This window comes from Polaromonas sp. P4_F9, assembly GCF_056401235.1.
In genome coordinates this window covers 1-46493 of the sequence record NZ_JBFUJT010000042.1, presented here as the reverse complement: position 1 = coordinate 46493, position 46493 = coordinate 1, and the positions used below count along the sequence as shown (strand labels likewise).

At 62.1% G+C, this 46493-nt stretch carries 40 protein-coding genes and 3 pseudogenes; 22 read left to right on the top strand and 21 right to left on the bottom strand.

Annotated features, from left to right (window positions below):
* Positions 1–247: 247 nt before the first annotated feature.
* The 3 genes and pseudogenes from AC1DUB_RS25295 to AC1DUB_RS25285 all read right to left on the bottom strand — a co-directional run.
* Positions 248–589, bottom strand: a pseudogene (locus tag AC1DUB_RS25295) (transposase); the annotation flags it as partial.
* 110 nt (positions 590–699) lie between these two features.
* Entirely contained in the window at positions 700–1524 is an 825-nt protein-coding gene (locus tag AC1DUB_RS25290; RefSeq protein WP_477731895.1) for a pirin family protein, read from the bottom strand.
* A 20-nt stretch (positions 1525–1544) separates the two neighbouring features.
* Positions 1545–2620: pseudogene (locus tag AC1DUB_RS25285) on the bottom strand (alkene reductase).
* Between the two features lie 106 nt (positions 2621–2726).
* On the opposite strand from AC1DUB_RS25285, the gene AC1DUB_RS25280 reads away from it, so the two are divergent.
* On the top strand, positions 2727–3617 hold the full coding sequence (locus AC1DUB_RS25280) for a LysR family transcriptional regulator (protein WP_477731894.1): 891 nt from the start codon (positions 2727–2729) through the stop codon (positions 3615–3617).
* 176 nt (positions 3618–3793) lie between these two features.
* Here AC1DUB_RS25280 and AC1DUB_RS25275 read toward each other — a convergent pair whose 3' ends face one another.
* Positions 3794–4792, bottom strand: coding sequence for a YeiH family protein (locus AC1DUB_RS25275; RefSeq protein ID WP_477731899.1), 999 nt, complete (start codon positions 4790–4792; stop codon positions 3794–3796).
* A gap of 168 nt (positions 4793–4960) precedes the next feature.
* Between AC1DUB_RS25275 and AC1DUB_RS25270 the strand changes: the two genes are divergently transcribed.
* Together AC1DUB_RS25270 and AC1DUB_RS25265 are read left to right on the top strand one after the other, a co-directional pair.
* Positions 4961–5872 carry a LysR family transcriptional regulator gene (locus tag AC1DUB_RS25270; protein ID WP_477731893.1) on the top strand — a complete coding sequence of 304 codons (912 nt, stop codon included), beginning with the start codon at positions 4961–4963 and terminating at the stop codon, positions 5870–5872.
* Between the two features lie 362 nt (positions 5873–6234).
* Entirely contained in the window at positions 6235–6651 is a 417-nt protein-coding gene (locus tag AC1DUB_RS25265) for a hypothetical protein (RefSeq protein ID WP_477731892.1), read from the top strand.
* Positions 6652–6731: 80 nt separating this feature from the next.
* On the opposite strand, the gene AC1DUB_RS25260 is transcribed toward AC1DUB_RS25265, so the two are convergent.
* Together AC1DUB_RS25260 and AC1DUB_RS25255 are read right to left on the bottom strand one after the other, a co-directional pair.
* Positions 6732–6872: a hypothetical protein gene (locus tag AC1DUB_RS25260; protein WP_477731891.1), complete on the bottom strand. Its 141-nt coding sequence runs from the start codon at positions 6870–6872 to the stop codon at positions 6732–6734.
* Positions 6873–6888: 16 nt separating this feature from the next.
* Positions 6889–7758: a Crp/Fnr family transcriptional regulator gene (locus tag AC1DUB_RS25255; RefSeq protein ID WP_477731898.1), complete on the bottom strand. Its 870-nt coding sequence runs from the start codon at positions 7756–7758 to the stop codon at positions 6889–6891.
* A 114-nt stretch (positions 7759–7872) separates the two neighbouring features.
* Here AC1DUB_RS25255 and AC1DUB_RS25250 point away from each other — a divergent pair, with 114 nt between their 5' ends.
* The 3 genes from AC1DUB_RS25250 to AC1DUB_RS25240 all read left to right on the top strand — a co-directional run bounded on the left by AC1DUB_RS25250 (position 7873) and on the right by AC1DUB_RS25240 (position 11172).
* The gene (locus AC1DUB_RS25250) at positions 7873–8622 is read left to right on the top strand and encodes a nitroreductase (protein ID WP_477731890.1); all 750 of its coding nucleotides are present in this window, start codon (positions 7873–7875) and stop codon (positions 8620–8622) included.
* Positions 8619–10271 carry an AMP-binding protein gene (locus tag AC1DUB_RS25245; protein ID WP_477731889.1) on the top strand — a complete coding sequence of 551 codons (1653 nt, stop codon included), beginning with the start codon at positions 8619–8621 and terminating at the stop codon, positions 10269–10271. Before AC1DUB_RS25250 ends, AC1DUB_RS25245 begins: the two co-directional genes overlap by 4 nt.
* Before the next feature lie 487 nt (positions 10272–10758).
* Positions 10759–11172, top strand: a complete 414-nt coding sequence (locus AC1DUB_RS25240; RefSeq protein ID WP_477731888.1) for a DoxX family protein — start codon at positions 10759–10761, stop codon at positions 11170–11172.
* A gap of 241 nt (positions 11173–11413) precedes the next feature.
* Here AC1DUB_RS25240 and AC1DUB_RS25235 read toward each other — a convergent pair whose 3' ends face one another.
* Together AC1DUB_RS25235 and AC1DUB_RS25230 are read right to left on the bottom strand one after the other, a co-directional pair.
* Positions 11414–12115 carry a FadR/GntR family transcriptional regulator gene (locus AC1DUB_RS25235; RefSeq protein ID WP_477731887.1) on the bottom strand — a complete coding sequence of 234 codons (702 nt, stop codon included), beginning with the start codon at positions 12113–12115 and terminating at the stop codon, positions 11414–11416.
* 5 nt (positions 12116–12120) lie between these two features.
* Positions 12121–13053, bottom strand: coding sequence for a dihydrodipicolinate synthase family protein (locus AC1DUB_RS25230; RefSeq protein ID WP_477731886.1), 933 nt, complete (start codon positions 13051–13053; stop codon positions 12121–12123).
* Between the two features lie 246 nt (positions 13054–13299).
* Here AC1DUB_RS25230 and AC1DUB_RS25225 point away from each other — a divergent pair, with 246 nt between their 5' ends.
* The 6 genes from AC1DUB_RS25225 to AC1DUB_RS25200 all read left to right on the top strand — a co-directional run bounded on the left by AC1DUB_RS25225 (position 13300) and on the right by AC1DUB_RS25200 (position 19542).
* Positions 13300–14493, top strand: coding sequence for an extracellular solute-binding protein (locus AC1DUB_RS25225; RefSeq protein WP_477731885.1), 1194 nt, complete (start codon positions 13300–13302; stop codon positions 14491–14493).
* Positions 14494–14511: 18 nt separating this feature from the next.
* Complete coding sequence (locus tag AC1DUB_RS25220) at positions 14512–15603, top strand: ABC transporter ATP-binding protein (RefSeq protein WP_477731884.1); 1092 nt, start codon at positions 14512–14514, stop codon at positions 15601–15603.
* Positions 15603–16484, top strand: a complete 882-nt coding sequence (locus AC1DUB_RS25215; RefSeq protein WP_477731897.1) for an ABC transporter permease — start codon at positions 15603–15605, stop codon at positions 16482–16484. Before AC1DUB_RS25220 ends, AC1DUB_RS25215 begins: the two co-directional genes overlap by 1 nt.
* Positions 16485–16554: 70 nt before the next feature.
* Positions 16555–17343 carry an ABC transporter permease gene (locus tag AC1DUB_RS25210; RefSeq protein ID WP_477717778.1) on the top strand — a complete coding sequence of 263 codons (789 nt, stop codon included), beginning with the start codon at positions 16555–16557 and terminating at the stop codon, positions 17341–17343.
* Positions 17344–17370: 27 nt separating this feature from the next.
* Entirely contained in the window at positions 17371–18573 is a 1203-nt protein-coding gene (locus AC1DUB_RS25205) for a mandelate racemase/muconate lactonizing enzyme family protein (RefSeq protein ID WP_477731883.1), read from the top strand.
* Positions 18574–18603: 30 nt separating this feature from the next.
* Positions 18604–19542 carry an aldose 1-epimerase gene (locus AC1DUB_RS25200; RefSeq protein ID WP_477731882.1) on the top strand — a complete coding sequence of 313 codons (939 nt, stop codon included), beginning with the start codon at positions 18604–18606 and terminating at the stop codon, positions 19540–19542.
* Positions 19543–19592: 50 nt separating this feature from the next.
* Here the strand turns inward: AC1DUB_RS25200 and AC1DUB_RS25195 are convergent, their stop codons facing one another.
* Positions 19593–20573 (bottom strand): LysR family transcriptional regulator, encoded by a 981-nt coding sequence (locus AC1DUB_RS25195; RefSeq protein WP_477731881.1) that lies wholly within the window; start codon positions 20571–20573, stop codon positions 19593–19595.
* 179 nt (positions 20574–20752) lie between these two features.
* Between AC1DUB_RS25195 and AC1DUB_RS25190 the strand changes: the two genes are divergently transcribed.
* Complete coding sequence (locus AC1DUB_RS25190) at positions 20753–21487, top strand: SDR family NAD(P)-dependent oxidoreductase (RefSeq protein ID WP_477731880.1); 735 nt, start codon at positions 20753–20755, stop codon at positions 21485–21487.
* 130 nt (positions 21488–21617) lie between these two features.
* Positions 21618–21824 carry a tautomerase family protein gene (locus AC1DUB_RS25185; RefSeq protein ID WP_477717597.1) on the top strand — a complete coding sequence of 69 codons (207 nt, stop codon included), beginning with the start codon at positions 21618–21620 and terminating at the stop codon, positions 21822–21824.
* 280 nt (positions 21825–22104) lie between these two features.
* Here the strand turns inward: AC1DUB_RS25185 and AC1DUB_RS25180 are convergent, their stop codons facing one another.
* The 4 genes from AC1DUB_RS25180 to AC1DUB_RS25165 form a co-directional block, all read right to left on the bottom strand.
* Positions 22105–22935 (bottom strand): FecR family protein, encoded by an 831-nt coding sequence (locus AC1DUB_RS25180; RefSeq protein WP_477731879.1) that lies wholly within the window; start codon positions 22933–22935, stop codon positions 22105–22107.
* 12 nt (positions 22936–22947) lie between these two features.
* A complete protein-coding gene (locus tag AC1DUB_RS25175) occupies positions 22948–25524 on the bottom strand; it encodes a two-partner secretion domain-containing protein (protein WP_477731878.1) in 2577 nt (858 codons plus the stop codon).
* A 21-nt stretch (positions 25525–25545) separates the two neighbouring features.
* Positions 25546–27165 (bottom strand): ShlB/FhaC/HecB family hemolysin secretion/activation protein, encoded by a 1620-nt coding sequence (locus AC1DUB_RS25170; RefSeq protein ID WP_477731877.1) that lies wholly within the window; start codon positions 27163–27165, stop codon positions 25546–25548.
* 321 nt (positions 27166–27486) lie between these two features.
* Positions 27487–27912, bottom strand: coding sequence for an organic hydroperoxide resistance protein (locus AC1DUB_RS25165; RefSeq protein WP_477731876.1), 426 nt, complete (start codon positions 27910–27912; stop codon positions 27487–27489).
* Between the two features lie 177 nt (positions 27913–28089).
* Here AC1DUB_RS25165 and AC1DUB_RS25160 point away from each other — a divergent pair, with 177 nt between their 5' ends.
* Positions 28090–28632 (top strand): MarR family winged helix-turn-helix transcriptional regulator, encoded by a 543-nt coding sequence (locus AC1DUB_RS25160; RefSeq protein WP_477731875.1) that lies wholly within the window; start codon positions 28090–28092, stop codon positions 28630–28632.
* A 48-nt stretch (positions 28633–28680) separates the two neighbouring features.
* Here the strand turns inward: AC1DUB_RS25160 and AC1DUB_RS25155 are convergent, their stop codons facing one another.
* Positions 28681–29394: an SDR family oxidoreductase gene (locus AC1DUB_RS25155; RefSeq protein WP_477731874.1), complete on the bottom strand. Its 714-nt coding sequence runs from the start codon at positions 29392–29394 to the stop codon at positions 28681–28683.
* Positions 29395–29534: 140 nt separating this feature from the next.
* Positions 29535–30389: an SDR family NAD(P)-dependent oxidoreductase gene (locus AC1DUB_RS25150; RefSeq protein ID WP_477731873.1), complete on the bottom strand. Its 855-nt coding sequence runs from the start codon at positions 30387–30389 to the stop codon at positions 29535–29537.
* Between the two features lie 172 nt (positions 30390–30561).
* Here AC1DUB_RS25150 and AC1DUB_RS25145 point away from each other — a divergent pair, with 172 nt between their 5' ends.
* The gene (locus tag AC1DUB_RS25145; RefSeq protein ID WP_477731896.1) at positions 30562–31500 is read left to right on the top strand and encodes a GlxA family transcriptional regulator; all 939 of its coding nucleotides are present in this window, start codon (positions 30562–30564) and stop codon (positions 31498–31500) included.
* A 60-nt stretch (positions 31501–31560) separates the two neighbouring features.
* Here the strand turns inward: AC1DUB_RS25145 and AC1DUB_RS25140 are convergent, their stop codons facing one another.
* The 3 genes from AC1DUB_RS25140 to AC1DUB_RS25130 form a co-directional block, all read right to left on the bottom strand.
* Positions 31561–32019: a RidA family protein gene (locus AC1DUB_RS25140; protein ID WP_477731872.1), complete on the bottom strand. Its 459-nt coding sequence runs from the start codon at positions 32017–32019 to the stop codon at positions 31561–31563.
* A 150-nt stretch (positions 32020–32169) separates the two neighbouring features.
* Positions 32170–33675 (bottom strand): M81 family metallopeptidase, encoded by a 1506-nt coding sequence (locus tag AC1DUB_RS25135; protein WP_477731871.1) that lies wholly within the window; start codon positions 33673–33675, stop codon positions 32170–32172.
* A 66-nt stretch (positions 33676–33741) separates the two neighbouring features.
* A complete protein-coding gene (locus AC1DUB_RS25130) occupies positions 33742–34803 on the bottom strand; it encodes a tripartite tricarboxylate transporter substrate binding protein (RefSeq protein WP_477731870.1) in 1062 nt (353 codons plus the stop codon).
* A 134-nt stretch (positions 34804–34937) separates the two neighbouring features.
* On the opposite strand from AC1DUB_RS25130, the gene AC1DUB_RS25125 reads away from it, so the two are divergent.
* The 3 genes from AC1DUB_RS25125 (at position 34938) to AC1DUB_RS25115 (ending at position 39457) form a co-directional block, all read left to right on the top strand.
* A complete protein-coding gene (locus AC1DUB_RS25125; RefSeq protein WP_477731869.1) occupies positions 34938–35855 on the top strand; it encodes a LysR substrate-binding domain-containing protein in 918 nt (305 codons plus the stop codon).
* A gap of 364 nt (positions 35856–36219) precedes the next feature.
* Positions 36220–38028 (top strand): cytochrome c biogenesis protein DipZ, encoded by a 1809-nt coding sequence (locus AC1DUB_RS25120; RefSeq protein WP_477731868.1) that lies wholly within the window; start codon positions 36220–36222, stop codon positions 38026–38028.
* Between the two features lie 379 nt (positions 38029–38407).
* Positions 38408–39457 (top strand): alpha/beta fold hydrolase, encoded by a 1050-nt coding sequence (locus AC1DUB_RS25115; RefSeq protein WP_477731867.1) that lies wholly within the window; start codon positions 38408–38410, stop codon positions 39455–39457.
* A gap of 64 nt (positions 39458–39521) precedes the next feature.
* Here AC1DUB_RS25115 and AC1DUB_RS25110 read toward each other — a convergent pair whose 3' ends face one another.
* From AC1DUB_RS25110 to AC1DUB_RS25100, 3 genes are all read right to left on the bottom strand, one after another.
* Positions 39522–40838, bottom strand: coding sequence for an ATP-binding protein (locus AC1DUB_RS25110; RefSeq protein WP_477731866.1), 1317 nt, complete (start codon positions 40836–40838; stop codon positions 39522–39524).
* On the bottom strand, positions 40835–41572 hold the full coding sequence (locus AC1DUB_RS25105) for a response regulator (RefSeq protein ID WP_477731865.1): 738 nt from the start codon (positions 41570–41572) through the stop codon (positions 40835–40837). Before AC1DUB_RS25105 ends, AC1DUB_RS25110 begins: the two co-directional genes overlap by 4 nt.
* A gap of 77 nt (positions 41573–41649) precedes the next feature.
* On the bottom strand, positions 41650–42183 hold the full coding sequence (locus AC1DUB_RS25100) for a thioredoxin family protein (protein ID WP_477731864.1): 534 nt from the start codon (positions 42181–42183) through the stop codon (positions 41650–41652).
* A gap of 740 nt (positions 42184–42923) precedes the next feature.
* Here AC1DUB_RS25100 and AC1DUB_RS25095 point away from each other — a divergent pair.
* The 3 genes and pseudogenes from AC1DUB_RS25095 to AC1DUB_RS25085 all read left to right on the top strand — a co-directional run.
* On the top strand, positions 42924–45080 hold the full coding sequence (locus tag AC1DUB_RS25095; RefSeq protein ID WP_477731863.1) for a cyclic nucleotide-binding domain-containing protein: 2157 nt from the start codon (positions 42924–42926) through the stop codon (positions 45078–45080).
* Between the two features lie 262 nt (positions 45081–45342).
* On the top strand, positions 45343–45705 hold the full coding sequence (locus AC1DUB_RS25090) for a FecR family protein (protein ID WP_477731862.1): 363 nt from the start codon (positions 45343–45345) through the stop codon (positions 45703–45705).
* A 468-nt stretch (positions 45706–46173) separates the two neighbouring features.
* A pseudogene (locus AC1DUB_RS25085) lies at positions 46174–46493 on the top strand (TolC family outer membrane protein); the annotation flags it as partial.

Here is a 46493-nt window from a genome sequence, read left to right as displayed (position 1 = left end):
GAGGTTCACATATGTTGGTCGTATCCGCTCATCCCTGGCCCCTCTCCGCCGTAGTGCTAGCAGAAGGCGTCTCTCCTCGCGGTTTGACGCCCCGAATAAATCGGAGGGTACGTTGTTCCTGAAGCTTCACACCATGCCGTTGCCAGCATCGCATGTCCAGGTAGGGAACGGTTGGTGGAACAACCGGTTTCATCAGTTCATAAGTCCTCCTGTGAAACAGAAATCCATGCGACTTGCAGGTCGCACTGCCGAAATACCATTGTTTGCCCTTGCGGGTTTGATGCATCTCGGGGTCGCGCGCCTTGTCCGCGTTCTTGGTCGAACTGGGCGCACCGATGATGGTGGCATCCACGATGGTGCCGGTGCTGAGCTTGAAGCCTCGAGCCTGCAGTTCCAGCATGCGCTCCAGGCCAATGGGCGGGCGTCCGTTGCCGGCTTTGGGATAGTGCGGCGCGATGACTTCGCACAGGGCTGACCATGGCACGATCGCGTCCATGGTCTTGAGGAACTCTTCCCGCCGCGTGGGCTTGCGGAACTGTTCGAATCCCAATCCTTGATCGGCTGCCATCGCCAGGCTTTGTTGTTTCATCGTCAAGTAACGCCTCTCCCTCAATTGCCGTGGACCTTAATCAGCATTGCCCTAAGTTAAGTAGTGAATGGGACGGACGGAATACCCGCCCCGGGGTGTGTGGCGAGCTGTTACAGCCTTCCCATATCGCCACGTTGGTAAGCGGCGGTTGCCGCGGTCAGGCTCTCCTGGCTTGCAAAAGCCATCGGCCCGTTGGAAAGAATGGGTTGGCGCAGCGGTTCGCCGATGAACACGGCGACCTTGGCCCCCCCGGCCTTGCCGACGAGTTTGTGCGTCGTCGCTTCGGTCGCGGGCGGCAGGATCGGGGCACCGAGGTCGTCGAGGCCGAAGCTCTCGCCATTGAGTTCCGCGCGGCCGTTGATCGGCATGAAGAAAGCGCGCTGACCCGCCGGCACCGGCAGGTCCAACTCAGCGCCGGCCTCCAGCGTGATGTCCAGCAAAGTCACATCGGTCGGCGGCGTCAGCGGCGATTGCACGCCGTCAAAGCTACCCAAGGGCACGCGAACCCGGACACCGGGGTGCTGCACCACAGGCACGTCCTGCGGGGCCAGGGTCAACGCGAACGGCGCGGCGTTCTGCCGATCCCGAGGCAGGTTGACGAAGATCTGCAGCAGATGCGTGGTGCGCCCCAGCACCGCCGGGTTCTCTTCATGGACCACCCCGCGTCCGGCTGCAGTCCAATGCAGGCCGCCCGGCTCGATCAGTGTCCTGTTGCCTTGCGAATCGCGATTGGCAATGCCAGTCTCCGAGTCGAGGAACAGGTAGGTCACCGCGGAGAAGCCTGCGTGCGGATGCGGAGGAAATGTGGGCGCGCTCATCCAGGCATGGTCGATGCCCATGAAGGGATCAAGCTGTGCGGGATCGGAGCCATGCAGGCGGAACGCCTGGAACTGGCTTCCCCGGTTGGCGTGCTGCATGCGAGCGATGGTGGTCATGGCGATTTGCCTTTCTTGGCTTAGGCGGTTTCGGCCACCGCCAGCGCCGGATAGTCGATGTAACCCTGGGCGGTCGGCGGCGCGAAGAAGGTGTTGCGGTCGGGGGCGTTGAGCGAAGCGCCAACACGGAAACGCTCCGGCAGGTCGGGGTTTGCGAGGAAGGCGCTGCCGAACACCATGGCGTCGGCCTTGCCCCCCGCCAGCACGGCTTCAGCGCTATCCTGGGTCAGCCCTCCGCCGATCAGGTACGCGCCGTCGAAGCGCGCGCGCAGCAGGGCGTGGTAGTCGACCTTCGGCGTGCCGAACAGGGCAACGTGCAGATAGGCCAGGCCCTGGCCACGCAGCTGGTCGACCAGATAGGTGTAGGTCTCTTGCGGCGCGGCATCCGTGATGCTGTTGTAGTTCATCTCCGGCGAGATATTGATGCCGACCCGGTCGGCGCCAGCCTCAGCCACCATCGCGGCCAGCACTTCCAGCACGAAGCGGGCACGGCCTTCGACCGAACCGCCGTATTGGTCTTGCCGCTGGTTGCTGCCCGAGGAGAGGAACTGCTCGGGCAGGTAGCCGGAAGCTGCATGCAGTTCCACGCCGTCGAAACCCGCGTCCATGGCACGGCGGGTGGCCTGGCGGTAGTCGTCAACGACGCTGGCGATTTCGGCCAGGTCCAGTTCACGGGGCGTGACGAAGTCAACCTGGCCGGCCGGGGTCCACGCCTGACCGTCGGGTTTGATGGCGGAGGGCGCCACGGGCGTTGCGCCACCGAGCAGCGAGGGATGCGAGACCCGGCCGCAATGCATCAGCTGCATGAAGATGCGGCCGCCGCGGGCGTGCACGGCCCCTCGGTCACCTTCTTCCAGGCGGCGACCTGGGCCTCGGTTTCGATTCCGGGTGTGTGCACATAACCCTTGCCCATGGCCGCAGGGAACACGCCTTCGGAGATGATCAGACCGGCACTGGCGCGCTGGGCGTAGTAGGTGACCGTCAGGTCGCTGGGAACGCCATCGCCATCGGCGCGTGAGCGGGTCATCGGGGCCATGACGAGACGGTTCGGCGCCATGTAGCGGCCAATACGAACGGGGGTGAGAAGTTTGTTCATGGTCAATTCCTTGGATGTGAATGCGATGGACGCATCTTCGATTAATCTACCGAAGAGATAAAGACGGTAAACTGGCAATCATTGATCCAAAAATGGCGCAATCCAGATGGAACTGCTGAACGACATGGCCTTGTTTGTGGAGGTCGCCCAGACGCGGAGCTTTCGGCGCGCGGCCGATGCCACGGGGGTGCCGAACTCGACGCTGTCTCGGCGCATCAGCGCTTTGGAAAAGGCCATCGGCCTGCGTCTCCTGCATCGCACGACCCGCAAGGTCGAGCTGACCGAAGCCGGACAGATCTACTACGAGCGCTGCCGGCGCATCGTCGACGAAGCGCGGATCGCCCACGAGCAGTTGGGGGAGATGCTGGCGCAGCCCAGCGGCGTGCTGCGTGCGTCACTGCCGGTGGACTTTGCCACCGTCTACATGGCGCCACTGATGGCGGAGTTCGCTCGCCGCTACCCAGGCATCACCTTTGATTTGGACCTCACGCCCCGGCGGGTGGATTTGGTCGGCGAACCCTTCGATGTGGCTATCCGCATGGGCGAGTCAGCGGATTCAAACCTGATTGCCCGTCTGCTGGCCCGCCTGTCGGTGCAGGTCTATGCCTCGCCGCGCTACCTGGAGCTCTCCGGCGAGCCAACGCATCCCGCCGAGCTGGCGCGGCACGAGTGCCTGGGCTTTCCCAAAGCCGGCAAGTGGGCACTGCATCGTGGAGCAGAAACCGTCGAGGTGGAAGTCGGGGGGCGGTTTCTGGTCAACAGCGTCGGCATGTTCCGGCGTCTGGCGACGCTGGACCTGGGCGTGATACTGCTGCCCGAGGAGATTGCCGCCGAAGACTTGGCGGCTGGCCGCCTGCGTCGGGTGCTGCCCGAGTGGCAGGGCAACCCGATTCCCGTTTACGCGCTCACCGAAACCCGTTTGCTACCGGCGAAGACGCAGCGCTTTATCGAATTTTTGCAGGAGCATTTGGGCCAGCAAGCCAGCCAACGCAGGTAAGGGTTGTCACGGTCAGAGACCGGCGGTGGTCGCCATCACGAACATCAGGAAGATGCCGTTGCACATAAGTGCCGGGAGCACGTCGGACCACAGGGAGGCCTCGCCGTTCAGGCGAGAGAGTTGCCACCCGAACATGGCAAGAGTGTGCGTGAAAAAACCGGGGCAGGCCATCGTTTTCAGTGGCGCAACAGGATGGCGGCCAGAACAAATGCGGCCATCCACAGCGTTTCGACCAGTAGCAGCACAAAGGGCCGCCAGCCGGCGCGGGCCAGTTGCCTGAATGAAGTCTTCACGCCCAGCGCGGCAATGGCAACGACCAGACAGGCACGCGAGACATCGTTCAGGCCGGTTTGCACCGCCGCCGGTACGCCGCCCATGGAGTTGATGATCACCAGACCGACGAACACCCATAGAAACCACGGCACCAGGGGCTGCTTGGCGTCGGCGGACGTGCTCTCGCTCGCCTCGCGCTGCCGCTTGAACAGACTGGACACCACCACCACCACCACAGCCAGCATGGAGACACGGAACAGCTTGACGATGGTGGCGTAGTCGCCGGTTTCCTGGTTCAGCATGTAGCCGGCGCCCACCACCTGCGCAACGTCGTGGATAGTGCCCCCCAGAAAAAGGCCAGCCAGCTCGGGCGGCAGGTGCAGCAGCTTGGCAACCAGCGGATAAATCACCATGGCCAGGGTAGACAATACGGTCACGGTCACCACCACCATCAGGGTGAAGCGTTCACTGTCCTTGTTGCGCGGCAACACCGCCGAGATCGCCAGCGCGGCCGACGCGCCACAGATGGCGACCGCACCGCCGGACAACACCGCTTGCGCGCGGTTCATGCCCAGACGACGTCCCAGCAGCACCCCACACAGCAGCGTGGTCACGACAGCGGCGATGACGATGGCCGCAGTGCTCCAGCCCAAGCCCGCAATTTGACTCGCCGTGATCCGCGCACCCAGGAGGCCGACGCCCAGGCGCAGCACGGTACGCGAGCAAAATTCGATGCCGGGCCTGGTGTTGGCGTCATGGCTGAGGTAGTGAAATCCCACACCAAAGAACAGCGCATACAAAAACTGGGGCCCGCCGTGCAAAGTGGACACCAGGGTGGCGGCCATCGCAATCACACAAGACAAGGCGATACCCGGGAGAAGTTGCAGCCGGTGCTGCGGCAACCAAGCGGGGTGGGCCGAGTCGGCGGCTGACGTTGGCGACAGGAAATTGAACACAGGAAAACCTCTTTCGAACAGCGCGCGTGGGGTACGCGCGGGAGGGTTATGCCCTCAATGAATTAGATAATAGGTAAAAGTCATTAAAGAAAAAAGCGGATAATATCGTTAAGAATGATCGATAAATTCAATCAGCAATCCTTCCAGCGCCTGCGCCTCAACCTGCGTCAGCTCGAAGTTTTTCTGGCCACGGCGCGCGGCGGCAGCACACGTGCGGCGGCCGACCGGATCGCACGCTCGCAATCTGCGGCCAGCACCTCGCTGGCCGAACTCGAGGCCGCGCTCGGCGTCGAACTGTTCGACCGCATCGGCCGACGCCTGCTGCTCAACGAGAACGGGCGCGCGCTGTTGCCCAAGGCCCAGGCCCTGGTCGAACAGGCGGCCGAAGTGCAAGCCCTGTTCACGGACGAGCACGCCGCACCTTTGCGGGTGGCTGCCAGCTTTACGATCGGCGAATATCTGTTGCCTAGCCTGGTGTCGCAATGGACGCAACTGCACCCCAAGAGCCAGATCCATCTGCGCATAGGCAATACCAGCGACGTGATAGCTGCGGTAGCTGCCTTGGACGTCGACATCGGCTTCGTCGAAGGGTCACAGACGCATGCCGACCTGGTCGTGCGGCCCTGGCTGGATGACGAAATGGTGATCCTCGCGGCTCCGGGTCATCCGCTGGCGAATCGCTGCGCGACGGCCCGCCAGTTGGCCGACGCCACCTGGGTGCTGCGGGAACACGGTTCCGGCACGCGCCAGATCGCGGATGAATGGTTGCTGAAAAACCTCGACCGGGTGCGCGTCGGCTTCGAACTAGGCAGCACCGAAGCGATCAAGCGCGTGGTGGCGGCAAGCGATGGCCTGGGCTGCCTTTCGCGCTACGCGGTGGCGCAAAGTGTGGCAGACGGGCACCTGGTCGAACTGCAAACACGCCTGCCCAGGGCAAGCCGCCAGCTCGCCATCGTGCTGCACCGCGAAAAGCGGCTGGGCCGCGCAACCACAGACTTCCTGGCGCACTGCAGCGCCGCCGCGTAGCACGGCGCCCGTCACAACCACTCAACAGGCCCTTGACGCATCTGTCCGGGGCGTACTTCGCCTCCAAGGCGGGGTCCCTCGTTTTCAGTGCAATAAGTGACGGATCCCGCCCAACTCGATGCTCGGTTCCAGCTGGACCGCGGGCTCGCGCATAGCTGTTTATCCGACTCGAGCAGCTGCCCGAGGTTCACGCAGGCCACATGACCCAGATTTCAGTCGAAGCGCATACAGTCGGCATGAAGTTTCAGCGGTGGCCGCTTAGAGATGACGCGTCATCTGTCCAGGCTGTAGCCGATATCTGCTCTGGTATTCTCGAAGTTACCGCTATTGGAAGCACATAACCTCATAACCTGGGTAACGTCATGAGCCTTCAAACACCACATGCCAGAGACGAACAATGCGTGCTGTTACGTTCAGTCTTGTTGGACTTGCATCGCACCTTGATCGAGCTCGAGCGACGCGAGTATGAAAAGGTGCATGGCAGGCAGTCAGCTGGCGACTTCCTGCAATTGGTTGCGTTCGGGGAGTCTATGCGGTGGCTGGAGCCCCTGAGTCGCTTGATCGTCATGCTTGACGAGGCACTGGACCCCAAGGGAGATCTCTCGATGGCGCCTGTGATCGTGGCGGAGCGAACGCGTCAGTTGCTGCGTTTGGACGGTGGGCAGGAGCAAGGGCCGGTCGATGATTTTTCATCTCACTACATGCGCCATTTCCATGGGTCACCTGATTTGGCCGTCGAGCATGCGGCCGTGCTCCGCGTCTTGAACGCGCAGCCGTAGAACCAGTGGTGCCAGCCATCCTTGGCAACTTGCGAGTGGGCTGCGATCCTGCGCCGCGCTGCCTTCACTGAGTACCCCCGCTAGCTTCGCCCCTGGATCTGGGTTTCCTGGATGCGGGCCGGCAAGTGGATCATCAAGTGGATCATCAAGTAGTCGATCAGGCTGCGCACCGATGGCAGCATGCCCGTGGCGGCGGGTGCCCTGGATCGGCATTCCCTCATTCCATGATCATGGTACTTACACACCGAGTGCATACTTCTTCAGTCCCTCGAGGTCCACTACCTCGATCGATCCGTATTGCACCCTTATCAAGCCGGCATTTTCAAGTTCATGCAAAGCGCGGTAGGCAGTCTGCCTCACCATGCCGGTAAGTCGACCAATCTCCTCTTGGGAAATGTCTATGCGGAGTTGCGTGTTCGGATAGAGCTGTGGGTTGAAGAGTTCGGCCAGGCAGTACGCCACCCGGGTATTCACATCCCCCAGGCGCAGGCCTTCGACCAGCGCCACGTAGTAGCCTAAACGGGCGTTCAGTTGGTCGATAAGCCAGCGGCTGAACGAATGGCTGTTATCCAGCAGCCAGAGAAAGGTGGCCCGCGGCACGAAAGCGACCGTGCTGTCGCGAATGGCCACGACGGCATACGGGCGCGGTTCGCCTTTCAGTACGGCTCCTTCGCCGAACCACGCGCCGCCGGGAACGCCGGCAAACGTCGTCGCCCGGCCATCGGCGGAAACCGTGTCAACCTTGACCAGGCCATCAACGACGGCCAGCCAGTGCTCAGAGGGTGATTCGCGAAGGCAAATCGTAGCCCCAGCCGTGAAGGTGCGCGTCACGGCGTCGCCACAGACACGATCAAACTGATCCTGGGAAAGTCCCTCGCGCCATGGAGACGAGGCGAGAAATTCCAGCAGTTTGTTGCGTTGTGTTGTCTGGTGAGCATTCATTTCGTTACCACCGATCGAAAGTTTTACCGATGAATGATCAGCTTGCAAGGCCGTCCAATCACCCCGAAGCAGTATCCGATGCTGGGTAGCGGCAGGACTGCTAACGATCGCAATACTAACCAGCAATGGCAGCGTCGCCAGGAATGTTATCCAGAGGACATTCATTTCCACCCATTTCTCCGACAATTTTCTCTCGGACCAAATCACGTACGTTTTCGATGGAATTTTGGTGACGACACACCAGATCGTGTTGATTAAATTTTTGCCTGGAAGATGAGTATGAGCAGCCGAATTGCCTCACCGCCAAGTATCCCGACCGACGTGCTACGAAGCGCTGTTGATTGGGCACTTGTGACACGCCGTGCCACGCGCGCCTTCCTTCCTACGCCAGTTCCACGCACGGATGTGGAGGCTATCCTGGATGTGGCGCGGTATTGTGCTTCCGGGGTGAATACGCAGCCCTGGCATGTTCACGTCGTCATGGGGGCTGCAAAGCAGCGCTTGAGTGAAGCGATCATGCACATATATGACGATCCATCGCTGGCGGCCCAACTCGACGAACCCTACGACTACTACCCACAAGAGTGGATCTCCCCCTACATCGACAGGCGGCGCAAAGTCGGTTGGGACTTGTATGGCTTGCTTGGAATCCAGAAAAGTGACAAGGAGCGCATGCATGCTCAGCATGGCTGCAACTACCGCTTCTTTGGTGCCCCGGTCGGACTCATGTTCACCATTGATCGGGGCATGGGGCGGGGTAGTTTGATCGACTACGGAATGTTCCTGCAAAGCATCATGGTCGCTGCACGGGCACGCGGCCTTGACACCTGCCCCCAGGCGGCGTTCACCACGTTTCACCGCATTATTTCCAGGGAGTTGGCTATTCCGGAGCAGCAAATGTTTGTCTGCGGCATGAGCCTGGGTTACGCGGATCCCAGCCGCATTGAGAACTCACTCGTTACCGACCGTGAGGTGGTCAGCAATTTCACCACCTTTCACGAAACTACAAATAAGGAGACAGAGTCATGAGTGCAAAAGCCTACGCAGAGGGCCTTGACAGGAATGCCGCTAACCATGTACCTCTGACGCCGCTAAATTTTCTCGATCGTACCGCTGACGTTTTTCCGCATCGAACCGCCATCATCCATGGAGCCTTCCGGCAGACTTGGGCTGAAACACGCGACCGCTGTTACCGTCTCGCTTCCGCGCTCGTCAAGTTCGGAATACAAGCTGGCGATACGGTGTCGATCATCGCGCCGAACACGCCCGCCATGCTGGAGGCTCACTTCGGCGTTCCTTTGTCAGGGGCCGTTCTCAATGCGATCAACTGTCGCCTTGACGCTGACGGGATTGCGTTCATCTTGCGCCACGGTGAGTGCAAACTGTTGATGGTGGATCGTGAATTTTCTCCGCTGGTAGTTAAAGCTCTTCAAGGCGTACCCAACCCACCCCGTGTGATAGACATCAACGATCCCGAGGCGCCTGCCGGCCCTGCCATCGGCGAGACCGATTACGAGTCATTTTTGGCCAGCGGAGACCCGGCATTCCCCGGCCGTTGGCCAACTGATGAGTGGGCACCGATCGCGCTCAACTACACATCAGGCACGACGGGTGACCCCAAAGGCGTGGTGCCAAGCCACCGGGGTACCTACCTCATGAGTCTCCTGCAGATGACCGACTGGGCACTACCGCGCGCGCCGGTCTATTTGTGGACGCTGCCGATGTTCCATGCCAATGGCTGGTGTTTTACCTGGGCGATCACCGCAGCGGCAGGCACGCATGTGTGCCTCCGCAAGGTGACGACGGCTAATGTCTTCACGGCTATTTCGGAACACGGCGTTGATCACTTCTGCGCCGCGCCGATAGTGATGGCTGGCATTGCGAGTACACCGGAGACGGAGCGCCGGCCGCTGCCGCGCCGCGTGCGTGTATTGACAGCCGGGTCTCCTCCGCCCGCGACGGTTCTTGAGGCCGTCAGGGCCATGGGCTTTGATGTGGACCACGTCTTCGGCATTACCGAGATCTCCGGCACTCCGGTTAGTTGTGCCTGGCAGGCCGAATGGGACGAGCTACCCGCTGACCAGCAAGGTCGCCTTCAAGCACGCCAAGGCGTGCGTGCAGCAGCCCTGGAGCATCTTCGGGTTGCCGACCCTGACACACTCGAACCCGTACCAAGAGATGGCGTCGCCACGGGCGAAATTCTGATACGTGGCAACACCGTGATGATGGGCTATCTGAAAAACCCTGGTGCTACCGCCAAGGCTTTTGCGGGCGGCTGGTTCCACACGGGCGACGTGGCTGTCGTGCATCCGGACGGCTATATGCAGATCACGGACCGCTCGAAGGACGTCATTATTTCTGGCGGAGAGAACATATCGTCGGTAGAAGTGGAGGAGGTGCTGTACCGGCTCGCCGGTGTGCTGAATGCCGCGGTAGTCGCGCAGCCTGACGACAAATGGGGCGAGGTGCCATGTGCCTTCGTGGAACTCAAACCGGATGCGCCGCTCCTCACTGAGGCCGATGTGATCTCATTTTGTCGTGACCGCCTGGCGCACTTCAAGTGTCCCCGTCGCGTGGTATTTGCAGAGTTGCCGAAGACTGCCACGGGCAAGATTCAGAAGTTCCGCTTGCGCGAACTGGCTGGCAGCCGCAATGCGATTACACAGTTGGCTGCATGAGTGTAGGGCTGCGAAGGGGTACCCGGTTGCGGGGAGTCAGGATGTCCGCTCTGGGCGGCGGATTCAGCGGCTGCTGAATGCGATCTGGTAGGCAATCCCTATCTAAAGGTCTCCGCAGGCGGTTTGCCTTGTTTGCACCTGGTCCGCGCCCGGCTTAATTGCTCGGACCTGCTGCCAGCCCTTAAAAGCGTTGTCGTTCAAACGACAGATGTGCGACTACGCTGGGTTTTAGTAGGAATCGAACGAACGCTGAGGCAAGTGATTTCGTGGTCTGTCGCTCGTGAACGCATCAACTGATACCGGTTTTAATTAAGAACCGCTAACAAAACCCTCCTGGCGTCGTTGTGCCGCCTTGCCGTGCTAGAGCACTGTCTACGGCGGCACGCCTATCCAGGACCGCTTCGCTGGGTTTTGTTCGCGGCTCTAAATCAGTATTGAACTTTTTTCATCCACCCCTGTCAGATTCCCTTTTTAACGGAGGGAATCCATGACTTTTGCCAACAGCAACGAATTCACTGCACGCGCACTCTCAGTCCTGCGCATAGTTTCGGCTTATTTGCTTATTCAGCATGGCGCGGCCAAGCTGCTGGGCTTTCCTCATGTGGCCTTTTTTGACGGGCTGCAGATTTTTTCCATGCTCGGTGCCGCAGGCGTCCTTGAACTCGTTGGCGGTGCGCTGCTGTTGATCGGCTTGTTCACGCGTCCCGTGGCTTTTGTGTTGTCTGGCTTGCTGGCGTTTGCCTACTTCATCGGCCATGCGTCCAAGGGCTTTGTGTTGTCGCCCATGCTCAACCAGGGTGAGTCTGCCGTGCTGTTCTGCTTTGTCTTTTTGTTCCTCGCGGTGGCAGGTGCCGGCGTCTGGAGCGTGGATGCCATGCGCCTGGCGAAGAAGCCTGCCTAAAGCCAGACCGTGCGCAGGACTGAGCAAGGGTCCGCCAGTAAATATTGAGTTCGACCTCGAATCGGACGAGGCCTGCATATCAATCTTGGTAAGCTGGTCCGATGCGAAGGTCGGCACACTCGCATACGAATCCGTCGGGTTAAATAAAGGTCCGTTGGCTGCCTGACGATCGTCGCTCCTGGGCCGCTCCTGGGTCGTTCTGGAGGGGCAATTTTTCAGACCGCTGCAAGCTCGCGGGCTCTCATTTCCCGAACATCCGGTCGCGTGCGTTTTCCAGATGCGCACGCATCGCCGCAGCCGCACCTGCTGCATCGCGGCGGCGCAGAGCCTGCACGATGGCTTCATGTTCGGTCTGCACCAGCTTGCGGCGCTCCAGGGTCTTCACCAGCGAGAGGTTTCGCATCAGGTTCATGCTGAACACAATCTGCGACTGTATCGACCCGATGGCCGAGGTAAAGAATTGGTTTTTGGATGCCCGCGCCACCGCCAGATGAAAGTCGAAATCTTCTTGAACACCCAGCGCATGTTCGGTAATGACGGTATCGAGCTGGCGAAACCTGTGCTCGATGTTGGCCAGGTCCGCCTCATCGGCCATGGTGGCAGCCAGCGCAGCAGCATGAGACTCGATCACGATGCGAAACTCATAGCAGCGCTGAATGTCCGAAATCGTTTCCAGTGGCGTGAAGCGCGACAGGTCCGGGTCGGGCCGACGGACCACCACCGTACCTGAGCCCTGGCGGGTGGCAATAATGCCGTCTGCGCGCAGGCGGGACAGTGCTTCGCGGACGGTCGGGCGTGATGTGGAAAAACGTGTGGTGAGTGCAAGCTCCGTTGGCAATTTCTGGCCTTCCACAAGTTCTCCTGCCACGATACGACCCAAAATGTCGCTATACACCCGGTCAACAAGACCGGTCGCTGGGGAACTGGCTGGCAGATGCTTCATGGTGGCTAAGGCGTGCGCGTAAATTCCTGATCGTAATCCAGTAACTCACGGGCGACCGACTGGATCTCCGCGTGCCGATCGGCCGGCGAGGCGGTAAGCAGCGGCAGGTGCGGCCCCATATCCGCCAAACCCGACAAGCTGACCGCGTCGTGCAGCACTCGAATCAGCGAAATGCTGTCGCGCAGTGTTTCCAGCGGCATGAAACGGTCATAAATAGCTCGTGCAGCCGCCAGGTTGCCGGCTTTCAAGGTCTGAAAAAGCTGCTGGCAGGCGGCAGGTGCGATACAGCCGGAACCGGTCGTGAACGAAGCCAGGCCAAATTGGGCCATATGCACCAGCGTTGGCCGCTCACCCATGCCGCTGACAATGCGCCGCGGCGTGATGCGTTCAATCAGCGCCTTGAGGTAGTTGTCGTCAGCGGCGTCCGGGCGAACGATGGCGTACTTCACGACCAACACACGCCCCTCGTCGACCAGCCGGCCAAGCGCCTCGATGCCAATCGTTGCTTCGCTCTTGAGATACAGCGTGACGGGCATGCCCATGAAGTCCACCACGCGAGCGATGCCTTCGGCCACACCTTCCGGCGTGGTGAAGCCTTGCATCGGCAGAACCATGGCTGTGCGGTAACCCGTGCCGCGCAACAAACGCGCCTGATCCATCATCTTGCCGAAGTCGGGCCCGATGGCGGGAATCACGCGCGTCGTTTCGGCCGCGCTGTCGGCCAGCAGCGCCAGCAAGTCGCCATATTCATGCACCGAGGTGTGGTACAGGTTGGCGTTGCCGCCATACAGCAGGGTGCGCAGCCCGCCAGACTCGATATGGCGGATCAACTTGCGGTTTTGTTCTGCATCCACCGTCAGGTCGGCCCGGCGCGCCAGCGGCGGCACGGCCAGCACCGAGCTGGAGAACTCCTCGACAGACAAAGGAAATGTATTCATGAGGTCTTGCGGTATTAATTGATTGAAAGTAGTTGAAAGCCAGACTGTGCAAAATAATTGTAAGACAACTTTACTTGTTGTCAGTCAGATTAATTTGCCTGAAGCGCTGGAGACCCCGGGATTTACCCTTGGTTCCTCGTGTTTCTGCTGGAAATCGCATGATGTGAGTCTATTGTTGATTGACAACTAAAGAAGTTGTATTACAAAATCGCGACGCTTCAATCCACTATTTCAGGAGACAACGTGATGCATCCCTCGATCATTCCGCGCACCTGCCGCACCCTGCTGGGCGCAGTGATGGGCATGGCCCTGTCCAGCAGCGCGCTGGTGCAGGCGCAGAGCCTGCCCATGCCCAAGTCACCCGTAGTCATCAATGTGGTGGATGCCGCCGGCAATCTGGCACTGACGCAAGGCGCCATAGATGCCTATCTGGCGCAAAACCCGAAGCTGGTGTCAAAGTTCACCTTTACCAAAGCGCCGGCACCCGAAGTCCCGGCCAAAGTCAAGGCCATGCAAGGCGCCGGCCGCAGCGACGTCGACATGATCATCGTCGGCACCGACGCGCTTGCTGCCGGGCTGGAACAGAATTTGTGGGTCAAGCTTTTCCCGAATTATTCGGACAAGTTTCCTGGGTTGAAAGACAACTACCAGCCCAACGCCGCCAAGATGCAGGAGTTGGCCAAGGACCACGGCATGGTCATTACCTTCATGCCTTCAGGCCCCCTGGTCGAGTACAACCCTGAGAAAGTCAAAACGCCGCCCACCACCCCGCAAGAATTGCTGAGCTGGTGCAAGGCCAATCCCAATCGGCTGATTTACGCCCGCCCCGCCAATTCCGGCCCGGGCCGCACTTTTTTGATGGGCCTGCCTTACTTGCTGGGCGACAAGGACCCGTCTGACCCGATGAAAGGCTGGGACAAGACCTGGGCCTACCTGAAGGAGCTCAATTCCTGCATCGAGTACTACCCCACGGGCACCGGCGCCCTGATGAAGGAGCTGGGTGAAGGCTCGCGCGACATGACGCTGACGGTGACCGGTTGGGACATCAACCCACGCGCCCTGGGCATCGTGCCTAAAAATTTTGGCGTGGTGCCTTTCAAGAACATGACCTGGGTCAATGATGCGCATTACATCGTCATTCCCAGGGGTGTGCCGCCTGAAAAGCAGGCCGTCGTGCTGGACCTCATGGCTTTCCTGCTCAAACCGCAGCAGCAGGCCATAACCTACGACAAGGGTTATTTCTACCCCGGCCCCGCTGTTAAAAATGTGCCCCTGTCGCTGGCGCCCCAAGCCAGCCAGGACGTGATCAAGGAATTTGGCCGGCCTGAGTATGCCCAATGGCTGGCGCAGTTCCCCCATGCACAGCCGCTGGAAACCAAGGCGATGGTTGACGCTTTCCGTCGCTGGGACCAGGAAATCGGTTCGCAAAAAACCAAGTAGGCCTTCGCGCCCTTATCCATGCACTCAAATTTCTCCGAATTGCGGCTTGACCGTATGACGCGCCGCTTTGGCCTGGGCAAAGGCGCGCCGATCTTCACCGCACTCGACGCGCTAAGCATGACCATCCAGCGGGGCGAATTTATCGCCTTGCTGGGGCCGTCCGGGTGCGGCAAGTCGACTGCCCTGAACTGCATTGCCGGGCTGTTGCCGGTGTCGGATGGCGGCATCTGGCTGGACGACACGCGCATCGATGTGCTGCCGCCCGAAAAACGCGGCTTTGGCATGGTGTTTCAAAACTACGCGTTGTTTCCGCACATGACAGTGGCGCGAAATGTGGGCTTTGGTCTGGCGATGCGCGGTGTGTCCAACAGCGAAACCGCACTGCGCGTCAGTCGTGCGCTTGAACTGGTGCAACTGAACGCGCATGCCAACAAGCTGCCCGGCCAGCTTTCCGGCGGCCAGCAGCAGCGCGTGGCGATTGCCCGTGCCATCGTGATCGAGCCGCCGCTGGTGCTGATGGATGAGCCCTTGTCTAACCTCGACGCCAAGCTGCGCGTGGAAATGCGCGCCGAGATCCGCCGTATCCACAAGGAACTCGGCCGGGCCACGATTTACGTCACCCATGACCAGGATGAAGCGCTGTCACTGGCTGACCGCGTGGTGGTCCTGAAAGACGGCGTGGCGCAGCAAATTGCTTCGCCGCATGAGCTTTACAACCAGCCTGCCAACCTGCACGTCGCCCGGTTCATGGGCTACCGAAACCTGCTGCCCATGCAGGTGCGCAGCGCGCAGGGGAATTCAGTGCAGCTTGGGAGCAATGGCCTGACGCTTAAGGGGCGCTCCATGCAGGCCCCGACCAGCAACATGGTGGTGGCGATTCGTCCTGAACAATTCGACATCGTACCGACAGTGGGCGACAACGCCTTTGCGGTGGAGGTGACCAACGTTGAATACTGCGGCCACGACAACATCGTCGACGTGCGAACTTCCAGCGGCCTGCCGCTGATTGTGCGCACCACCGCACGTCTGCAAAATGGCGAATCAGTGGTGCTCTCGGTTGACCCGGACAAAGCGCTGGCTTATCCGGATGATGAAGCTGGCGCCGCATGATGGCCGGCCGGTCTTCTCCAGCGTCCTCCGGCAACGCCGGATTCGACGGCTCCATGTTGCTGCTGCTGCCGGCCACCTTGTTCATGGTGGTGCTGTTTGTCTATCCTTTTTTATATGGTCTGCAACTGTCTTTTCGGCCCATGGAGGGGGGCTGGCTCGCCAACTACAGCAAATTTTTCACCACGGACAACCTGTGGGGAACCATTGGCACCACGCTCAAGCTTTCCGTCCCGGCGACGGTGATCAACCTGGGCGTGGCCCTGCCCATTGCGTACCAGATGCGCATCAAAAGCCGTTACCAGAAATGGATCACCACGCTGCTCGTGATCCCGCTGACCTTGGGCACGGTGCTGATTGCCCAGGGCATGCTGGGCTACTTCGGCCCCAAGGGCTGGCTGTCGCAGGCGCTGCAGTTTTTTCACCTCTATGAAGGGCCGATCCGGCTGACGCATAACTTTTGGGGCGTGCTGATCTCGCTGGTCATTTCGGGCTTTCCGTTCGCTTTTCTGCTGACGCTGTCGTATGTGACCGGCATTGACCCGACACTGCCGCGCGCCGCCGCCACGCTGGGTGCATCGCCATGGAATCAGTTCCGCCACATCTACCTGCCGCTGCTGGTGCCGGGCCTGGCGATGGCGTTTGCGCTGTCATTTGTGCAGGCGTTTTCCGTATTTCCCTCGGCCGTGCTGCTGGGCTCTCCGGCGGGTGCAACACGGGTGATTTCGATTGCGGCCTATGAAGCTGCCTTTGAACAGTACGACTATTCGATGGCCTCCGCAGTGGCGATGGTGATGGGCTTTGTGCAACTGGTGGTCGTGGTCGCCATTTTGAGCGCGCGCGGCATGTTTTATCGCGGCCCGGTCACGGGCGGGAAGGGCTGACATGACGCTGAACAACACGGGCGCCAACCAGCTCCTGACCAAGCTCTGGAAAGCATTGATCGCGCTGGCCATGACTTTCTTCCTCATCAACGTCGGCTTGATGATCGCCGCGGTGACCACCAGCTCGGTCGCGTTCCGCTGGCTGGGTACCTGGCTGCCCGACGGCTATACGCTGAATTGGTACCTCACCGCATGGAATGAATTCCAGCTGGGCAGCGTGCTGTGGGTCACGGTGGAGGTGGTCGCCGCCGTGGTCTTCCTCTCCATCCTGATCGGCGTGCCAGCTGCCTACACGCTGGCGCGGCGCGATTTTCGCGGTAAGCGCTTGTTGATGGGCCTCTTTCTGCTGCCGCTGATGGTGCCACCGATCACTTATGGCATACCGCTGGCGACCGTGATGTACCAGGCCCATATCGCAGGCACCATTTTTGGCGTTATTTTGTCGAACATGATTCCGGCCGTGCCTTTCATGATTCTGGTCATGACGCCATTTATCGAGCAGATTGATGGCAACCTGGAGTCGGCCGCGCGCGTCTTTGGCGCCAGTACCTTCAAGCTGTTCTGGCATGTGCTCTTGCCGCTGTTGGCGCCCGGTATTCTGGCCGCGTCGCTTCTGGTGCTGGTGCGAACCATTGGCATGTTCGAGCTGACGTTTCTCACGGCCGGGCCTGATTCCCAGACGCTGGTGGTCGCGCTGTATTACGCCGTATTTGCAGCGGGCGTACGCGCACCCCAGTCGGTGGACGCCATGGCCATTATTTATATGGTCATCACGCTGGTATGGTTGCTGATTGCGCTGCAGTTCGTGAATCCGACCCAGCTGGTCAGCCGCGTCAAAGAGCATCCTCAAACGGCCTGAAACGCCCTGAAGCGCCCTGGCACCTTTATGAAAATCACACAAATCGACACGGTTCATGTGGCCGCCTACCCCAACATCACATGGGTGCAAATTCACACCGACAGTGGCCTGGTCGGCCTCGGTGAAACCTTTCGCGGCGCGCAGGCGGTGCAGGCGCAAATACACGAGCTGACCGCGCCCTACCTGCTGGGCAAGGATGCGCTGGCCATCGAGGCGCATCACCACCACCTGCTGCACGGCTACATCGGCTTTGCCAGCAGCGGCGTGGAGACCCGCGCCGCATCGGCCGTCGACATTGCGCTGTGGGACTTGCTGGGTCAGGTGACCCGGCAGCCCTTGTACCAATTGCTGGGCGGCGCCGTGCGCGACCGCGTGCCGGTCTATAACACCTGCGCCGGCTACACCTACAACAAGGCCAGCCAGCGCCGCGTGGTCACCGACGGCAGCGCAGAGCTCGCACCCGAAGGCCCGTACGAAGATCAGGAAGCTTTCGTCAAACGTCCCGCACAACTTGCCGAAAGCCTGCTGTCCGAAGGCTACAAGGCCATGAAAATCTGGCCGTTTGACCCGTTTGCGATGGCCAGCCGGGGGCAGTCCATTTCGGCCAAAGACCTGGACACCGCGCTTCGGCCGTTTCGTGAAATCCGCCGCGCCGTGGGCGAGGAAATGTACATCATGGTGGAGTTCCACTCGATGTGGAATTTGCCAATGGCCGTTCGTATCGCGCAGGCATTGGAAGAGTTCAAGCCCTACTGGGCCGAAGACCCGATCCAGATGACCAACCTGGACACCATCGCCGAGTACCGCTCGCGTGTGCGCATCCCGGTCTGCGCCAGCGAGACCCTGGCCACACTGCAGCCTTTTCTGCACTTGCTGAATAACAATGCGGTCGACTATGTGATGCTGGACCTGAGTTGGGTGGGCGGGATTTCCGAGGCTAAAAAAATTGCCGCCATGGCGCAAGCCTTTCACAAGCCGGTCGCGCCGCACGACTGCACCGGGCCGGTGGTGCTGGCCGCCTCGCTCCATCTGGCGATGAGTACACCCAACGTCGTGCTGCAGGAAGTCGTACGCGCCTACCTCTCGGGCTGGTACCGCGATCTGGTCACACAACTGCCGGAAGTGCGCGACGGCTTTGCCACGGTACCAGCGGGCGCCGGACTGGGTCTCGCCCTGGCGCCGGCCTTGTTGCAGCGGCCGGACGTGACGATTCGCAGCAGCAAGCTATAAGCTATAAGTAGCTCGCTATGAAGTGACGCCATGATGCATCTGCAAGTTCTGCCTGAAACCCGCCTGCACCATGGCACGCTGCATGCGGTGCTGGCACCTGCCGGCGGCGGGCGCATCTCGCGCCTGTTTTCATCCGATGCCGCAACAGGCCAAACTATCGACTGGCTGGTGCCGCTCAGCGATGCGGTGCGCACCACCGGTTTTGAAAGCACCTCCTGGCCCAAGGCCGGCCTCTACCCGTTGATGCCGTACTCGAACCGCATCCAGCACGGAAGCTTCGCCTGGCCGGGCCGCACCGTGCAGTTGCCACTGCATCCCGGCGAACGTCACGCTTTGCATGGCGGCAGCCAGCAGCACCCGTGGACGTTGACGCAGCACGACGCCAGCAGTGCCACCATGGCCTATGACCACCAAAAAAATCAGGACGGCTGGCCATGGTCTTACCGCGCCGGGCACACGGTCACGCTTGACCATGAAGGCCTCACCCTGCACATGCACGTGACCAATGCAGATGACGCGCCCATGCCTTGCGGCATCGGTTTTCACCCCTACTTTCCAAGCCGGTTTGCGCACCGCGTCGGCTTCAGCGCGCCTACCATCTGGCCACCCGACGCGCAGTTTTTGGGCAGCGCACCGCGGCCTGCCGGCGCAATGGACGACTATGCCGAACCGCGTGAAGTGGCCGACGCCGAACTGACCCAGTACTACAGCGAATGGAACGGCAGCGCCACCCTGGCCGCGGCGGATGGCGCGACCATCCAGATGACCGCCAGTAGCCCGATGCAGCACCTGGTGCTGCATCGTCCGTCGGGCGCGCAATATTTCTGCGTCGAACCCGTGTCGCATGTGTCCAATGCAGCGCATCTGGCGCAACAGGGGTACGCAGGCACCGGCTGGCAAACGCTGGCGCCGGGGCAGCGGCTGGAATGCCGTTTACGGATTCAGTTGCGCGCCCGGGATCTCAGCTGAGCCCTTTCGGCGCTTCCACCGTGCACCGAGAGAGGATGGCTGGCCGAATATCAGACGAGTTTGGCCGAGGGTGAGTGCTTCGCCTTTTGTGACGGCTTTGGCGGCAGCGTGACAGCCGCCTTATCCTGCAGGCGTTCAGTGATGAAGTCGATGAATGCCCTCACGCGCGAGGGCAAAAGCCGTCCATGCGGATACAGCAGGCTGTAGGGACGTGAACGCCCGCCGAACGACTGGAGCACCTCTACCAGGCTCCCGTCGGCAAGTTCTTTCTCGACGATGAAGCTGTAGGTCTGGAACAGGCCGGCGCCGGCCTTCGCCAGGGTCACGCCGCCGAGCACATCCTCGGAGCATGCGTAGTTGCCGGTCGTGAAAATCTCCTTCTCGTGGCCGTCCTCGTGGAACAGCCATGAAATCCGCCTTCCGCTGCTCGGCAAGTCGAACTGGATGCAATCGTGCCGTTCCAGGTCGGCGAGCTTCTGTGGCACGCCCGCGCGCTTCAGGTAGGCGGGACTGGCGACCACCACCAGCGGCGCATCCTCCAGCAGGCGCGCGGTCATGGTCGAATCCGGCTGGGTGCGGACGCGGATGGCGAGGTCGTAGTTCTCGTCGTGGAGGTCAATGTTGCGGTTGCTGATGTGCACCTCCACCTTGATCAGGGGGTACTTCGCACGGAACGCCGGCAGCAAGGGCAGAAGGCGGTGGTGGCCGTACGTCGTCGGCGCGCTGATGCGCAGGGTGCCGGCCGGCTGCACCTGTTCGCCAGTGACCTTGCGCTCGGCGTCGACCAACTGGTTCAGCGCCTGGCGGCACTGCTCGAAATAGGTCTTGCCGCTTTCGGTGAGGCGAATGCTGCGCGTCGAGCGCACGAACAGGCGCACGCCCAGTCTTTTCTCCAGGCGCGACACCGAGCGGCTCACCGCGGCGGGCGTCACGCTGGCGGCGAGAGCGGCCGCCGTGAAGCTGCCGGTCTCCGCGGCCAGGCAGAACAGTTCGATGCTCCCCAGGAGGACGTTGTCAAAGTGACGCTTCATGCTGCTTCATTGCCGCTTCATGATTGATTACATGATGTATCAATACAAGTGTAGCAAAGCCAGTTTATTGATTCGGGCAGCAGCAATACAGTTGCTGCAGGCCCGGAAGCGAGTTCTCTGCTCAAACCCGGGGCCTCATCCAGATCGTTTTTCAACCCCCATTTCGCAGAGGTGCATCCATGAGCAAATCAGACAAAACCGTCGTCATCACCGGCGCCACCAGCGGCATCGGCCTGGGCCTGGCCGAGGCCTTTTTGAAGGAAGGCTACAACGTGGTCGGCACCGGCCGTTCGCCAGAGCGTCTGCGGGCTACCGCAGCCCAGTTGAATGCGGGCGACCGCTTCCTCGGCGTTGCTGGCGACGTCGGCAAACCCGAGTCGGCCCGGGAGGTGTTCGAGCAAGCCATCGAGAAGTTTGGCAAGGTCGACGTGCTGGTCAACAATGCCGGCATCTTCACCGCCAAGCCGTTCATCCAGTTCACGCCGGCCGAGGTGGAAGAGCAGATCTCCACCAATCTGAAGGGTGTGCTGTACCCGTCGCAGGAAGCGGCCAAGCACATGTCCGGGCGCAAGCAGGGAAAGATCATCAACATCACCGCTTCGCTGGCCATCCAGCCCGCCAGTAACGTCCCCGCGCTCCTGGCCGTGACCCTCAAGGGCGGCATCAACCAGGCTACCCGCGCGCTGGCGCTGGAGCTGGCGCCGTACGGCGTAACGGTCAACGCAGTCGCCCCCGGTGTGGTCGCCACCCCGATGCACCCCGTCGAGACCCACGCCGCACTGGGCCAGATGCACCCGCTGGGCCGCATCGCCAGGATCAGCGAAATCGGCGAGGCCGTGCTCTACCTGGCGAAGTCCGACTACGTCACCGGCGTGGTGCTGCCAGTCGACGGCGGCGCGAGTGCCGGCAAGTAATGGGCCTCCAGTTGCGACCGGATCCTGTCTTCGGCCGCAGCCGGGATGCCGAACAACAACCCGCGCATTGCCATTTCATTTCCATTTCTTTAGCCAGTACATCCCGGTACACCCTATAGGAGCCCCTGTCATGCCCTTCGTCAGCATCCGCATCACCCGTGAAGGCACCACCCCCGAGCAGAAAGCCCAGGTCATCAAGGAAGTGACCGAAACCCTGGAGCGCGTGCTGCACAAGCCGCCGGAGTGGACTCACATCGCCATCGAGGAAGTCGATACCGACAACTGGGGCTTTGGCGGTCGCACCACCACCGCCATCCGCAAGGACGGCACAGGCTAGCCCTGCCGCGGCCCCGAGCCGATGACCTGGAGGCCGAGGCCACTGTCAGCGGGGACCGACGTGTCCGGTTGATCGACGGCGCGACATCAACCCAGCCCCTGCGCAGGATAAAAGCCGCGCTGGGCAACATGCTGCGAGGCGCGCGTCTGTTCGTCAAGCGCGACGACCTTATGGTCGTTGGCGGACCCTGCCTGTCATCCGCATGCCCGAGCACTACGGTGCGCGCAGCCCCCTCGAGCATGGGCAGGGCGCGATGTGCGCCGGGGATTTTCTTTGGAGGTCAGCGCACTTCGCAGTCGACGGTGTTGCTTTTGTTGCCGCCCATGGAGCCGGAGGTGCGGCTCATCGACGAGGCCGAAAACGCCGGCGGCGGGGTGAATTGCATGCCCGGGTTGACCGGCAGAATGACCGGCGGCTGCTTGAAGGAGGGGGTGTAACCAAACTGCCCGGCCGAAAAGTTTTGCGTTCCCGCTGGGTTCTTCATCTGGATGAGGCCGTCGATCACGTGCACATACAGGCCTGGCGAGAGGGAGGGCGCTGTTCCGGGCTTGGGTAAGGAGGGCGAGAGCTGCGCAACCATCTCCCAGACGGGCAGGGCTGTCCCGGCATCGCTTTGCACGGGGCTGGCGGCCGAGGCCAGGCTGGCCCGTGCATAGGCACGCTGCGCGAGGGCGGCGGCCGGGTCCGGCCGGTAGAAGAGGTTGAAGCTGGCCGTGCCGGCGTCCACGGTGGTTTCACCCGCCTCGATGCTCAGGCGGCCGGCGCCGGGCTGTGCGCCGGCGAGCACCTGGAGCTGGCCGGTCGCCAGGCTCAGCGCGGTTGCGCTGGTGATGGTCAGCCGCGTCTGCGGGCCCAGCACGGCCTGGCGGCCGTCGGCCAGGCCGATGCGAACGTAGGTGTTTTCCTCGCTCATCAGCGTGTCGCCCGCTTCGACCACGGATTGTGGCGAGAGCACTTTCAGCGCACCGCTTGCCTTGACGGCCATGACGAAACCGCTGAGCTGGGTCACTTCGCCGGCCGGCGTGCCGGCGTAGGCCGCCTGGGCCCCGAAGAGCGACAGCACGAACAGGAGGGAGGTAATGGAGGTAATGGCAGGGGAATGGTGGTTCATGGTCAGCCCCGGTTAGTTGCAATACATTTTCTTGACCGCCGATTCGTTTTTGACCACGGACGGCTTGTCGGAGTCATCGCTCTTCTTGTCCGTCTTTGTGTCGGCCGTCTTCGTGTCAGTTGTGTCAGTCGTCTTTGTGTCAGTCTTCTTTGTGTCGAGAAATGCGACGGCAGGCGATGTAGTGGTCAGCTGGGTCAGCAGCATGGTGCTGCTGGCGTTGATGGTGTTGACCGTCGTATTCAAAGCCTGGAACACGGGCGTGTTGGTACTGGTCTGGGTTGCCGACAGGATGGCGGAGCAACCCGCGATCGTGGGCGTGCTGGTGCATTGAGCCAGGGTTGGCAGCACGACGGAGCAACCTGCGGCCGAGGGTGTGCTGGTGCATTGCGCCAAGGTCGGCAGTACGTTGGAACAACCTGCGGTCGTGGGTGCGTTGATGCATTGGGCCAGGGTCGGCAGCACGACAGAGCAACCTGCGGCCGAGGGCGTGCTGGTGCATTGCGCCAGGGTCGGCAGCACGGCAGAGCAACCCGCGGCCGTGGGCGTGCTGGTGCATTGCGCCAGGGTCGGCAGCACGGCAGAGCAACCTGCGGTCGAGGGTGTGCTGGTGCATTGCGCCAGCGTCGGCAGCATGGCGGCGCAGCCGTCCAGCGCCGGGTTGGCGGTGCAGTCGGCCAGGGAAGATTGAAGTACGGTGCCCTGCACCGTCACGCGGCCGCTGGTGGCGCTCACGGTCGACTGGTTGACGAAGGTGCCTCCGGAGGCCAGCACGATGTCGCCCGCCTGCGAGCTCACCGGGCTGAGCAGCATGAGGTCGCCTGCCGTGTTGATGTTGATTGCACCGCTGCCGAGCGACGTGATGCCACTTTCCGGACCAGCCAGGCCGATCAGCAGCGGCGTGCTGTTATTGCGGAAGCTGAATCCACCGGCGCCATTGGCAAAGCCGGCCAGCTGCTGCACCTGGTTGCCCGCGTTGGTGAGGTTGACGGAGCCGGCGTCCGCGCGGGCCGACAGCGTCACTACAGTGATGGGTGCCGTCTGGTTGATGTCACCCGTAGCCGTGCGCAGCTGGAGCCGGCTGCCGGGCCCGCCGCTGATGGCGCCGTTGATGTTGATGCCCGCGGCGGCGTTGAGCGTCAGGCTCGTGTCGCTGGTCCACGTCACGGGGTCGACCACCTGGATGATGCCGGCGCCCGTGCCCGCCGCGTTGTCGGTGGTGACGACCACCATGCTGCTGGCAAGCGCGGCCTGCAAAGTGCCGACGGTTAGCAGCGAATCGCTCACGGCGCCGCTGGCGACGAAGATTTCGGCCGAGGTGTCGCTGCCCACCATGCCCGCACTGGTGGCGCTGGTCTGGTCGTTCGCGATGTAGATGTTGGTCGGGTCCAGCAGCAGCGTGCCGGTGCGGCCATTCGGCGCGCGCGTGTCGACGCGGCCCCGCATGTCCAGCGTGTGGCCCGAGGTTTCGATGAAGCCGCCGTCACCCGACTGCGCGCCGCCCCGGGCGCTGATGCTGCCGTAGACGCGCGTGGTGCCGTCGGACCAGGCAATCACCGTGCCGCCGTTGCCGGACGCCAGGGCGTCGGCGCTGATGGTGGCGTCGCTGGAAATGTAGACCTGCTTCGCGTTGGCGATGGCCGGGTTCTGGCCGCGCAAGTCGCCGCCGACCAGCACGGTGCCGCCGCCGGACTCGCCGCTGGCGTCCACGCGGGCGTTGCCCGTCAGGCCCACGCGTTCACCCAGAAGATGGATCGTGCCGCCGGTGCCAGTGCCGGCGCCGCTCGCGCTGGTCAGGCTGCCGGCCTCCAGCAGCAGGTCGCCGCTGGCCTTGAGCACGATCTGCCCATTGGCGCCCACCGCGGCCGTGTCGGCGCTGACCAGGCCGCGCTGGTTGACCAGGTTGCCGTAGATGCCGATGCGCCCGCTCTGCGCCACGATCTGGCCCAGGTTGACGGCCTGGTCCTGCGGCGCGCTGACCACCACGTGCACGGCCGGGTTCTCGCTGTCGGCCAGCTTCACGCTGCGGCCCGCGGCCAACACGATGTCGCCGCCGGGCGAATGGATGAGGCCGCTGTTCTCGACCTGCGGCGCGATCAGGATCACCTGGCCGCCTCCGGGTGTCGAGATCCGGCCCTGGTTGGCGACGCGGCCCGCCACGGTGCCGGCGCTGAAATTCATCTTGCCGGCCAGGAAGTCGCTGTTGGAGATCGCCAGGCTCGAGGCCACCAGCCCGTTCACGTCTACCCGCGAGGCGGCGCCGAATAGCACGCCGTTGGGGTTGATCAGGAAGACGCGGCCATTCGATTGCAGGGCGCCCAGGATCAGCGAAGGTTCCTGGCCCGTGATGCGGTTGAGCACCGCGCTCGTGGCGCTTTGCTGGACGAAGCGCGTGACCTCGCCCGCCGCGATCGAGAAACCGGGCCACTGGATGATGGTGCCGGGCGTGTTGGTGATCGTGCGGACATTGCCAAGCTGCTGGAAGCTGGCCTGGCCATTGATGACGGTCTGGGCGCCGGCGCCGGCCGCGCAGGCGGACATGACCAGGGCCGCCAGCAAGGCCCGTGCAGGGTGTGCGTGGGTTGTTTTCACTTGCGTTTCCTTTGGGTCATGTCAGTAGGAGAGGGTCAGGGCGACGTGCACCCGGCTGTCGCCGGCCGCGCGGGAGCCGCCGCCGTCGAGCACGCGGCCGTAGTCCACCTGCAGGCTGGCGCGCCGGTCCAGGGCAAAGCGCAGACCCAGGCCCGCGCTGGCAATGGAGGTGCGCTGCTCTTCGCCGGGCAGGGCCTTGTTGCGCGAAACGCGGGCCGCATCGACGAAGGCCAGCGCGCGGCATTGCACCGCGATGGCTGCGGTGGCCGGGCACCAGTTGGGCGTCTGGATTTCCGCGCTGGCAAACTGGCCCTGGTCGCCGGCGACTTCACGCTCCCTGAAGCCGCGCACCGAACTCGCCCCGCCAGCGCCGAACTGCTCGCCGGGCACCAGTGCGGCGCGGGTGGCCTGGCCGTTGAACTGCAGGCGCAACTGCCAATCGTCTTGCAGCCGCTGGTTGTAGCCCAAGCCGTAGCGCAGGGCGCGGTAGCTGGCCGACGCACCGACGCGCTGGCGGCTGAAGTCCGCGTCACGGCCGTTCGTCCCGCCGGGGATGTTTTGCAGGCCCGTCAGCTGGACGCCCAGCATGGCGGAGGGCAGGGCCAGCTGGCCGGCATAGGTGAGCGATAGCGGATGGACTGTGACGTCATCGCCCAGCTGCAAGCCGCCGAGGTCGATGTTGTTCTTGTAAGCCCGCCAGTCGGCGCCGTAGATCAGCGTGGAGCTCAGGTCGCCCCGCTGCGGCAGGTTGTGGTTGTAGCGCGCACCGAAGACATTGCCCTTGCCGCTGACTTGCAGGTTCAGCACACCGGCCGTCAGCGTGCCGGAGTCCACGTCCGAGTGGCTGGCAAAGAAATCCATCGAGTCGCCCAGCGCATACAGCGGCACGTGGTACCCCACGCCGAACACGTTGACCTTCGACGGCTCTTCGGCCGAGGTGGTGTACTGCAAGGTCATCACGTGGTCCAGGTCCCAGAGGTTGGCATGCTGCAGGAGTACGCCCAGGCGCGTGCGGCCGGTCTCGACGTTGCCGGAGTTGTCGGCGGTCAGGCCGATCCGCCAGGGCTTGTCTTCTTCCGTCACGCGGATCACGGCATCGATCGCATCAGGTTGCTCGGCGGCCTGCAGCGCCAATGTGATCTGCTTGGCCGGGTTGGTGTTGGCCACCTTCAGGCTGGCCGAAATGTCCCGCATGTTGGGTATGGTGCCCTCGCGCAGCGCAGGCAGGCTGGCGCGGATGTTGGCGGTCGAAAACAGCCGGTTGCCCTCCACCTGTGTGCGGCCGATGCGCGGCTCGATCACCTTGATGCGCACCACGCCCTGGGCGAGTTCCTGCTCGGGCAACTGCACGAGGACCACGCTGTAGCCACGCCGGCGGTAAGCCTGCTGCAGTGCCTCCGCCGCGCGCCGCACATCGCCGAAGCTGCGTTCAGGGCCGGCGAAGGACGCGAGCAGCCCTTCAACTTCGGCGCCCGGCAGCAGGCTGTTTCCCTCTACGGCGAAGCGCGAGATGGCAAAACGCGGTCCGCTGCCGCCCGCCTCATCGGCCGCCTGTGCGGCCAGTCCGGCAGCTGACAAGGCGGCGACTATCCAGAGTGCGCGGGTACGGCGTAGCCACGCCCCATTTTTGGTTTTTTTCATGGGATTGGTCGGGTTGGGTCTGCTGGCGATCCGGCATCGCGAAAGGCCGCATGAAGGCCTTCATCGCAAACCCCGCGGGAAAAGAGTTAGGTGTTACAGGTTGTTGCATGCTACCCGAAAAGGCGGCGGGCCAAAAAATGGCCCGCAGGCCTGGAAGCCTGCGGGCCGATATGCCCGTCGGGACGGAGGGCCGGACCGGCTCACCCCGAAGGAGGAGGGGACTCAGAGGCGTCGGAGTGCCTCGTTAGTAGTTAGTAGTTAGTAGTTAGTAGTTAGTAGTTAGTAGTTAGTAAAACGCTTCGGTAACCATGCCGGTCTGGCTCAGACCAGGTTGATCACGACGCCGATATTGCCCCGTGTGGCTTTGGAATACGGGCAGGTTTGGTGCGCGGCGTCCACCAGTGCCTGCGCGACCTGGGCGTCCAGGCCTGGCAGGCTGACGTTGAGACGCGCCTGCAGGAAGTAGGCGCTGCCTGCGGTGCCCAGGTCCACTTCAGCATCGACGGCCAGGTCAGCCGGGAGCGTGACTTCCAGTTTGCGGGCTGCGTGGCCCATGGCACCAATGAAGCAGGCCGACCAGCCGGCGGCGAACAGCTGCTCGGGGTTAGTGCCGTTGCCCGCGCTGCCAGGAGGCGAAAGCTGGATGTCCAGGCGACCATCCGAACTGCGGGACGTGCCACTGCGCCCGCCCGAGGAGGTGTGGGTTTTGCCGGTGTACAGAACTTTTTCGATTTGGGTGACGGTCATGTGAATTTCCTTATTGAAGAGATGTATGGGGAGATGGATGGGGTCTTAAAGCGTATCCGATTAAATCGGATACGATGAATAATACGTGAGGATCGGTAAATGTCAAGTCGTGCGATTAAATCGCATTCGATATAATTGGGGCTTGCCGGACTTCGGCCATGCCTATCAAGGACGCACATGAATCTCACCCATCCCGCCAACGCCACCAAGCCCGGAAATCCCGGAGATCCAGGGACTCCCGGGAATGCTGTTGCTCCGGCGAACCCGGCGAGCGAAACAGCCCAGACAAACCCGAAGCTCGCTGACTTTCTGTGCTTCGCGATCTATTCGGCCAATCTCGCCTTTGGCCGGGCCTATAAGCCGATCCTTGAGGAGCTCGGCCTCACCTACACGCAATACATCACGATCATTGCGCTGTGGGAAGAAGACAACCAGACCGTCAGCGGCCTGGGCGAAAAGCTCTTTCTCGAATCCAACACCCTCACGCCGATTCTCAAGAAGCTGGAAGCGATGGGTTATCTCAGCAGGCAACGGCATGCCGAAGATGAGCGCCGGGTGTTGGTCAGCCTGACGGATGCCGGTCGGCGCCTGCGGGAAAAAGGTTTGGGGATGAACCTGGTGAAGGCTTCCGGCCTGACGGCTGAAGAGTTCCCCAAAATGCAGAACGCCGTCGCCACGCTGCGCGACAACCTCATCAAGGCCGTGCACGAAGGGAAGTGAGGGCAGGAACCATCTGAACAACTGCCCCTTACGGTCCCTTACGGGCGCTTAAGCAATCTCGGGCGGATTGAGATAGAGGGCCGTGTCGGTGGACAGGCTTTGTTTTACTTCCTGGGTGAAGCTGTCCGCCAGCACTTCTTCCTTGCCGGCCTCAATGCCCACGAGCGCCGCCTCGGCTACCTGCTGGGGGCTGGTCTTCTTCATGTCGAAGCCGTGGGTCATGTCGGTGTCCATGAAGCTGACATGCAGGCCAAGCACGGCGGTATTTTGTTTGCGCAGTTCAATGCGCAGGGCGTTGGTGAAGCTCCACACGGCGGACTTCGAAGCGGAATACGCGGCGAGCATCGGGCGTGCGAACCATGTCGCGTCCGACAGCACATTGATGACCGCGCCACCGCCATTGCTGGCCAGAATGGAGGCAAATGCCTGACTCAGCCGGATCGTCCCGTAGTAGTTGGTTTCAAAAATCTCGCGGCTGAGATTGATCATCGACGCATCGAGCACACCGCTGTTCAGGCGCGCGATCCCGGCGTTGTTGACCAGCAAGGTGGTGTCGCCGCATTGCGCTGCCGCGGCAGCGACCGAAGCGGCGTCGCTGACATCGAGCTCGACCTGGATGATGCCGGGCGTGTTGATGTTCGTGGGATTTCGCACCCCGGCATACACCTTCCTGGCGCCTCGCTTGAGCGCCTCCTGGGCAAAAGCCAGGCCCAGACCGCGGTTGGCGCCGGAAATAAACACGACGGAATTTTGAATCTTCATTTCATTCTTTCTGGTGGAGCGCATCAGGCGCGGGGCAAACAAGGCCAGGGGATTCCGGGCCTCCTGGGTTTTGGGGGGACGCCCCCGAGATCAGCGAACGGGGCACTGGGCGGCCGCTCAGACGGACGCGGAAAGTGCTGTCAGTGCGCTCTCACGTTCGACATGGCGGAGATGGAACGGAGATAGCGCGCTGCCGGTACTTGCCTCGAGAGGTTGGGCATCAGCTTTTGGCGGGCCGCTTCATAAGCCTGCAAGTCCGCGATGTCCGGCAGGGAAGGGATGGTCACGAACTCGCCCATGTCCAGGCCCGCCAGCGCGGCATCGACCATGGCGTCGGCCGTCATGACGATGTCGCCGGGCAGATGCTGGATGGGTGTACCGGCGATGTCCCAGAAGTCGGTGGCGGTGGCGCCCGGCGCGACTGCCTGAACGCGGATGTTCTTGTCCGCCAGTTCATGCTTGAGCGACTGGCTGAACGCCAGCACAAAGGCCTTGGTGCCACCATAGACGCCGTTGAGGACCTCGGGCGCGATGCCGACAATCGACGCAATATTGATGAGCGAACCGCCGCCCCGCGCGACAAAGCCGGGAACCGCGGCATAGGTGAGCCGCGTCAGCGCCGTCACATTCAGGCTGATCATCTCGGCCATCTTGTCGATGTCGGAGGCCAGCAGCGGCGCCGTTGCGCCCAGGCCTGCGTTGTTGACGAGCAGGGTGATGCTGGCATCGGAGCGCAGCACATCTTCGACACGCGCCAGGTCGGACGTCTTGTTCAGGTCTGCGGCAATCACCTCGATGGTGCGGCCGGTCTCGTCGGCGATACGCCGCGCCAGGGCCTCCAGGCGTTCGCGGTTGCGGGCCACCAGAATGAGGTCGTGGCCACGGCGGGCCAGGCGGTCGGCGTAAATGGCGCCGATGCCGGAGGAGGCTCCCGTGATCAGCGCGGTGCCGGGGTGGGTTTCAGTGTGGGCTTCGGTGCGGGTTTGTGAGGCCATGTTTTCTCTCCAATTCGTTCGGTTAAACGCCAGGAACGGCGCTTCTGTGAAGGTTAGGACGCCCGGGCATGTCTTGAATGTCATATATCAAGCGTTTTAGGACATAATGGCTTTGCCGCCCGTTCTCGTCGCCTTTGCCGTCTTTGTGTATCCGCCCGAAAGACCCAAACCCATGCACACCCTCGGTTTTGTTGTCTATCCCAATTTCCAGGTGATGGGCTTTGCCGCCATCACGGTCTTCGAAATTGCCAATCTCACCGCCGAAAAGACGATTTACCAGGTGAGCCTGCTGTCCGAGGCGGGCGGCCCGGTCCGCGCCTCGGCGGGCTTTGCGGTGGAGACCGAAGCCTTTGGCGCCAAGGTGTTTGATACCGTGGTCTTTGGTGCGGGCACGCAGATCGAGCCGGCGACACCGGGGCTGCTGGACTTCGTGCGGCACTCGGTACAGGCGTCCAGGCGGGTTGCCGCACCCTGCGTCGGCGCCTTCACCCTGGCCCAGGCCGGCGTTCTGGACAACCGGCGGGCGACAACGCATTGGGCTTATGCCCGCGAGCTAAAAAACCGCTATCCGCTGGTGAAAGTGGAGGGGGACAGGATCTTCATCATTGACGGGCATGTGTGGACCTCCGCCGGAATGACGGCCGGCATTGACCTGGCCCTGGCGATGGTCGAGAAAGACCTGGGGCCCGAACTCGCGCGCACGGTCGCCCGCAAGCTGGTGGTCTATCACCGCCGTGGCGGGGGCCAATCGCAGTTCTCGGCCTTGCTGGAGCTGGACCCCAAGTCCGACCGCATCCAGAAAGCGCTGGATTTCGCGAAACAGCATTTGCGCAGCGCCCTGACGGTGGAAGAACTGGCGGATGCCGCCAACCTGAGCCCACGCCAGTTCAGCCGCGCCTTTCGGGCGGAGACGGGCCAGTCGCCGGCCAAGGCGGTTGAAAACCTGCGCGTGGAGAGTGCCCGCCTGTTGATGGAGCAGGGGCGGCTTTCCATGGACATGATTGCCAACGAAACAGGCTTTGCCGACCGCGAGCGGATGCGCCGGGCTTTTCTGCGTGCATTCGGCCAGCCACCGCAAACGGTACGGCGCAATGCCAGGATGCCGGCCTGACCTGGGGCGCGATGAACTCAAATTGCGCCGGCGCAAAGCCATCCTTGCGAATCGGGCTCGCTACTCGCCAACTTGCGCAATCAATTCGATCTCCACGCAGGCGCCGAGCGGGAGCTGGGCGACGCCGAACGCACTGCGCGCGTGCTTTCCGCGATCTCCGAAGACCTCGGCCAGCAGGTCGCTGGCCCCGTTCGTCACGAGGTGCTGTTCGGTGAAGTCCGCGGTCGAATTGACGAGACTCATCAGCTTGACGACCTTCACCATCGCGTTTAAATCGCCGGTCGCCGCATGCAGGGTGCCGATCAGATCAATGGCCACCGCGCGGGCGGCCTCTTTACCTTGTTCCGTGGACAGGCCTGCGCCGAGTCGGCCGACCCAGACCTGGCCATCCCGGCGGGCCAAATGGCCGGACAGAAAGATCAGGTTGCCGCTGCGCATGAAGGGCGCATAAGACGCCGCCGGAACCGACGCCGCGGGCAACGGGATGCCGAGGGATTGAAGCTTGTCGTAAACGCTCACTGGAATTTCTCCGTCAAGAATGGCTGTCTGTTGTGGCACGCGGGCGAAGGCACCCTGGTCGAGCGAACCATCAAGCTCCCCTTTGGCGTGGAGTGTTCACGTCGCGTCGCGTCGTCGCTTGAAGTCAGGCGCACAGCGCGCCCCCGCTGGCTAGGCCGCAGGAGTCGCCAAAGAAAAAGCGGTCCCGCCTGGACTGGTGCGCAGGCCTTCCTTGAGGTGCTGCCAGGGCAGCTCCGCCGGATCGGCGATGAACGGACCAGGGGCGCGCACGACAAGAATTTCTTCCGCGATGTGCGCGAAGTCGGCACGGAAATGAACCGAACTCTTGTTCACCAGGATCTTCATGTCTTCGGGGTTGATGCCGACGGTGCGGTACATGTTCCGGTCTAGCAGCTGCGCCTTGGCCGAGCTCACCGCGATGCGAACGCCATCGATCCGCAGGCATGCCATGGGGCCGAGGTCAGCTTCCTTGCCGTTCATCATGGGGCCGCCATAGACAAACCTGCCATCCGACAGCGCCTCGACTTCATACCTGGCCTGCAATGGCTCGTCTCCGGGAACCTGCGGGCATCCGCCCAGGCCGATGTCGACCCGTGCCCCTACGCCCGCGGCGTGGGCCGCTGCGGCAGCCGCAGGGTCGCAAATCAGTCCGATGGCCGCGTCCTTTGCGCCGAGCTTGAGCAGGGCGCGCAGGATGCCCGTGGTGTTCGAATCCCCGCCGACGCCGGGGTTGTCCTGGGTGTCGGCGATGATGACCGGCCGCGAGGCCGTGGCAGCGATTTGCATGGCCCGTTGAATGGCGGTGTCCGGCTCGTCAAATTGCACGGACCACTGGCCTTCGGCGTGCAGCACGCGCGAGAACAAAGCCTCCACGTCGCGCTCAATGCCTGCCTTGTCGCGCCCATACCCCCACACCACGGAGCCGCACTCCGCAAAATCGGCGGCCGGAAAACCAGGCGTGAACGACAGCGAGAGCGGTTCCCCGGCCTCGAGATCTTCCAGCAGGTCGTACATGCCGCGCGCGGGCTGCATCATGGTGGACATGGCGTTCACGGGGATGAGAAAGGGCAGGCGCCGCACCGCGAGGTGCACCGGCTCCGTCGTGCTGGTCACGTGGAGCAGCAACTGTGCTGCGCGCCGTCCGGTGTCTGCCATGTCGATGTGCGGATACGTCCGGTAGGCGACAAGCCCATCCGCCAGCGTCAGCATTTTTTCGGTGACGTTCGCATGCGAATCCACTGAAACAACGATCTTCATCGCGTCGCCGACAACTGCACGGACGCGGGTCAGCAATTCACCTTCCCCGTCATCCAGGAGTTGGGTGACCATGGCCCCATGCAGGTCCAGGTAGATGGCGTCGAAAGATTCTGTCCTGACAGCCTCGACGATTTCCCCGGCGATGCGCTCGTAGGCATCGGTGGTGACATGGGCCGATGCACCGGCGCCCGCCCAGATGACGGGGGTGACGCTGTGGCCATGCTCGCGCACACATTTGATGAAGCCGCTGATCGGGATGTTGACGTTCAGCAGGCCGAAGATCTCATTGCCGCGAGCCAGGCCCGGAAAGTCTTCTCCATTCACAAAGCTGTTGTAGGTGGCCATGGTCGGCGCGAAGGTGTTGGTTTCATGCTGGAAACCGGCAACGAGGATGTTCAAGGGAAGCTTTCGGTTAGGTTTTTGTCGAAACTGCGACGAGGCGCGGAAGCACCGGGCGCTGGATGCTCATTGCGGCGTCAGCTTGATGGAGCGCGCCATTTTTTTGAACTTGTCGATTTCGCTGGCATAGAATTTTGCGGAGACCGGCAGCGACTGAGGGCCCATGGGCGAGCTGCCGGAAGGCTCCAGCACCTTGGCGATTTCCGGCGATTGAATGCCTTGCTGGGATGCCTCCAGCAACAGCCGCGCGCGATCGGCGGGAACGCCGGTCTTGGTCATGACCGCGAGCCATATCGAATGCACCAGCTCTTCCTTGTGGTCAATTCTGGTTTCGGAAATCGCCGGCACGTCCGCAAGGGTGCGCATGCGCTTGTTGTCCAGAATGTTCAGCGCCTTGATCTTGTGGTTCTCGAGCAGTTGGGTCGATGAACCGAGGTTGGGAAGAATGGTGATGTCGATCTGCTGACCCATCAGGTCCTGCATCATCGGAGTGGCGCCCTTGTAGGGCACATGCAGCAATTTCGCACCGGTGGTCTGGGCCATGTATTCGGAAACGATGTGGTACATCGACCCGTGGCCCGGGCTTCCGAAGGTCACGCTCTGGCTGCCGGGTTTCTTGCCGGCGGCAATCAGTTCTTCCAGCGACGCGAATGGCAGGCCGGTGCGGGCCATCACCACGAGAGGATGCGATGAGATGGGCGCAATCAGGTCGAGGTCTTCCGGCTTGTATTTGGCCGATGCGTTGGAGAGCGGTGCCAGGATCGCTTCGTTGGGCGAACCCATGATCAGGGTGTAGCCGTCGGCAGGGCGGCTTAGCAGCCGTTGCACGGCGAGTGCGCCGCCCGCGCCGGGCAGGTTTTCGATGATCACCGGCTGCCCCAGTGTCTTGGCCATGGCGCGCTGCATGGCGCGCGCCAACACATCGGCAGGACCTCCGGGTGGAAAGGCAACGATCATGGTCACCGGTTTGGATGGGAACGCCTCTTGCGCCTGGGCTGCTCCTCCAACCATGGAAATCGCCATGAGCGCAATGGCAAGGACGCGTTCGAGCCGTTTTCCGGTGGGCTTGGGCGAGTGCGCAATGGTCAGCGCTGCGCGTGGCTGTTGGGCTGGGGGGCGGTGTGGCATTTCATTTCTTTCAAAATAAATCTGGCAGGGGTGAGCAAATTATTTGATGTAGGATGCGTTCGAGTGATAGCAATTTACTGACAACATCGTTGCTCAACGAGCAACAGTCATGTCTTATGTCATACGGCTGAAAAATGCGTGAAATCAATCAGAAACGGTTGAAGTACTTTCAGGAGGTCCTCGCCCACGGATCGATTCGCGGAGCCGCCGAGGCCCTGAACACCGCGCCGTCCGTCATCACGCGGCAGATTGCATTGCTGGAAGAAGAGCTTGGCCTGATGCTTTTCGAGCGGCAGGCACGCGGGGTCGTTGCGACCGATGCGGCTGCCCACGTCCTGGAATATTGGCGGGGGTGCCAGGCGCAGCAGGAACGGCTGAGCGAAAAGCTTCGCGCTATCGGTTCAATGGACGAAGGCGCTGTGAGGCTGGTGGCCAGCGAGGGGTTTATCGACGGCCTTCTGGACCAGATCCTGGCGCCCTTTTGCGACGCTCACCCGAAACTTTCGGTCACATTGGACGCGATGCCGGTCGACGCGATCATGAGCGATGTGGCGGACGACGCTGCGCACATCGGTCTGGCCTACAACCCTCAGGCCGATGCCAACATTCGCTTCGTGACGAGCGCGGCGGCGCCCCTGAAACTCCTGGTCCGTGCGAATCACCCCCTGACGCAAATTGCAAGTCCGCTGCATCTCCACCAGATCGTGAAGTACCCCCTGGCATTGATGCCGCCCGGTTATGGCGTCGGACGGCTGGTGGAACTGCTTGAATATGCGGAGCACGTGAAATTGCAGCCAGCGTTGCGCTGCAATTCAGTGGTGGGGCTCAAACGCTTCGTGCGATCCACGAACGGTGTCACTTTTATCGGTGCGGGCGTGGCCGCGGCGTCGGAAATCGCGGCCGGGCACCTGGTGGCGCTGAGCATGGCGCACCCGCTTTGCCAGACGGCGCAAGTGAGGCTCATTGTTCGGCAGGGGCGGCCGCTGCCGGTGGCGGCAAGCGCTTTGCTGACCGAAATTCAGCGCAACTTTTCCATCTTTGATGCCGCCTGAACACTGACGGCCCGGCGATGCCGGACCGCCGCAAACAGGCTGTCGCCGACAGCGTCAGCGACGGCGACAGCGATATCCAGACACGGCATATCCCGGCCCAGCGAACAGCTTGGGGGTTGGCGACTCTTTTGACTCTTTGTATGCCTATGTATCCGGACCGCCCATGGATACAGCCGCATGCCAATGGGCCGTGTCCGCGACACAGCACGGATACGAACACGCGGTTCAATCGCTGATGTCCGCAGAACACATCGGGATTTCGAGCACCAGGGTGCATGTCTTCTTTTTCCTGGCATTGCGGGCTGGCGTCGAACGCGGTATCCGGCCGATTCGAGTTCCTCCCGATCCTTGAACCATCCAGACCATGACCTTTCTGATTCTTGCCTTTGTCGGCGGTGTCCTGACCATTGTCAGCCCCTGCATTCTTCCGGTATTGCCTTTTGTCCTGGCACGCGCAGGCCAGCCCTTCCTGAAAAACGGATTGCCCCTGTTGCTGGGCATGGCCCTGGCATTTACCGCGGTGGCGACCCTGGCTGCCGTCGGCGGCGGCTGGGCTGTCGAGGCCAATGAATATGGCCGTCTTGCGGCGCTTGCGCTGCTTGTCGTCTTTGGGTTGGCGATGCTGTTCCCGGGCTTGGCGGAACGGTGGTCACGGCCGCTGGTGGCGCTGGGCGCCCGGATCGCCACGTCAGCCGATGGTGGCGCGTTCGGACATCGCGCATTCGTCTCGTCGCTCGTGCTCGGCGCGGCCACCGGGTTGCTCTGGGCGCCGTGCGCGGGGCCTGTCTTGGGCCTGATCCTGACGGGTGCGGCGATTCAGGGCGCGAACGTCGGCACGTCGCTGCTGCTGCTGGCGTACGCAGGCGGTGCCGCCACCTCGCTGGCGCTGTCCTTGCTGGTCGGCGGGCGGGTGTACGCGCTGCTGCGGCGCTCGCTAGGCGTCAGCCAATGGGCACGGCGCGGCATGGGGGCCGCGGTGCTGGTCGGCGTGGCCCTGATCGCCACGGGCCTGGACACCGGGCTGTTGAGCCAGCTGTCACTGAGCAGCACCTCCAGGATCGAGCAGAAACTCATCGACACCTTGAAGCCGCAGGGCATGAGCCAGCACGGGGAATACGGGCTTGGTGCCGAACCCCGTGCGCCCGAAACAGCATCTTTGGTTGCTGCCAAATTCGATGCCGTCAGCGAGCCTGCAGCCAAGGGCGAGAGCGGGAGCGAGGGGGCGTTTCCCTCGCTGGCCGGAGCGGTCGGCTGGATCAATTCACCCGCCCTGCAAAGCCAGGACTTGCGCGGCAAGGTGGTCCTGGTCGACTTCTGGACTTATTCCTGCATCAACTGCCTGCGAACGTTGCCATATGTCCGGGCATGGGCAGACAAATACAAGGATGCCGGCCTGGTCGTCGTGGGCGTGCATTCGCCGGAATTCGCGTTTGAAAAAAATCAGGACCACGTGCGCAAGGCCGTCAAGGATTTGAACATCACTTATCCCGTCGCCATCGACAGCAACCATGCCATCTGGCGCGCGTTCCAGAATCAGGCGTGGCCGGCGCTGTATTTTGTCGATGCCCAGGGCAGGGTGCGCCACCACGTTTTTGGCGAAGGGCAGTACCAGGAATCAGAGAAGGTGATCCAGCAGTTGCTGGCGGAGAACGGGAAAGCTGCCGCTGCCGGCGGACTCGTTTCGGTTGAAGGCGAAGGGGTGCAGGCTGCACCGGGTAACGACGTGCTGTCCAGGGAGACGTATGTCGGCCATGAGCGCGCGGTCAACTTCGCGCCTGCGGGCGGCATCCAACCCGACCGATTACACCGTTACCAGCCCGCAGCCACCCTGAAGTTGGACCAATGGACGCTGGGTGGCGAGTGGACGATAGCGCCCGAACGCGCGGTCGTGGCGCGCGCCGGCGCACGTCTGGCGTACCGGTTCAGCGCGCGAGACCTTCACCTGGTGCTGGGGCGGGAAGCTGGCGGAGGGCCTGTGCGCTTTCGCATTCTGATCGACGGAAAGCCGCCGTTGAATGGTCACGGGACGGATGTGGATGCGGAGGGAGCAGGCCTGGTCGACGCGCATCGGCTTTACCAGCTGGTCAGGCTGCCGTCTTCGGCTGGTGAGCATCTCTTTGAGATCGAATTCCTTGATCCTGGCGCCCATGCCTATGCCTTCACGTTCGGCTGAGCGGCTTGAACGTTCAGGGCCTACTTTCATGAAAAAGTTATGGTTTGCGATGACCTTCTTTCTGGGCGGTTTTGCGCATGAACTGCGCAACCCAGTCAATTGCCAATGCATCGCCTCCCGGCCGGCGATTGTCTGGCGCTCGCGTGACCAAAAAAACACCTGAGCGGCTTTGGCACGCGTACCGTGCGGGGCTCGGCGAACACGATTTTGTACGCCATGTTGTACGGTCATGTATTTGCCTCAAGGCTGATACGTTGACATACAAGACTGGGCCTGACTCGACACACCGCAAATACATGCGGCTTCTCTAATGCAAGGGTGCTGGACCGGGCGTCAGCCCGCCAGCGCTTTCAGTTCAAACCCGTCTAAAGGAACCCACATGTCAGAAGAAGTGAATCGTCAACGCCGATATTTCCTGGGAAGTGCCGCAGCAGGCATCGCCGCCGCCGAGATGGCTTTCATGGGTGGAGCCCATGCGCAAAGCGCCGCGCCGCCTTCCGTGTCAGCGTCAGCGTCCGGAACCGTCCGGAGACTTGAGCCCATCAAGCAAATCAGAGCGGGCGAATTGGACGTCGGCTACTACGAAGCCGGACCCGCCGATGGAATTCCGGTGCTGTTGTTGCATGGCTACCCTTACGACATCCACAGCTATGCCGAAGTCGCGCCGATGCTGGCGGCTCGCGGGTGCCGCGTGATCGTGCCGCATCTGCGCGGACACGGCACCACCCGCTTCCTCGACAGCGCGAACCCGCGCTCCGCCCAGCAGTCCGCCGTGGCGCTGGATCAGATCGCTTTGCTCGATGCCCTCAAGATCGACCGCGCCGTGATGGTCGGTTACGACTGGGGCGCCCGCACGGCCTGCATCATCGCGGCGCTGTGGCCGGAGCGATGCCTGGGGCTTCTTTCGGTCAACGGCTACATCATGACGAACCTTCCGGCCAACAAGCATCCCCTGCCCGCAAAGGCGGAGCATGGCTGGTGGTACCAGTACTACTTCGCCACCGAACGGGGTCGAGAGGGCCTCGAGGCGAACCGACGCGATATTGCAAGAATTTTGTGGAAGACGAATTCCCCGAAGTGGAACCATGACGAGGCCACCTTCGAACGCAGCGCCGCGTCGTTCGACAATCCGGACTACGTGAACATCGTGATTCACAACTACCGCTGGCGCCTGAGCCTCGCGGACGGCTTTCCGAAGTACGCCGAGTGGGAGAAGCGGCTTGCCACGCTGCCGGTGATAACGGTTCCCACGATCACCATGGATGGCGACTCGGACGGTGTCGTGCCGGCCACGGATGGAAAGGCCTACGCCTCGAAGTTCACCGGCCCGCGAACGCATCTGATCGTGAATGCTGGCCATAACGTGCCGCAGGAAGCACCGCAGGCATTTGCCGATGCCGTCTGGAAGCTGGCGTCCGCACCTCGCTGAGCGAAGCCGGCCCGTCACGGACCTGGCCTGCCCATGTTGATCGGGCAGGCCAGCGCTTGGGATTTCAGGACGGCAATACCAGCCGGGCCGCCAGGCCGCCACCAGGCCGGTTTGACAGACTGAGACGGGCGCCGATGGAGGATGCCAGCTGCTGCGCGATGGCCAGGCCCAGGCCGGTGCCTCCGGTCGTTCGGTTTCTGGAGCTTTCCAGGCGGTAGAACGGCTGCAGGACGGCATCCAGTTCGGATTCAGGAATGCCGGGTCCCCGGTCCAGCACACAGATCTCGATTTCTGCGCCGGGAGTGGCTTGCACCGTCAGCTCCACGTCGTGACCAAACTTGAGTGCGTTGTCGGTCAAGTTGGTCATGATGCGCCGTATCGCCAACGGCCGGCTGATGACGGGGTGTCCGATCTGCCCAAGCACCCTGATGGACTGTCCCGCGTCCTCGTAGTCGCAGCGAAGGCTGTCCAGCAGGGCATCGAGGTCAATCCGGCAGGGGGTCTCGTCGGCGCCATGCAGGCTGCGGGCATAGGTCAGCGCCTCCCTCACCAAGGCCACCATTTCATCGAGGTCGCGCTGCAGTTTGCCCCGCTGTTCTTCGTCGTCCATCAGGTCCGTACGCAGCCGCATGCGGGTGATGGGGGTTTGCAGGTCGTGGGAAATCGCAGCCAGGATCTGGGTCCGCTCCTTCAGGTAGCCCGCGATCCGTTTTTGCATGGCGTTGAACGCCGTGGACGCGCGCGCCACCTCCGTCGGCCCATCTTCAGGCAATATCGTCCCCTTGAGATCAGGTCCCAATGCATCTGCGGCATTTGCAAGTCGCCTTAACGGCTGGGTGGCCACCCGTACCGCAAAGAAGGCGCAGATGGCGAGCAGCGCCAGCTGGAGGAGCTGCAGTGTGGGCAGCCATTGCGACACGGGCATGCCCGCGGCCTTCAGATCAATGGTCAGCGGGGCGCCATCGCCCAGCAGCAAATGCACTTGCACATGCTTCGGATCGCCGGGAATGGCATTGACGGTGACCTTGTATCGACTGCCGATGGCGTTGACGATGGAAGCGCTGATCCGCTCGGCGATCTCATTGCCGGGGCCCTGCGCGGTGATACCCGCGTCAAGGAGGTATCGGTAGTTGTTGCGCTCCAGCAAGGGAAGCCAGGATGCCCGTTCGCCCGCGGGCACCCGGTCGAGGATGGCAACGGAGCTGGCAACGTCCTTTTCCAGGTTTCCGAGCATCATGTCCCGGCCCGCCAGTCCCCGCTCGTACATCACCAGGGCATACGACATGGCCTGGGCGGCGACGATCCCGACGAACAGGATCAGCATCAACCGGGCAAAAAGGCTTCCTGGCCAGCGCAGCCAGGTGCCCGGATGCGCTTTCATTTTTCCTCCTGCCGGGCCTGAACGGTGGCGCAGAACACATAGCCTTCGCTGCGCACCGTCTTGATGTAACGCGGCTCTCGCGCAACATCCTGCAGGCGTTGGCGCAGGCGGCTCACGAGCAGGTCAATGGAGCGCTCAAACAGCTCGGCATCGCGTCCCTGGGTGAGGTTCAGCAGCTGGTCGCGGTTGAGCACACGCTGCGGGTGGTCCAGGAACACGCGCAGGAGGCGGTACTCAGCGCCGCTGAGGGGCACCACGGTTCCGCTGGTGTCCAGCAGATGGCGCCCGGTGGTGTCGAGCTGCCAGTCTCCGAACGACAGCAGGTTCGATGGTTCCTCGACTTGCAGATTGGGCGGCAGCATGCGTGTGCGGCGCAGCACCGCGCGAATGCGGGCCAGCAGCTCGCGCGCTGCGAAGGGCTTGGCCAGGTAGTCATCGGCACCCATCTCCAGGCCGAGAATGCGGTCCGCTTCCTCGTTGCGTGCGGTGAGCATCAGAATGGGAATGGCTTTGAATTTTCCGACGCGCAAGTCTCTGCACAATGTCAGGCCATCCTCGCCGGGCAGCATCAGGTCGAGCACGATCAGGTCGACGGCGACGTCGTCCAGCGCGGCGCGCATGTGCCGCCCCGATTCCACCTTGGTGACCCGCAGGCCGTTTTTCTCCAGATAGCTTCCCAGCAGTTCCCGGATCTCGCGGTCATCGTCAACGATGAGAATATGGTCTGGGTGCATGGATTCGTCCTGAAAATTCATGGTCTTGGCATTTGGCCGCTCACGGGCAGGTTCGGCGAAGTCTGGCGAAGAAGGCCTCACTGGGCAAGCAGCGCCTGAATCATTTTTTCGGTTTCCTGGTAGCGTCCCTCGCCGAAATGGTTATAGACGATCTTTCCTTTTTTATCGACAAGGTAGATCGCCGGCCAGTAGCGATTGTTGAAGGCCCTCCACGTGGCGTAGCTGTTGTCCTGCGCCACGGCATGCTGGATACCCAGCCGCTCAATGGCCGACTGTACGTTCCTGGTCGACTTCTCATACGCGAATTCGGGCGTGTGGACACCCACGGTAACGAGGCCCTTGTCCCTGTATTTTTCATGCCAGGATTTCACGGCCGGCAGGTGATTCAGGCAATTGATGCAGGTGTAGGTCCAGAAATCAATCAGTACCACCTTGCCCTGTTGATCGGCCATGCGCAGCGGCGCCGAGTTCAGCCATTTATCAATGCCGGTGAACTCCGGCGCAACGGTCGGGCTGTTGCCCAGTGTGTTGCCCAGCGAAAGGAAGGCTGAAGCATATGGCGTGGCACAAGCTGCGGCAGCCGCAGCTAGAAATCGACGGCGAGAGGTCATGGTCGGAGTCCTTGAGGTTGGGAGAAAAGGCGGCGCCACGCGAAAAAGGGAGTGGCCATACCGGAGCACAGGTCATGGCAGGGAGGATGTCCGCGCCTGATGGAGCATTGGAAGGCGGTCAGGTATCACCCATGTGTCCTGTGAGCGCCGGCGCGTAATTCCGGGTATCGCGGACCTGCGTCGATACACTGAAATACAAAAAGGTCGCTTCGCAGCTCGCGGTCGGTCTTGCCTGAAGACCGGCCAGATGCCGAGTGCCCCATGCCCCATGCCCAATTCGGGTGATTGACTGCAAACCAATCAAGTGCGGAGCTACGCCGCGCCACATCTTCGATGACGGCTTCACATGAGGTTTCGACGTATCCCGAGGGCTATGTCGCACCATCAAGCGCTTAAACCGGATTTGATGTGAGCGCACGCTAGCGCCGAAGGTGGCATTCCGACGCTGCTCAAAGCGCCGGAGCAGTGGATCGTGTTCCTCGCGGTCGTTCGGGCGGCGGCGCGGGTCCGATGGAACAGATCCCCGCGCCGCCTCCCCCAAACCGAGGACGCGCTGGTTCGATATTTGCTTCATACTCCGCAAGTTTCCGGATGTTCCCAAAAACATGCGGACCGAACGGTAGCGACGTGCTTGTCAGGACTCATGACAGGTTTCACTTCTACGAGGGCGGGGTATGCGGGAGCTGATAAAAATAAATCGCGCCGATCTGCGGGGCGGCATTCAGGCGTCACTGCGGGCCATGACGACCACAGTCGCCCCCGTGCTGCTTTTCATGAGCATGCTGGGGCCGGAGGCCATGGCCGCGGGCTTTTGGGCAACCGTGATCACCGCGACCCTGATACCCGCCATCAACCTCCTTCTCAGGGGGCAGTCCGCGGTGATACCGGGCGCCCGGATGGCCTCTCTGGCAGCCTACGTCTGGCTCGTGATCAGCATGACCATCGCAGCGGACGAGGCGGCAGGACATGCGCCCCAATTGCACCTGACGGCAGCGCAGCTAACCATTGGGCTGGCGGCTGGCAGCCTCATGTTTCTGGTGGCAAGCGCTCTGGTGTTGCTCTGCGGGCTGCTGAAGTTCGGCAATCTTTTCAAGATGATTCCCATGCCTGTCACCGCAGGTATCAGCAATGGCACCGCCCTGCTTTTGCTGATGCTGGGCATTCAGACGATAAGGGGCAGCGGCGTGACGGCTGCTGTCACGGCCGTGGGCATGGTGGCCTGTTTTGTTGTCTGGCCCCGTCTGCTGGCGCGGGCGAAAAAGCTGACGTTCATCCCCGGGGTGGTGGCGGCCCTGTCGGTGGGGCTGGCCATCGCCATGCCGCTGGAGGTCCCCTTTCCATCCTCCAGCACATGGGTCGCGCCCGACTGGGCATGGATGTCCGTGCGGCTGTGGCCTGAACTGCCCCAGCACGAATTCGCGCGCCTGCTCAAGATCGGCTTGCCGGGCGTCATGACCCTGGCATTGGTGATGATCCTGGAAACCTTCACGGCCGCCAACGAGATGGAGCAGCGCTTTGGCGTCCGCATTAATCCAAACCGCGAATTGATGGTGCTGGGGGGCTCCAACATGGTCAGCGCCCTGCTGGGGGGCGTGCCCTGCACGGGTCACAATTCCCGAAGCATTTCCAGCTGGCTGGCCGGGGGGCGCGGCGTGCATGTTGCGCTGGCGGGTCTGGTGTTCACCGGTGCGCTGTTACTGACGTTTGGCAATTGGCTGGTGGCCTTGCCTGTTGGCGTGGTGGCCGGCATATTGCTCCTGCAGGCCCTTCTGATGGCGGAGCATGAATTCTTTCATCGGCTATGGGAGATCGTGCGCACGCGGCACTGGCGCCGTGAAGGGACGTCCGATCTGGGTTTCTGGACCACCGTGGTCATTTCAGTGGTGGAGTACTTCGGCAACATGATCTGGGCCTGTTTCATGGGTATCGGCTTGTCGTGCCTGGTCATTCTGCGGCGTGTGTCCGACAGCCTCACCACGAAGTGGAATTATCTCGATCGCTACCGCTCGCGGCGGGTCAGGACCTTCGAGGAAAGCAACCTCCTGACTCAGACGACCGACCGGGTGGGCATTTTGAAGCTCAATGGCCATCTGTTTTTTGGCAACAGCATCCGGCTGACTCAATTGGTCGATGAACTGAACCCCGAGGCAACGGCCGTTGTCATCGACGTGAGTCAGGTTCTGGATGTGGATCCCAGTGGCCTGAATGCACTGACGTGGCTCATCCGGGCTGTTGTGGAGCGGGAATTGACGGTTGTCCTCACGGGCATGAACCGGACCCGGTCACCGGAACTGCACGAGGCCCTGCAGGCAATACCCGGGATTCAACGCCGCGTCGACATGGACCGCGGGCTGGAGCTTTGTGAGGATGTGGTTCTTTCGGCCTTCTCCACAAAATCGGCTGCAGTGCTTTGCGTACCGCTCCCGGAAAACAGCCTGCTGGACGGCCTGACTGCGGAGGAAGTTACCGAGGTGTTGATGCTGGGCGAATTCCGTGAGGTGGCCAAGGGTGAAGTACTGTTCTTCAAGGACAGCGAGGCGGATGGCGTCTGGCTGCTCGAAGAAGGCAATGTCAGCATCTTGTCGGGCGGCGATGAATCCACCCGGCTGTCCACGTTGGGGCCAGGCCAGTTCCTCGGTGAAATGAGCCTGATCGACGGAAAACCTCGCTCTGCGACTGCGCAGGCTGATAGCCCGGTGCGCGCCGTGTTACTGGACAAACAGGCCATCGCGGCACTGATGAGCCGGGAGCCCGAGGCCACCCTGAAGATCATGCGCAATATTGTGAAGTACCTGTCTTACCGGATACGCAGTACCTCGGCCCTGCTGGCCGAAGGCACCAGCGAACCCGTCTCCGGCTGGGCGAGCAGCGTACAGAGCAATTTTTCCCGGCTGTGAGTCGGCCGAGAGCGCGCCGATTAGGGGATGGCGGGCTGAGAAAACGTTTTCCTTGCGCATGCGCGGAAGGAAAGCAAGGAGTTACGGGCATTAAATGGCGTGAAAATTGACTTGTGCAGTACAGCCAAGTCAACAAGAATGGTTTTTTTGATGGAGTTATATGCAAATGAATGACCTTAGAAGCATTTTGAGTGCGTTTATGGTTTGGGGTTGCGCCTGGGCGCCGTTGCTGTCCCATGCCCAGACTGAACCTGTTGGTTTCGTGAAAACCGTGAAGGGCGACGCCTGGATCACCACGGCAGGGCAACGCGTTCCGGCGCAGTTGGGCACGCCCGTTCTGCAGGGCAGCCAGCTCAAGACGGGCCCCGCCGGTACGCTGGGGGTCACCTTCAAGGACAACACCGTGATGTCCTTCGGCCCCGATACCGAACTGACGGTGGACGAATATCTGTATGCGCCTGCGCAGGGCCAGCTCAAGCTGGGTACGCGCCTGGCGAGGGGCAGCCTGAACTATGTGTCGGGTGTGATTGCCAAGCTCAAGCCCGATGCCGTGACGGTCAAGACGCCGGCCGGCATCATCGGCGTGCGAGGTACGCAGTTCGTTGCCACGGTACAAGTGCCTTGAACCAACCGCCTGCCTCGGTTTGGCGCTTGGTTGGGTGGCCTTGCACAAGCCCGCTTTGACTGAATTCACTGAGGTTTACTGAGATCTGCTGAGATCTTGCCCCGCACTTTCGCCTGATCCGCCTGGCGCGCAAGAGCAAGACAGTCTTCGAATATCGAGTCGAGAAAAAGAACAGCGCAGTCCGCGTGACCGTGTTGTGCGGATCGCGGTGCGCCGTTTTTTGCGCCGCCTGCCTCCTGATGACCTTGGGCATCGCTTCGCACGCGAGCCCTTTCGCCTGGAACTCGAGGCGTTGACCAGGTTGGGTTTCCCGTGACCGATCTGCTGCCCACAGGACTCCGGGCATTGAGGTCGATTCGCCGTTCGGAATGGCGCGTGAAAAGCGGTGAAAATTAACTATCTGTTGTTAAATAATGTAAAAACTGATAAAAATACGCTAACTAACTGCATTGCAGAGGGATGGTCGGAATGGTCAAGAAGAAAAAATGCTCGCTGCTCACGCTGGCGCTACTGGCTGGTCTTGGCGTGCAAGCCCAGACATTGCCTGAGCCCATGGTGGACGCAGCACGCAAGGCGGTGGTCAGCAACCCCGAGGTGCAGGCCCGCTGGCACGGCTTCCAGGCCGCCGGCAACGAGCGAGACGTGGCCCGCGGCGGCTATTTCCCCCAGATCGATCTGCGCGCCGGCACCGGCCGCGAGAGCCGCGAGACGCCATTGACCGACTTTGGCCGTTACAACTTCCGTGGCACGACGCTCACGCTCAACCCCAGATGCTGTTTGACGGGCTG

Excerpts from the sequence above, each read along its gene's own strand:
- AC1DUB_RS25235 (WP_477731887.1), bottom strand. The coding sequence starts at position 12,115 with ATGAAGCATCTGCCAGCCAGTTCCCCAGCGACCGGTCTTGTTGACCGG.
- AC1DUB_RS25100 (WP_477731864.1), bottom strand. The coding sequence starts at position 42,183 with ATGACCTCTCGCCGTCGATTTCTAGCTGCGGCTGCCGCAGCTTGTGCC.
- AC1DUB_RS25165 (WP_477731876.1), bottom strand. The coding sequence starts at position 27,912 with ATGACCGTCACCCAAATCGAAAAAGTTCTGTACACCGGCAAAACCCAC.
- AC1DUB_RS25180 (WP_477731879.1), bottom strand. The coding sequence starts at position 22,935 with ATGAACCACCATTCCCCTGCCATTACCTCCATTACCTCCCTCCTGTTC.
- AC1DUB_RS25200 (WP_477731882.1), top strand. The coding sequence starts at position 18,604 with ATGATGCATCTGCAAGTTCTGCCTGAAACCCGCCTGCACCATGGCACG.
- AC1DUB_RS25110 (WP_477731866.1), bottom strand. The coding sequence starts at position 40,838 with ATGAAAGCGCATCCGGGCACCTGGCTGCGCTGGCCAGGAAGCCTTTTT.
- AC1DUB_RS25130 (WP_477731870.1), bottom strand. The coding sequence starts at position 34,803 with ATGCCACACCGCCCCCCAGCCCAACAGCCACGCGCAGCGCTGACCATT.
- AC1DUB_RS25240 (WP_477731888.1), top strand. The coding sequence starts at position 10,759 with ATGACTTTTGCCAACAGCAACGAATTCACTGCACGCGCACTCTCAGTC.
- AC1DUB_RS25255 (WP_477731898.1), bottom strand. The coding sequence starts at position 7,758 with ATGAATGTCCTCTGGATAACATTCCTGGCGACGCTGCCATTGCTGGTT.
- AC1DUB_RS25120 (WP_477731868.1), top strand. The coding sequence starts at position 36,220 with ATGACCTTTCTGATTCTTGCCTTTGTCGGCGGTGTCCTGACCATTGTC.
- AC1DUB_RS25260 (WP_477731891.1), bottom strand. The coding sequence starts at position 6,872 with ATGAGGGAATGCCGATCCAGGGCACCCGCCGCCACGGGCATGCTGCCA.
- AC1DUB_RS25155 (WP_477731874.1), bottom strand. The coding sequence starts at position 29,394 with ATGAAGATTCAAAATTCCGTCGTGTTTATTTCCGGCGCCAACCGCGGT.
- AC1DUB_RS25160 (WP_477731875.1), top strand. The coding sequence starts at position 28,090 with ATGAATCTCACCCATCCCGCCAACGCCACCAAGCCCGGAAATCCCGGA.
- AC1DUB_RS25270 (WP_477731893.1), top strand. The coding sequence starts at position 4,961 with ATGATCGATAAATTCAATCAGCAATCCTTCCAGCGCCTGCGCCTCAAC.
- AC1DUB_RS25210 (WP_477717778.1), top strand. The coding sequence starts at position 16,555 with ATGACTTTCTTCCTCATCAACGTCGGCTTGATGATCGCCGCGGTGACC.
- AC1DUB_RS25230 (WP_477731886.1), bottom strand. The coding sequence starts at position 13,053 with ATGAATACATTTCCTTTGTCTGTCGAGGAGTTCTCCAGCTCGGTGCTG.
- AC1DUB_RS25215 (WP_477731897.1), top strand. The coding sequence starts at position 15,603 with ATGGCCGGCCGGTCTTCTCCAGCGTCCTCCGGCAACGCCGGATTCGAC.
- AC1DUB_RS25105 (WP_477731865.1), bottom strand. The coding sequence starts at position 41,572 with ATGCACCCAGACCATATTCTCATCGTTGACGATGACCGCGAGATCCGG.
- AC1DUB_RS25225 (WP_477731885.1), top strand. The coding sequence starts at position 13,300 with ATGCATCCCTCGATCATTCCGCGCACCTGCCGCACCCTGCTGGGCGCA.
- AC1DUB_RS25220 (WP_477731884.1), top strand. The coding sequence starts at position 14,512 with ATGCACTCAAATTTCTCCGAATTGCGGCTTGACCGTATGACGCGCCGC.
- AC1DUB_RS25185 (WP_477717597.1), top strand. The coding sequence starts at position 21,618 with ATGCCCTTCGTCAGCATCCGCATCACCCGTGAAGGCACCACCCCCGAG.
- AC1DUB_RS25205 (WP_477731883.1), top strand. The coding sequence starts at position 17,371 with ATGAAAATCACACAAATCGACACGGTTCATGTGGCCGCCTACCCCAAC.
- AC1DUB_RS25095 (WP_477731863.1), top strand. The coding sequence starts at position 42,924 with ATGACGACCACAGTCGCCCCCGTGCTGCTTTTCATGAGCATGCTGGGG.
- AC1DUB_RS25265 (WP_477731892.1), top strand. The coding sequence starts at position 6,235 with ATGAGCCTTCAAACACCACATGCCAGAGACGAACAATGCGTGCTGTTA.
- AC1DUB_RS25190 (WP_477731880.1), top strand. The coding sequence starts at position 20,753 with ATGAGCAAATCAGACAAAACCGTCGTCATCACCGGCGCCACCAGCGGC.
- AC1DUB_RS25115 (WP_477731867.1), top strand. The coding sequence starts at position 38,408 with ATGTCAGAAGAAGTGAATCGTCAACGCCGATATTTCCTGGGAAGTGCC.
- AC1DUB_RS25125 (WP_477731869.1), top strand. The coding sequence starts at position 34,938 with ATGCGTGAAATCAATCAGAAACGGTTGAAGTACTTTCAGGAGGTCCTC.
- AC1DUB_RS25195 (WP_477731881.1), bottom strand. The coding sequence starts at position 20,573 with ATGAAGCGTCACTTTGACAACGTCCTCCTGGGGAGCATCGAACTGTTC.
- AC1DUB_RS25280 (WP_477731894.1), top strand. The coding sequence starts at position 2,727 with ATGGAACTGCTGAACGACATGGCCTTGTTTGTGGAGGTCGCCCAGACG.
- AC1DUB_RS25150 (WP_477731873.1), bottom strand. The coding sequence starts at position 30,389 with ATGGCCTCACAAACCCGCACCGAAGCCCACACTGAAACCCACCCCGGC.
- AC1DUB_RS25145 (WP_477731896.1), top strand. The coding sequence starts at position 30,562 with ATGCACACCCTCGGTTTTGTTGTCTATCCCAATTTCCAGGTGATGGGC.
- AC1DUB_RS25245 (WP_477731889.1), top strand. The coding sequence starts at position 8,619 with ATGAGTGCAAAAGCCTACGCAGAGGGCCTTGACAGGAATGCCGCTAAC.
- AC1DUB_RS25170 (WP_477731877.1), bottom strand. The coding sequence starts at position 27,165 with ATGAAAAAAACCAAAAATGGGGCGTGGCTACGCCGTACCCGCGCACTC.
- AC1DUB_RS25290 (WP_477731895.1), bottom strand. The coding sequence starts at position 1,524 with ATGACCACCATCGCTCGCATGCAGCACGCCAACCGGGGAAGCCAGTTC.
- AC1DUB_RS25250 (WP_477731890.1), top strand. The coding sequence starts at position 7,873 with ATGAGCAGCCGAATTGCCTCACCGCCAAGTATCCCGACCGACGTGCTA.